This is a genomic window from Streptomyces sp. NPDC057253, from assembly GCF_042669125.1.
GTDB lineage: Bacteria > Actinomycetota > Actinomycetes > Streptomycetales > Streptomycetaceae > Streptomyces.
Window position 1 is genome coordinate 57,672 of sequence record NZ_JBHUXV010000007.1, and the last position, 55,602, is coordinate 113,273.

The 55,602-nt window shown below is 71.2% G+C and carries 51 protein-coding genes and 3 pseudogenes (2 of these 54 running past the window's edge); 29 read left to right on the top strand and 25 right to left on the bottom strand.

Going from position 1 to position 55,602, the window contains the following annotated elements; all coding sequences use genetic code 11:
• On the top strand, positions 1–741 hold the 3' portion of the coding sequence (locus ACFULQ_RS05560; protein ID WP_383538549.1) for an EcsC family protein. 276 nt of this gene lie to the left of the window's left edge; the window shows 741 of its 1,017 coding nt (coding positions 277–1,017); its start codon lies off the left edge, out of view; the stop codon is at positions 739–741.
• Positions 742–792: 51 nt separating this feature from the next.
• On the opposite strand, the gene ACFULQ_RS05565 is transcribed toward ACFULQ_RS05560, so the two are convergent.
• Together ACFULQ_RS05565 and ACFULQ_RS05570 are read right to left on the bottom strand one after the other, a co-directional pair.
• Entirely contained in the window at positions 793–984 is a 192-nt protein-coding gene (locus ACFULQ_RS05565; RefSeq protein WP_383538552.1) for a DUF397 domain-containing protein, read from the bottom strand.
• A complete protein-coding gene (locus ACFULQ_RS05570; RefSeq protein WP_383538555.1) occupies positions 981–1,871 on the bottom strand; it encodes a Scr1 family TA system antitoxin-like transcriptional regulator in 891 nt (296 codons plus the stop codon). Before ACFULQ_RS05570 ends, ACFULQ_RS05565 begins: the two co-directional genes overlap by 4 nt.
• 156 nt (positions 1,872–2,027) lie before the next feature.
• On the opposite strand from ACFULQ_RS05570, the gene ACFULQ_RS05575 reads away from it, so the two are divergent.
• The 7 genes from ACFULQ_RS05575 (at position 2,028) to ACFULQ_RS05605 (ending at position 12,970) form a co-directional block, all read left to right on the top strand.
• Positions 2,028–2,522: an ATP-binding protein gene (locus ACFULQ_RS05575; RefSeq protein ID WP_383538557.1), complete on the top strand. Its 495-nt coding sequence runs from the start codon at positions 2,028–2,030 to the stop codon at positions 2,520–2,522.
• Positions 2,523–2,587: 65 nt separating this feature from the next.
• Positions 2,588–4,288 carry a hypothetical protein gene (locus ACFULQ_RS05580; protein ID WP_383538560.1) on the top strand — a complete coding sequence of 567 codons (1,701 nt, stop codon included), beginning with the start codon at positions 2,588–2,590 and terminating at the stop codon, positions 4,286–4,288.
• Positions 4,289–4,568: 280 nt separating this feature from the next.
• Positions 4,569–5,180, top strand: coding sequence for a nucleotide exchange factor GrpE (gene grpE, locus ACFULQ_RS05585; RefSeq protein ID WP_383538562.1), 612 nt, complete (start codon positions 4,569–4,571; stop codon positions 5,178–5,180).
• Positions 5,181–5,249: 69 nt separating this feature from the next.
• Positions 5,250–7,754 (top strand): Hsp70 family protein, encoded by a 2,505-nt coding sequence (locus ACFULQ_RS05590; protein WP_383538564.1) that lies wholly within the window; start codon positions 5,250–5,252, stop codon positions 7,752–7,754.
• A 67-nt stretch (positions 7,755–7,821) separates the two neighbouring features.
• The gene (locus ACFULQ_RS05595) at positions 7,822–9,603 is read left to right on the top strand and encodes an AAA family ATPase (RefSeq protein ID WP_383538567.1); all 1,782 of its coding nucleotides are present in this window, start codon (positions 7,822–7,824) and stop codon (positions 9,601–9,603) included.
• A gap of 8 nt (positions 9,604–9,611) precedes the next feature.
• The gene (locus ACFULQ_RS05600) at positions 9,612–10,835 is read left to right on the top strand and encodes an McrC family protein (RefSeq protein ID WP_383538569.1); all 1,224 of its coding nucleotides are present in this window, start codon (positions 9,612–9,614) and stop codon (positions 10,833–10,835) included.
• Positions 10,835–12,970 (top strand): UvrD-helicase domain-containing protein, encoded by a 2,136-nt coding sequence (locus tag ACFULQ_RS05605; protein WP_383538571.1) that lies wholly within the window; start codon positions 10,835–10,837, stop codon positions 12,968–12,970. Before ACFULQ_RS05600 ends, ACFULQ_RS05605 begins: the two co-directional genes overlap by 1 nt.
• Before the next feature lie 13 nt (positions 12,971–12,983).
• Here ACFULQ_RS05605 and ACFULQ_RS05610 read toward each other — a convergent pair whose 3' ends face one another.
• Positions 12,984–14,639 carry an N-6 DNA methylase gene (locus ACFULQ_RS05610; RefSeq protein ID WP_383538574.1) on the bottom strand — a complete coding sequence of 552 codons (1,656 nt, stop codon included), beginning with the start codon at positions 14,637–14,639 and terminating at the stop codon, positions 12,984–12,986.
• A 185-nt stretch (positions 14,640–14,824) separates the two neighbouring features.
• On the opposite strand from ACFULQ_RS05610, the pseudogene ACFULQ_RS05615 reads away from it, so the two are divergent.
• The 4 genes and pseudogenes from ACFULQ_RS05615 (at position 14,825) to ACFULQ_RS05630 (ending at position 19,485) form a co-directional block, all read left to right on the top strand.
• Positions 14,825–16,452: pseudogene (locus ACFULQ_RS05615) on the top strand (TIGR04141 family sporadically distributed protein).
• Between the two features lie 736 nt (positions 16,453–17,188).
• Positions 17,189–17,338 (top strand): annotated as a pseudogene (locus ACFULQ_RS05620) (twin-arginine translocase TatA/TatE family subunit); the annotation flags it as partial.
• A 162-nt stretch (positions 17,339–17,500) separates the two neighbouring features.
• A complete protein-coding gene (locus ACFULQ_RS05625) occupies positions 17,501–18,523 on the top strand; it encodes a sporulation protein (RefSeq protein WP_383538576.1) in 1,023 nt (340 codons plus the stop codon).
• Between the two features lie 506 nt (positions 18,524–19,029).
• Positions 19,030–19,485 (top strand): tellurite resistance TerB family protein, encoded by a 456-nt coding sequence (locus ACFULQ_RS05630; RefSeq protein ID WP_383538578.1) that lies wholly within the window; start codon positions 19,030–19,032, stop codon positions 19,483–19,485.
• A gap of 266 nt (positions 19,486–19,751) precedes the next feature.
• Here ACFULQ_RS05630 and ACFULQ_RS05635 read toward each other — a convergent pair.
• Positions 19,752–20,098: pseudogene (locus tag ACFULQ_RS05635) on the bottom strand (BlaI/MecI/CopY family transcriptional regulator); the annotation flags it as partial.
• 101 nt (positions 20,099–20,199) lie between these two features.
• Here ACFULQ_RS05635 and ACFULQ_RS05640 point away from each other — a divergent pair.
• From ACFULQ_RS05640 to ACFULQ_RS05655, 4 genes are all read left to right on the top strand, one after another.
• The gene (locus ACFULQ_RS05640; protein ID WP_383538580.1) at positions 20,200–20,775 is read left to right on the top strand and encodes a TerD family protein; all 576 of its coding nucleotides are present in this window, start codon (positions 20,200–20,202) and stop codon (positions 20,773–20,775) included.
• Positions 20,776–20,864: 89 nt separating this feature from the next.
• Positions 20,865–21,503, top strand: a complete 639-nt coding sequence (locus ACFULQ_RS05645; protein WP_383538582.1) for a hypothetical protein — start codon at positions 20,865–20,867, stop codon at positions 21,501–21,503.
• Between the two features lie 41 nt (positions 21,504–21,544).
• Positions 21,545–22,129 carry a TerD family protein gene (locus ACFULQ_RS05650; protein WP_383538584.1) on the top strand — a complete coding sequence of 195 codons (585 nt, stop codon included), beginning with the start codon at positions 21,545–21,547 and terminating at the stop codon, positions 22,127–22,129.
• A 104-nt stretch (positions 22,130–22,233) separates the two neighbouring features.
• Entirely contained in the window at positions 22,234–22,497 is a 264-nt protein-coding gene (locus tag ACFULQ_RS05655) for a GlsB/YeaQ/YmgE family stress response membrane protein (protein ID WP_383538586.1), read from the top strand.
• Positions 22,498–22,515: 18 nt separating this feature from the next.
• On the opposite strand, the gene ACFULQ_RS05660 is transcribed toward ACFULQ_RS05655, so the two are convergent.
• Positions 22,516–23,193, bottom strand: coding sequence for a class I SAM-dependent methyltransferase (locus ACFULQ_RS05660; RefSeq protein ID WP_383538589.1), 678 nt, complete (start codon positions 23,191–23,193; stop codon positions 22,516–22,518).
• Between the two features lie 114 nt (positions 23,194–23,307).
• Between ACFULQ_RS05660 and ACFULQ_RS05665 the strand changes: the two genes are divergently transcribed.
• Positions 23,308–23,706: a molybdopterin-binding protein gene (locus ACFULQ_RS05665; RefSeq protein ID WP_383538591.1), complete on the top strand. Its 399-nt coding sequence runs from the start codon at positions 23,308–23,310 to the stop codon at positions 23,704–23,706.
• Positions 23,707–23,712: 6 nt separating this feature from the next.
• On the opposite strand, the gene ACFULQ_RS05670 is transcribed toward ACFULQ_RS05665, so the two are convergent.
• Positions 23,713–24,414 (bottom strand): M24 family metallopeptidase, encoded by a 702-nt coding sequence (locus tag ACFULQ_RS05670; RefSeq protein WP_383538594.1) that lies wholly within the window; start codon positions 24,412–24,414, stop codon positions 23,713–23,715.
• Between the two features lie 303 nt (positions 24,415–24,717).
• On the opposite strand from ACFULQ_RS05670, the gene ACFULQ_RS05675 reads away from it, so the two are divergent.
• Positions 24,718–24,924 carry a hypothetical protein gene (locus ACFULQ_RS05675; protein WP_383538597.1) on the top strand — a complete coding sequence of 69 codons (207 nt, stop codon included), beginning with the start codon at positions 24,718–24,720 and terminating at the stop codon, positions 24,922–24,924.
• Positions 24,925–24,965: 41 nt separating this feature from the next.
• On the opposite strand, the gene ACFULQ_RS05680 is transcribed toward ACFULQ_RS05675, so the two are convergent.
• On the bottom strand, positions 24,966–25,394 hold the full coding sequence (locus ACFULQ_RS05680) for a DUF6299 family protein (protein ID WP_383538599.1): 429 nt from the start codon (positions 25,392–25,394) through the stop codon (positions 24,966–24,968).
• 240 nt (positions 25,395–25,634) lie between these two features.
• Here ACFULQ_RS05680 and ACFULQ_RS05685 point away from each other — a divergent pair, with 240 nt between their 5' ends.
• Positions 25,635–25,829, top strand: coding sequence for a DUF5999 family protein (locus tag ACFULQ_RS05685; protein WP_383538602.1), 195 nt, complete (start codon positions 25,635–25,637; stop codon positions 25,827–25,829).
• Positions 25,830–25,876: 47 nt separating this feature from the next.
• Here the strand turns inward: ACFULQ_RS05685 and ACFULQ_RS05690 are convergent, their stop codons facing one another.
• Positions 25,877–26,275, bottom strand: coding sequence for a RidA family protein (locus ACFULQ_RS05690; protein WP_383538604.1), 399 nt, complete (start codon positions 26,273–26,275; stop codon positions 25,877–25,879).
• A gap of 22 nt (positions 26,276–26,297) precedes the next feature.
• On the bottom strand, positions 26,298–27,728 hold the full coding sequence (locus ACFULQ_RS05695; protein WP_383538605.1) for an acyl-CoA dehydrogenase family protein: 1,431 nt from the start codon (positions 27,726–27,728) through the stop codon (positions 26,298–26,300).
• Positions 27,729–27,852: 124 nt separating this feature from the next.
• On the opposite strand from ACFULQ_RS05695, the gene ACFULQ_RS05700 reads away from it, so the two are divergent.
• Both ACFULQ_RS05700 and ACFULQ_RS05705 read left to right on the top strand, forming a co-directional pair.
• On the top strand, positions 27,853–29,463 hold the full coding sequence (locus ACFULQ_RS05700) for an AMP-binding protein (RefSeq protein ID WP_383538608.1): 1,611 nt from the start codon (positions 27,853–27,855) through the stop codon (positions 29,461–29,463).
• The gene (locus ACFULQ_RS05705; protein WP_383538610.1) at positions 29,460–30,272 is read left to right on the top strand and encodes a PaaX family transcriptional regulator C-terminal domain-containing protein; all 813 of its coding nucleotides are present in this window, start codon (positions 29,460–29,462) and stop codon (positions 30,270–30,272) included. Before ACFULQ_RS05700 ends, ACFULQ_RS05705 begins: the two co-directional genes overlap by 4 nt.
• Positions 30,273–30,303: 31 nt before the next feature.
• Here the strand turns inward: ACFULQ_RS05705 and ACFULQ_RS05710 are convergent, their stop codons facing one another.
• Together ACFULQ_RS05710 and ACFULQ_RS05715 are read right to left on the bottom strand one after the other, a co-directional pair.
• Positions 30,304–32,688: a bifunctional salicylyl-CoA 5-hydroxylase/oxidoreductase gene (locus ACFULQ_RS05710; protein ID WP_383538612.1), complete on the bottom strand. Its 2,385-nt coding sequence runs from the start codon at positions 32,686–32,688 to the stop codon at positions 30,304–30,306.
• Positions 32,673–33,500: an enoyl-CoA hydratase family protein gene (locus ACFULQ_RS05715; RefSeq protein WP_383538614.1), complete on the bottom strand. Its 828-nt coding sequence runs from the start codon at positions 33,498–33,500 to the stop codon at positions 32,673–32,675. Before ACFULQ_RS05715 ends, ACFULQ_RS05710 begins: the two co-directional genes overlap by 16 nt.
• Positions 33,501–33,756: 256 nt before the next feature.
• Here ACFULQ_RS05715 and ACFULQ_RS05720 point away from each other — a divergent pair, with 256 nt between their 5' ends.
• Positions 33,757–34,218, top strand: coding sequence for an ATP-binding protein (locus tag ACFULQ_RS05720; RefSeq protein WP_383538616.1), 462 nt, complete (start codon positions 33,757–33,759; stop codon positions 34,216–34,218).
• A 9-nt stretch (positions 34,219–34,227) separates the two neighbouring features.
• Here the strand turns inward: ACFULQ_RS05720 and argF are convergent, their stop codons facing one another.
• Both argF and ACFULQ_RS05730 read right to left on the bottom strand, forming a co-directional pair.
• Positions 34,228–35,235, bottom strand: a complete 1,008-nt coding sequence (gene argF / locus ACFULQ_RS05725) for an ornithine carbamoyltransferase (protein WP_383538618.1) — start codon at positions 35,233–35,235, stop codon at positions 34,228–34,230.
• An 88-nt stretch (positions 35,236–35,323) separates the two neighbouring features.
• Positions 35,324–36,547, bottom strand: a complete 1,224-nt coding sequence (locus tag ACFULQ_RS05730; protein ID WP_383538620.1) for an arginine deiminase — start codon at positions 36,545–36,547, stop codon at positions 35,324–35,326.
• Positions 36,548–36,670: 123 nt separating this feature from the next.
• Between ACFULQ_RS05730 and ACFULQ_RS05735 the strand changes: the two genes are divergently transcribed.
• Together ACFULQ_RS05735 and ACFULQ_RS05740 are read left to right on the top strand one after the other, a co-directional pair.
• A complete protein-coding gene (locus ACFULQ_RS05735; protein WP_383538623.1) occupies positions 36,671–37,675 on the top strand; it encodes an SPFH domain-containing protein in 1,005 nt (334 codons plus the stop codon).
• Positions 37,672–38,562: a hypothetical protein gene (locus ACFULQ_RS05740; RefSeq protein WP_383538626.1), complete on the top strand. Its 891-nt coding sequence runs from the start codon at positions 37,672–37,674 to the stop codon at positions 38,560–38,562. The genes ACFULQ_RS05735 and ACFULQ_RS05740 overlap by 4 nt, the downstream gene beginning before the upstream one ends.
• Before the next feature lie 37 nt (positions 38,563–38,599).
• Here ACFULQ_RS05740 and ACFULQ_RS05745 read toward each other — a convergent pair whose 3' ends face one another.
• The 3 genes from ACFULQ_RS05745 to ACFULQ_RS05755 form a co-directional block, all read right to left on the bottom strand.
• Positions 38,600–41,146, bottom strand: coding sequence for a polynucleotide kinase-phosphatase (locus tag ACFULQ_RS05745; RefSeq protein WP_383538628.1), 2,547 nt, complete (start codon positions 41,144–41,146; stop codon positions 38,600–38,602).
• Positions 41,143–42,639, bottom strand: coding sequence for a 3' terminal RNA ribose 2'-O-methyltransferase Hen1 (locus tag ACFULQ_RS05750; RefSeq protein ID WP_383538630.1), 1,497 nt, complete (start codon positions 42,637–42,639; stop codon positions 41,143–41,145). The genes ACFULQ_RS05745 and ACFULQ_RS05750 overlap by 4 nt, the downstream gene beginning before the upstream one ends.
• Positions 42,640–42,770: 131 nt before the next feature.
• Positions 42,771–43,694, bottom strand: a complete 924-nt coding sequence (locus tag ACFULQ_RS05755) for an LLM class F420-dependent oxidoreductase (RefSeq protein WP_383538632.1) — start codon at positions 43,692–43,694, stop codon at positions 42,771–42,773.
• Positions 43,695–43,916: 222 nt separating this feature from the next.
• Here ACFULQ_RS05755 and ACFULQ_RS05760 point away from each other — a divergent pair, with 222 nt between their 5' ends.
• The gene (locus ACFULQ_RS05760; protein ID WP_383538634.1) at positions 43,917–44,087 is read left to right on the top strand and encodes a hypothetical protein; all 171 of its coding nucleotides are present in this window, start codon (positions 43,917–43,919) and stop codon (positions 44,085–44,087) included.
• Positions 44,088–44,212: 125 nt separating this feature from the next.
• Here the strand turns inward: ACFULQ_RS05760 and ACFULQ_RS05765 are convergent, their stop codons facing one another.
• The 4 genes from ACFULQ_RS05765 to ACFULQ_RS05780 form a co-directional block, all read right to left on the bottom strand.
• On the bottom strand, positions 44,213–44,683 hold the full coding sequence (locus ACFULQ_RS05765) for a DUF6099 family protein (RefSeq protein ID WP_383538637.1): 471 nt from the start codon (positions 44,681–44,683) through the stop codon (positions 44,213–44,215).
• Between the two features lie 178 nt (positions 44,684–44,861).
• Positions 44,862–45,188: a nucleotide pyrophosphohydrolase gene (locus tag ACFULQ_RS05770; RefSeq protein WP_383538640.1), complete on the bottom strand. Its 327-nt coding sequence runs from the start codon at positions 45,186–45,188 to the stop codon at positions 44,862–44,864.
• The gene (locus ACFULQ_RS05775) at positions 45,185–46,381 is read right to left on the bottom strand and encodes an ATP-binding protein (RefSeq protein ID WP_383538642.1); all 1,197 of its coding nucleotides are present in this window, start codon (positions 46,379–46,381) and stop codon (positions 45,185–45,187) included. The genes ACFULQ_RS05770 and ACFULQ_RS05775 overlap by 4 nt, the downstream gene beginning before the upstream one ends.
• Before the next feature lie 420 nt (positions 46,382–46,801).
• Positions 46,802–47,191, bottom strand: coding sequence for a cell division protein SepF (locus ACFULQ_RS05780; protein WP_383538645.1), 390 nt, complete (start codon positions 47,189–47,191; stop codon positions 46,802–46,804).
• A 266-nt stretch (positions 47,192–47,457) separates the two neighbouring features.
• Between ACFULQ_RS05780 and ACFULQ_RS05785 the strand changes: the two genes are divergently transcribed.
• A complete protein-coding gene (locus tag ACFULQ_RS05785) occupies positions 47,458–49,128 on the top strand; it encodes a hypothetical protein (protein WP_383538755.1) in 1,671 nt (556 codons plus the stop codon).
• On the opposite strand, the gene ACFULQ_RS05790 is transcribed toward ACFULQ_RS05785, so the two are convergent.
• Positions 49,109–49,624 (bottom strand): YceI family protein, encoded by a 516-nt coding sequence (locus ACFULQ_RS05790; protein WP_383538647.1) that lies wholly within the window; start codon positions 49,622–49,624, stop codon positions 49,109–49,111. The two genes, ACFULQ_RS05785 and ACFULQ_RS05790, sit on opposite strands and share 20 nt — an antisense overlap.
• Before the next feature lie 83 nt (positions 49,625–49,707).
• On the opposite strand from ACFULQ_RS05790, the gene ACFULQ_RS05795 reads away from it, so the two are divergent.
• On the top strand, positions 49,708–50,190 hold the full coding sequence (locus ACFULQ_RS05795; RefSeq protein WP_383538649.1) for a MarR family winged helix-turn-helix transcriptional regulator: 483 nt from the start codon (positions 49,708–49,710) through the stop codon (positions 50,188–50,190).
• Positions 50,191–50,334: 144 nt separating this feature from the next.
• Here the strand turns inward: ACFULQ_RS05795 and ACFULQ_RS05800 are convergent, their stop codons facing one another.
• The 4 genes from ACFULQ_RS05800 to ACFULQ_RS05815 all read right to left on the bottom strand — a co-directional run bounded on the left by ACFULQ_RS05800 (position 50,335) and on the right by ACFULQ_RS05815 (position 53,229).
• Positions 50,335–50,931: a sigma-70 family RNA polymerase sigma factor gene (locus ACFULQ_RS05800; RefSeq protein ID WP_383538651.1), complete on the bottom strand. Its 597-nt coding sequence runs from the start codon at positions 50,929–50,931 to the stop codon at positions 50,335–50,337.
• A gap of 152 nt (positions 50,932–51,083) precedes the next feature.
• Positions 51,084–51,725, bottom strand: a complete 642-nt coding sequence (locus tag ACFULQ_RS05805) for a hypothetical protein (RefSeq protein ID WP_383538652.1) — start codon at positions 51,723–51,725, stop codon at positions 51,084–51,086.
• Between the two features lie 66 nt (positions 51,726–51,791).
• Complete coding sequence (locus tag ACFULQ_RS05810; RefSeq protein WP_383538655.1) at positions 51,792–52,493, bottom strand: YcnI family protein; 702 nt, start codon at positions 52,491–52,493, stop codon at positions 51,792–51,794.
• A gap of 40 nt (positions 52,494–52,533) precedes the next feature.
• Entirely contained in the window at positions 52,534–53,229 is a 696-nt protein-coding gene (locus tag ACFULQ_RS05815) for a hypothetical protein (RefSeq protein WP_383538658.1), read from the bottom strand.
• Positions 53,230–53,582: 353 nt separating this feature from the next.
• Here ACFULQ_RS05815 and ACFULQ_RS05820 point away from each other — a divergent pair, with 353 nt between their 5' ends.
• Both ACFULQ_RS05820 and katG read left to right on the top strand, forming a co-directional pair.
• Positions 53,583–54,029: a Fur family transcriptional regulator gene (locus ACFULQ_RS05820; RefSeq protein WP_383538660.1), complete on the top strand. Its 447-nt coding sequence runs from the start codon at positions 53,583–53,585 to the stop codon at positions 54,027–54,029.
• Positions 54,030–54,053: 24 nt separating this feature from the next.
• A protein-coding gene (katG, locus tag ACFULQ_RS05825; protein WP_383538663.1) for a catalase/peroxidase HPI crosses the window boundary here: on the top strand, positions 54,054–55,602 show its 5' portion. 668 nt of this gene lie beyond the right edge of the window; only the first 1,549 of its 2,217 coding nucleotides appear in the window; the start codon lies at positions 54,054–54,056; its stop codon lies beyond the right edge, outside the window.

Below are 55,602 nucleotides of genomic sequence, written 5' to 3' on the forward strand. Positions count from 1 at the left end.
GCGGCGCTGCTCGACCTCGTCAACGAGTCGGCCAGGGAGCTCAACGACCCGAAAAACGTCGAGAAACTCGCCCGCAAGCAGGGTCTCGAACTCGAAAGCTTCACCGAACTGCGGAAGCAGGAACTCAAGTTCTGCGACCGGCTGCTGACCCGCAACACCCTCAAGTGGCGCACCGCAGGCGCCTTCGAAGGCGGCGCCATGGGCGTGCTGGCGTTGGTCCCCGTCGCCGGGATCCCCGCCGCGATGACGGCGGACATCCTCGTCGTCCAGGTACTGAGCACGTCGATCGCCTCGCGGATCGCGTACTCCTACGGCTACGACGCCAAAGACCCCGACGAGCAGCTCTTCATCCAACGCCTGGTACGCCGGTCCTTCATGGCGCAGGCGGCGAAGGCCGAGCCCTTGCGTGACACAGCACGGGCAGCGCACGCTCTCAAGGGACGCGTCAACTGGTCGCAAAAGCTCCGCCAGGACCATCGCCTCGTGGCCGCCCTGGAGAAGCTGATGCAGCAGCTCGGCCCGGCCGGCTCCAGAGTGCCGGTGCAGAACGTCGCCAAGGTCGTACCGTTCGTGGGAATTGTCGTCGGTGCGGGCATGAATGCCGCAATCCTCGGCAGGGTGGCCGCCGACGCCCAGCGGTACTGTCAGACCCGGTTCCTGTGCGAGAAGTACGGCCTGCCGCTACCGGCCGCACTGGCGACCGACGACGAGGACGACGACCCCCAGGTCGACGCCCCGTGAGTGCTGCGGTGGCGCCTGATCAAAGCGCCACCAACGCGTGGACCACTCCGCTCAGGCGTGGTCCACGAACCGCACGAACGACCGCCAGCCCTCACGGCCAACCGCAAAGGCGGGGCGGCTCACGTCCTTGGAGTCCCTTACGTGGACGGCTTGTTCGGCGATCGCGATCTCTACGCAGCTGTCGCCCTCACTGCCGCTGTAGCTGGACTTGAACCAGGCCTGTCCCGTCGCACCGCTGCTCATAGCTCTCCTCGCAGTCGCTCCAGCAGGTCCCGGGATTCCTTCGGGTTCAGGGCCTGCGAGCGCAGTGTGTCATAGCGCTGGCAGAGCACACTCACCTCTTTCGGGTCGGAGATCAGTCGCCCGTTCTTCTGCCCCTCGGAGTATCCGAGCCGCCGCCCCTCTGATGTCTCCAACACCTGCACCGGCCCATCCAGACACGCATGCAACCCGGCATCCCACGGCACCACCTGAAGCGTCACATTCCGCGGCGCACTGCGCTCCAGCACATGGTCGAAGAGCTCCTGCATCGCCTCCGCCTCCCCAAACCGCCGCCGGAACACATGCTCCTCAACGATGAAGCTGAACGGTACCTTCGGCCGCTCCCGCATCATCACCTGCCGATCCATCCGCGCCCCGAGTTGCGCCTCCAACTCCTCATCCGTACGCAACGGGATCGTGCCCTCGAACACCGCCCGCGCATACGCCTCCGACTGCAACAACCCCGGCACCAGCCGACACTCATACGTACACAGACTCACCGCCGCCCGCTCCAGCCGAGCCCACCGCCGGAACCACGCCGCCAACCCCACCTCCCCCCGGCTCAAATGACGCGCAGCCCTCCGCAACGCACCCGTGTTGCCGGTCGCCTCCTCCGCCCGCTCCACGAACGCCTCGTCCGGCATCCGACGCCCCAACTCCACCGATTCAACGGTGTGTTTGGAGTACTGGACGATCGCGGCCAGCTCCTCCCGGCTCAGCCCCGCGTGTTCCCGCAACGCCTGGACGACCGCCCCGAACGTACGCAGACTGTCGGAGGGGTGGGGTTCCTTCTCCCACTCCCCCGCCGGACTCGTCCGGGCGGCCCCAACCCCCGCAGCCGTCTCCGCCTCCGCCTCGACGATGTCCATTCGCCGCCCCTCTCTCCAGCCCTCGGGCCCGCACACGATCAGCACCCAGCGTGACGTCGGAAGAGACGTACTGTCCACTCTGCGTGCCCGTACGCTGACTCCGCGTACGGGGTGCCACGCTCGCAACAGCCCCCGCACTCCCGTCACGCTGGCTCCATGAACCAACCCCCATCCCAACTCACCACCCCCTCCCTCACCTTCACGCAGCTGCTCTCGTCCACCCCGCGCGGCGCTCGCCTCGCCCGGCTGCTCAGCGTGAGCCAGCTGCGGTCCTGGGACGCCCCGCACGACCTCACGGAGCGTGCCGAGATTGTCGTCGCGGAGCTCACCGCAAACGCCGTACTCCACGGGCGCCTGCCCGGTCGTAGCTTCCGGCTGACCCTCGTGTTCGACGCCCCGGCCGGCCGACTCCGCATCGACGTCACCGATGCACGCGGCGACAGAGACCCGCAGCCCCGTCCCGCGACCGCCGCCTCCTCCGACACGGCACTCCACACCGACGGACGCGGCCTCGCCCTGGTCGCCGCGATCGCCGACCACTGGGAGACGCTGCCCCACCCACCCAGCGGCAAGACCGTGCGAGCCGAACTGGTCGGTCCGGCCCGAGAGGCGTCCGACGAGAACCAGCCAACCCGCCTGATCACGCGTTGACGTTGCCAACACGTCTCCTTACGGTGGTCCCTTGTAGGGCGGGGGATCATGGGGGACTACAGACCGTGCAGGGGAAAGACACCGGCGAACCCGACCGGACCGTCACGGCACACGGTCTCCTGCTGGATGCCGAACATGCCTTTCTGCGTGCGGAGTTCCGCCTTGTACGGCCACTACTCCAGCGGTTCCAGAACGAGTTCGGCACGTCGTCCGACACCGACGACACCTCGATGCGTCACGCCGTTCTCCGCGCCGCCCTGGCCGCTCGTGCGGGGAACTGGCCGGAGGCGGCCCGATGGTGCCCCGACAGAGACGACCTCGGCTGGGCCGACACAGACATCGTCCACTCCCTTGCGGTGAGTGCCCTGCGCAGGCTGAGCGAAGAGGGACGGCACGCCGAAGCCAGTACCGCCGCGCTCGCGATCGTTCTATGGGCACACCTCCTGGACGAGGAGGATCTGAGCGACTTCCACGGGCTCCTCAGCGAACGGCGCGACACCCCCGTACCCGAGGAGCTCTGGGAGGAAGCCCGCCACCACCTGCACGGACGCATCGCCGACCTGCTGCACGCCCTGGACGTCCGAGCCGGCCGCGACGCCCTCGCCGCTTGGCGGACGGCGTGGGAGGCAGAGTGCGACGGCATCGACCCTGTCGTCATTCCCTCGGCCGCCGACCCCGACAGTCTCATCCCCCTCGGGCTCGCTGCCGGTCATCTCGTACGGCACGGCCGCCGTATCGACCTCCTCGACGCCTACACCGCGCGCCATCCCGACACGACCGCATGGACCGTGGACGCACCCGATCACCGTGCCTGCGCCGACGCGCTGGCCCAGGCTCTGGCAGGCCGGGGCCAGGACCGAGTGCGGGCCGGTGAGTGGACCTCGGCGCTCTCGGACTTCAGCACGGCGGCGCGGCTCGGACGCACCCTCGGGGCCAAGGAGGAGCAGGCCGTCCTGCGCGCTGCGGCGAACGTCGGGCGGACCAACACCGGTCGCGGCAACTCGCCCGTCACGCGGATCCAGGGCCTCGACCTGGCCCATGCCCTCCTGCCGCAGGACACCTCCCTAGGCGCCGAGTTGACCGCCGAGCTGGTGCGTCAGGGCCGCAGAGTTTTCAAGAGCGACCCGGCGCAGAGCCGTAGGCGTTTCGCGCGCGCCCTGGAGGTGACGCCCGGAGACCCGGACGCCCGGTCGGGCCTCGACGACCACCTGAGAGCGGACCTCGATCGGGGCGACAAGCTCCGCGTCGACGACGTGCAGGGGCTGCTCGAGAGGGACCCGGAATGCGTACCGGCCCGGAAATGGCTCGGGGACCACTACGCGGAACTGGCGATGGCCGCAACCCCCGCCCCTGACGACACCCGCAGCACCCTGGAGCGCCGCGTCGAACTGCTGAGCCTGGCCGTGGACATCGCGGACCCTGCCCGGAACAGCCGGGTCAGGGAGCAACTGGACACCGCCGTTCTCCTGCTCGCGGAGTACCTGGAAGTCACCGTGTCCCCGTCGGACGTCATCGACCTGTTCCTCCGGGATCTGCTGCGGACCGGTGTGAGTGCCCGTTTCGATCAGACCGTGGAATCCGCCTACTTGAACCGGGCCCGGGAACGCGAACGGGCCGGCGATCCGGGCGGGGCGCGGCGCGACCGCGCGTGCGCGGAGCGGATCGGGGCCGGGCTGCCCGCCCAAGGCCTGCTCTTCGGCCCCAGCCCCGGACCCCACGCCCGCGGACGCGGTCGTGACGACACCGGACAGGAAGCTCTCTTTTGACCACCGACGCATCCGCCGCCCCGGACCGCGGGGGCAGCGAACTCCCCCCGATCCCCTGGTTCGGCCCCACGCTTCACGAACTCGTGCCGGTCATCGCGCCAGGCACCCGCCCCCTGCCTCTACGCAGGCAGGCGGCACAAGCGCTGGCCAAGGCCCGACAGGATCCGGTCAGGCACGGGCTCATCGAGCGCGCCGACCAAGCCTCTCGCAGTCCCGTCGCCGCACTCGTCGCCGAAATGCTCACCCCTCCCTTGCCCCCGCAAGCCTCCGAGGAGCGTCCGTGACCGAGTCCGCCCCGGCCGTACCCACCGGCCCGCCGTCCGAACTCGACAAGCTGCGGCGCCGGGTCGAGGCGTTGTCCCGCAAGCGCGACGAGGCCGAGGCCCGACTGCGCGACCTGCTGACCGCGCTGCTGCCGCTGGACGATGTCCTCGCGGACACGAGCCGCCGGACCGGTGCCCTGCACGAGGCGCGGTCCCCACGTGAGGCGGTCTCCGCCGCGATCGCGCTGAGCGAGCAGGTCGACGCGGCGCACCGGATGCTGCGCAGCGAGTTGGCCGATCACGACGTCGTCCCGGTGGACGTGGTGGGCCGGGTCGTCGATCCGGCGGAGATGCGCGTCGTCGGTAAGGAACCGCATCCGACCTGGCCGGAAGGCACGGTACTCAGGGAGAAGCTCACCGGCTTCCGCCTGGGCGGCGCCGTCCTGCGAGTCCCACGGGTGGTCATCGCCGTGCCTGGACCGGCACCGGAGCCCGACCCCGAACCATCGGTCACGATCGCCGCTCCAGGTGGCAAGCGAACGCAGCCACAGCGCACCACCCGCTCCCAACGGCTCCGCCTGCCACGCAAGCCCTCGGCCGGACGCGGACGCCGCTCGCGCCGTACCTGACCCGACCCACCAGTACCGCACCGCCCCGTTCGCCTTCGACGCTCCAAGACGATCAGGAAGCACCCTGCCATGCACCGGACTCTCGGTATCGACCTCGGCACCACCAACTCCGTCACGGCCTGGCTGCATGACGGGGTCCCCACCGTCCTGCCCAACCGTCACGGCGATCCGGCCACCCCCTCCGCCCTCGGAATCGACTCCCGAGGTGCCTTGCTGGTGGGGCAGGAGGCTCTCAACTGGCGTGCGGGAGACCCGTGTTCCGTCATCACCGAGGTCAAGCGGCTGATCGGGCGGCGCTGGGACGACGACCTCGTACAGCAGGCGCTCGCCACGCGTCCGGACGACGCACCGCCGGTGCGGGCCGGAGCCGACGGCTCGGTGGAGATCCGGCTCGGCGAGCACTACCTCTCCCCCGTGCAGGTTTCCGCCATCCTGCTGCGGCGACTGAAGAAGGATGCCGAGGACGCGGCGGGAGTGCCGTTCCGGCGGGCGGTGATCACCGTGCCGGCGTACTTCGCCGAACCGCAGTACCACGCGGTGCGCGAGGCAGGACGGCTGGCCGGGTTCCATGTGGCGGGGATCGTGGAGGAACCCACCGCCGCCGCGCACGCCTTCGGTGTCAGGTCGGGCGAGAACGGGACCCCGGACTACGCGACCCTGCTCGTCTTCGACCTGGGCGGCGGCACCTTCGACGTGTCCCTGCTGACGATCGGCCCCGGCTACTTCTCGGTGGACAAGCTGGGCGGTGACAACCTCCTCGGCGGTGCCGACTTCGACGCACTGCTGGACCGGCACCTGCGCGAGCGACTCGACGGACGTGACCACGGCAGCGAAGGGGACGCCTCCCGCATCCGGGCCGCCGCCGAGCGCGCGAAGATCGAACTGTCCGCGCGAGACGCCTTCGACGTGACGCTCGCACCGCTCGGTCTGCAGGGCGGCTCCTGGTCGGGGACGGTACGGCGTACCGACTTCGAGAAGCTCCTCACCGAGCACCTCGGCCGGATGCGGGACACGGTCTCGTCGGTGCTGACGGAGAGCGGCTCACTGCCCGAGGACATCCAGCGGGTTCTCCTGGTCGGCGGCTCCACCCGCATCCCCGCCGTCCGGCGTGATCTTCAGGAGCTCTTCGGCGAGGACACGGTGTCGGACGCCGTGGACCCCATGATGGCCGTCGCCCACGGTGCCGCCGTTGAGGCCAGTCTCCTCGACACCCTCGACTGCCCTGCCGAGAGCTGCACCATCGAGGGCATCCCCGTCACCGCGGACGCCTGCCCGTCCTGTGCCACCCCGCTCCTCGGTGCCGCCACCGTGGACTGCCCGGGCTGCCACGTCCCTGCCCCCGAACTCACCGCCGTCTGCCCGGTGTGCACCACGGATCTGTCCGGACTGCGGGCTGCCGCTCCGGCGACGATCCGGACGGAGTGCCCGGAGTGCGGCCGCGACGACAACCCCGCCTCCGCGACCGCGTGCCTCGACTGCGACGCACCGCTGGACCTGGGCGGGCTGAAGTGCCCCGGCTGCGGAATGCTCAACGCCCCCGGTCTCAGCAACTGCTCACTCTGCGGCGGCGACTTCGGCACCGCGCTTCCCCAGCAGGTCACAGCCCAGCACATCGGCCTTGAACTGGACGACGGCACCCTCAAGGTCCTCTTCCCCGGCGGCACCCACTACCCGACCGAATGGCACCAGGACGACGACCTCGCGGTACGCAGCGACAACGGCGCGTCGGTGCGCTTCCAGCTCTGGGAAGGACCGCACCTGCGCTCGGCGCAGCGCAACGAGTTCTGCGGGAGCTTCGTCGACGGACGCACCGAGGGGCTCCGCGGAGAGGTGCCTCTCACCGTTCAGGCAAAGCTCGATGCCGACCGGACCATCGCCCTGCGGTACCGCCTCGGCTCCGGCGACTGGCGAGGCGCGGAGCTCCGCCGCAGCGTGGTCTCCACCGGTACGGGCCGGAAGGCAGCGGAACTCCACGACCGGTACGCCCGCTTCCTGGCCGACTTCAAGCACGGCCTGACCGCAGCCGAACTCGACGCCCTCACCGAGGCCCAGGCCGACTTGGCGGCCCTCGCCAGGGGAGAGACCGTGGGCCGTTCCCTGGACGGGCTCCTGGAATCCGCCCGCACCACCCTGGACCTGTGCACGCGGGCCCGGAGTGCCTACGCGCAGGCGAGCATCGCCTCCCGAAGCGGGCGCGGACTGTTGCCGCCGCCGCTCCTGGAAGAACTTCGAGAAGGCGCCGAGGCGGTCATGGACGCACGCAAGGCCATGGACCCGGGCGCCATGCGGGCGAACACCGAACGCGTGGAGGACCTCTGGACCGGAATCGATCCGGCGGTCCGGACCTCTCTCATGACCATCCAACTGGCCGAACAGGACGCCTACCCGGCGACCCTGCGGAAGGAGATCGTGGCCGCCCGCGACGAGCTGCGCAGCGCGGTGGAACGCGGCGATCAGGCGGCTCAGGACGCACAGCTCGTACGGCTCGTGGGCCTGGCCAAGTCAGGCAGCGGCCAGTTCGCGGACGTGACCAGGCCGCCGTCCGTGGGCAGCGTGCTGCCCACGGAGCGGTGACGGTTTTCGGGAGCCGTTGTTCACCAACCCAGAGTCCATTGACAGTGTCAACAGGTAGAGTGGAGTCATGTCGCAGCCCGAGCTCCTTCCCGGCACTCCCGAGTTCCGCATCAAGCTCCCCAAGGGCGGTGAGGCGCGCGGGCACCTGCTGGCCGAGTTCGGCGGCAACGGCACCCACAAGTTCCTGCTGCGGGAGGGTTCCCTGGTGGCCGCCGAGGCCTGGCCCGGGCTCGGCGACCACGCCCGCCGCAACCGCGCGGATCTGCGCGCGAGCGGCGGCCTCGTCGACGCGACGGTCGACCCCGGCCTGCCGAAGGACCAGCAACGGTGGAGGGCGGCCCGGGACATCGAGTGCAACTCCTCCTCGGCCGCCGCCGCGCTCGTGTACGGCTACGACGCTTCCGGCCCGGAGTCGTGGCGCACCGCGGAGGGCCACCCGCTCGCCGACTATCTCTCCACCGGTTGGCGTGCCCCGCGCAAGGCGTGGCTGGTGCGCGGCTCCAACGTCTCCGGGCACAACCTGGTGCGGCAGTTGTGGCTCCAGGAGGGACTCGTCTCGCTCGCGGGCGCGCATCTGCCGCCCATGGAGGAGACCGACCCGACCAAGAGCGCGCTGCGCCGCTTCGTCGAGGACGGATACGAGGGGGCGGCCTCGTACAACCAGAAGCGGGGCCTGGTCGACGAGTTGCACGCCTTTCTGACGCAGATGCGCGTCGGCGACGTCGTGGCCACCATCAGCGACGGTCTCCTGCACATCGGGCACATCACCGGGGAGGCCGTACAGACCGCGTCGCCGGACGGGCTGTCCAATCTGCGGCGGACGGCCGCCTGGCGGCCGGGCAGCCACCCGTACGAGGACCTGCCGGAGGAGCTGCAACAGAAGCTGTCCGTCCAGCATGACGTGGTCGACCTGACCGCCGTTCTGGACGCGCTGGACGAGCTCATGGGGCTGACGGACCTCACGGCCCCCGTGGCGAGCGGGGAACTGACCTTGCCGGACATCACCGACGCCCTCGCCGCCGAACTCCTCGTCCACGACCGTGCGTGGCTGGAGGAGATGCGAGAACTCCTCATCGACGAGCGGCAGTTGGTTCTGTACGGCCCGCCGGGCACCGGCAAGACGTACCTGGCGATGAAGCTGGCCGAGTACCTCGGCGGCGGCCCGGAGCAGGTCAAGATCGTGCAGTTCCATCCCTCGTACGCCTATGAGGACTTCTTCGAGGGGTTCCGGCCCGTGGAGGACCCCGAGACACGGGAGGTGGCCTTCCGGCTGACGGCCGGCCCCCTCCGGGAGCTCGCCGATCTCGCCTCCCGCGACGGCAACCGGCACATCCCGCACTTCCTGATCATCGACGAGATCAACCGGGCCAATCTGGCGAAGGTCTTCGGCGAGCTGTACTTCCTCCTGGAGTACCGGACGAAGTCGGTCCGACTCACCTACTCGGGGGACGACTTCGCGCTGCCGCCCAACCTCTTCGTGATCGGCACGATGAACACCGCCGACCGGTCGATCGCCCTCGTGGACGCGGCGATGCGGCGCCGCTTCGCGTTCGTGGAGCTGTCCCCGCGCACCGAACCGACCGCCGGGCTGCTCGCCCGCTGGCTGAAGCGCGAGGGCAAGGACCTGGAGCCCGCCCGCCTGCTCGACGCCCTCAACGCCCGTATCGACGACGCCGACTTCGCCATCGGACCGTCGTACCTGATGAAGCCGGGCGTGTACCGCGACGGCGGCCTCGAACGGACGTGGCGCACGAAGATCCTGCCCCTGCTGGAGGAGCACCACTACGGCGAGGGCCTCGACGTCACCGCCCGCTACGGTCTCGATGCCCTGCGCGAGCAGCGCCCATGACACTGCCCATGCCTGAGGTGTCACTGCGCGAGTACGGGCCCGCCGTGTCCGTCGCGCTGGACACCGAGGCCGGGCGGGCCCTGGCCGCCTCCGGGATCCTGCAGAGCGCGACCCCCGATCCAGGTCGTGCCGGGCACTGGCTGCTGCGGGCGGGGAGCCGGGTCGGCGCCGTGCGCACGGCCGGCGGTCAGGTCGTACGGATCATGCCCAAGACTCCGGTGAGCCGGTTGTTCTTCCTCCTCGGGTTCAGCCTCGACCCGGCCCGCGCCTGGCGCGACAGCGGCGAGGGCACCGTGGACACCGGCGCCCACGACGATGTCGTGCCCGCCCTCGCCCATGCCGTGGAGCGACAGATCGACGGGGCCCTGCGACAGGGTGTCCTCCAGGGGTACCGGGGGGTGGAGGAGACTGCGCTGGTCGTGCGCGGAAGGCTGCGTGAGGCCGAGCAGATCCGGCGGCACTTCGGCCGTACGCCGCCCGTGGAGATCGCCTACGACGCGTACACCGCCGACACCGCCGAGAACCGCATTCTGCGCGCCGCGACCGAGCGGTTGCTGCGGCTGCCGGGTGTTCCCGGTCCCGTCCGGCGGCGCCTCGCTCATCAGCGGGTACGACTGGCCGACGCGCTGCCGTTGATACGGGGGCAGGCGCTGCCGCGGTGGCAGCCGTCGCGCCTCAACTCCCGCTATCAGCCCGCCCTTCGGCTCGCGGAAGCCGTGCTGCGGGGCACCTCGCCGGAGCACCGCCCTGCCGAGGCCGACCCGCTCGCCGTGGACGGCTTCCTGCTCGACATGAACAAGCTGTTCGAGGACTTCGTGACCGTCGGCCTGCGCGAGGCGCTCAGGGAGCACGGTCTGACCGCGCGCCTCCAGGACCCCCATCACCTCGACGTCGCGGGTCGGGTGGGCATGCGCCCCGACCTGGTCGTCCGCACCGGTGACGGCCGCACCCCGCTCGCCGTCGTCGACGCCAAGTACAAGGTCGAGAAGGCCGACGGGCTTCTCAACGCCGACCTGTACCAGGCGCTCGCGTACGCCACGGTGCTCGGTCTGCGCGAGGCTCACCTCGTGTACGCCGCCGGACGGCAGCCCTTGCGCCACCACGAGGTGCGCGGAACGGCCGTGCGAATTTATCAGCACAGCCTCGATCTCTCCCGCGAACCAGAACAACTCCTCACGGCTTTCCGGGAGATCGCCGGACGTCTGGCGTCCGGAAGAAGGGAAGGTATCTGATGCCTCGGCTCGCCTTCGCCCAGAGTTTCTGGGACGGCTACGACGCCTTGGACAAGCCGGTGCGGGCCGGAGTGCGCAAGGCCATGGCGAAGTTCCAGGCCATGAGCGCGGCCGAACTCAACGCGGACAAGGGGCTGCACCTGGAGTCCGTCCACAACGCCCGTGACCCGCGGATGCGGACGATCCGCATCACCGACTTCTGGCGAGGTGTCGTCCTCGCGCCCGACGACGGCAGTGACATGTTCCTCCTGGTCAATGTCCTGCCGCACGACGACGCCTACACCTGGGCGGCGAAGCGCCTGTACAGCGCGAACTCCGCGACGCGCGCCCTGGAAGTGCGCAACGCCGTCGCTCTGGACGAGCTGACACCGCTGTACGAGACGGCCGCGCGCACGGCTCCCCGGTTGCTGTTCGCGAACGTCTCCGACGGCACGCTGCGCGAGCTCGGCATCGACGACCAAGTCCTGCGCGCCGCACGATCATTCGTGGACAAGGCCCAACTGGAGGCTTTCGCCACACTGTTGCCGGAGGACCAGCTGGAGGTGCTCCAGTACCTCGCCGAGGGCTTCAGCCCGGAGGAGGTCTACCGGGACGTCGTGGCCGTGCACCGCCCCGCCGACGCGCCCGCCGAACCGGTCGAGGACCTGGCCACGGTGATCACCAACACGTCCGCCCGCATCCGACTGGTCACCGGACCGCGGGAGTTGGAGGAGATGCTGGCAAAGCCGTTCGCGGCCTGGCGGGTCTTCCTGCACCCCTCCCAGCGACGCGTCGCCTACCGCACATCGTACGGCGGCCCTGTCCAGGTCACCGGGGGACCCGGCACGGGCAAGACGGTGGCCGCGCTGCACCGGGTCAAGCATCTGCTCGGCCGCTCCGAGGACGGCCGCATCCTGCTCACGACGTACACGAACGCGCTCGCCGCCGGACTGCGCGAGCTGCTCGGCCTGCTCCTCGACGAGGACGAGAAGCTGCTGGCACGGGTAGATGTGACAACGGTCGACGCCTGTGCCAACGGCGTCGTTCGCGCCCACTCGGCGACCGCGCCGAAGCCGATCGGGGACCGGGAGCAGCGGCAGTTGTGGGAGAAGGTGGTCAAGCAGCTGGATCTGCCGTTCACCGCCCGGTTCCTGGCCCAGGAGTACCGACACGTTGTCCTCGGCCAGAGCCTCCGCGATGTCGACGCCTACCTCGCCGCGAGCCGCCGCGGCCGCGGCACCGGTCTCGGTGCCGCGCGCCGCCGGGAGGTGTGGAGGGGCGTGGAACGGTTCGAGCAGTTCCTGCGCGACCGCGGCGAGACCACGCACCTGGGCATCTGCGCCCGTGCGGCGGAACTCCTCGCCGACGGGCCGGCGCCGTACGCCCATGTCGTCGTGGACGAGGCACAGGACCTGCACCCCGCACAGTGGCGGGTGCTGCGTGCCGCCGTCTCCCCCGGGGCCGACGACCTGTTCATCACTGGTGACCCGCATCAGCGGATCTACGACTCCCGGGTGTCGCTGGGCTCGTTGGGCATCGCCTCGGTCGGCCGCAGCTTCCGGTTGCGCGTCAACTATCGCTCCACGGAGGAGATCCTGGCCTGGTCGGCCCGCCTCCTCGCGCCCGTCACCGTCGACGCGCTCGAGGGTGAGGGGACGGACTCGCTGGCCGGGTACCGCTCGCTGCTCCACGGCGGCCGCCCCCGGGTGCGCGGGTACGCCACCCGGCAGGAGGAGACGGAGGCGCTGGTGGAGCGGGTCCGAACCCTGGTCGCCGAGGGTTTCGCGCCGCATGAGATCGGTGTGTGCGCGCGCTTCAACCTCGCCCTGGACGCGGCCGAGGAGAAGCTGAAGGCCGCGGGGATTCCGGTGCTACGGGTCAAAGGGCAGGTCACGCAAGGGTCCGAGGGCGTGCGGTTGGCGACGATGCACGCGATGAAGGGACTGGAGTTCCGGGCGGTGTCGGTGCTCGGCGTCGCCGAGGGCACCGTCCCGTTCGCCCGTGAGATCACCCCGCGTGAGGCGGACCCGCTCCAGCACGACGCCGATCTGCTCCGTGAGCGCTGTCTGCTCTTCGTCGCCTGCACACGCGCTCGCGAAACCCTGAAGGTGTCGTGGAGCGGGACCGCGAGCCCCTTTCTCCCGCCCGTCGACTGACCGGCGAACCGGCTCATTCCTCCGGTGCCAGGGCGCCCGTGGCCAGACCGTCACGGGCGACCTCGGCGAGCTGTCGGCTCAGCTCGTCGACCTTGCGCATCCCCTCCTCGAACGCGGACAGGGCACGAAAGGCGGAGCCGTACCGACGCTGCTCGTCGATGCCCATACGGGGAATACGTGAGCCCCTGCCGTCGAAGCGGTAGGTCCCGCTCGCGCTCGTGGACCTGCGGGCGTTGGCCGAGCTGCGCAGGAACCCTTGCAGATAGTCCGTGTCGAGCTGCTCGCTGGCCGAGACGGGCTCCGGACCCTCGTACGCCACGAGCCCTGCGCGGGCCAGATCCGCGACGCTGGTGGTGGCGCCGTCCAGCGAGCCCGGCCCGCCGCCCGCCGCGAGTTCGGGCAGAAGGGCGGCGAGTTGCCGGATCTGGTCCTCCAACTCCTTGCGCAGGGCGACGTATTCAGCGGGGTAGTCGCGGTGCCGGGAACGGAGATGGCTCCCGGGGGTCAGGTCCACGGCGTCGTCGAGGAGTTCGATCAGCGGCACGTCGGCAACCTGGTCGGGGCGTGGTTCCAGATCCCCGTCGGGCGGGTTCTCCGTCAGGTCGACCATGCTCACGGTGTGGTGTGTGTCCACCCCTTCCGTGTTCTCGGGACGCTGGAGACACCACAGGTGCACAGGCAGGGCGTGCGAGGTCGCCGTCCCTGGCGGCAGGGCGATCACTTGGCGCACGATGCCCCGGCGGACGAGTTCCGACCGGATGCGGCGACCGGCCTTGCGGTAGGCGACCGAGGCCGGCATGACCATGAGGACGTGGCCGCCGGGTGCGGTGTGGGCGTAGGCGTGCTGGAGCCAGGCCAGCTCTCCCTCGGCTTTGGACGGGGTGCCGAGGTCCCAGCGGGAGTCGAGCAGCAACTCCTCCCGCCCCCACTCGGTCACACCGGCCGGGGGGTCACAGACGACCAGATCCGCCTTGAGATCCGGCCATACGTCCGCACGCAGTGAATCGCCTGCCACGATGCGCACGCCGGAGCGGCCCAGAAGGTCGGCGCGCAGCTGTGCGAAGCGAGCGCTGTCGTCATCCACCTCCTGGCCGCAGCAACGCGTCCCGGCGTCGGAGGCCACAGACAGCAGGAGCACCCCGATTCCGCAGGCGGGATCGAAGACCGTGGCGCCGGCCGGCAGTTCGGGGGCGAAGTGGCGGACGGCACGCACCACGCGCTCAGGGGTCACCTGGTCGGACCCGGCTCGCCGAGCGGAGTCCATAAACCGGTCAGTAAGTCCGTTTACAAGGTCGACGGACGATCCTGTTCGGACGAGCGCCTGCACACGGGTGGCTACGTCGTCCGGCAGCCTCGGTCCGGCCTGCCCGGCCAGGGCCGCGGCGACCTGCGCCAGGCCCGAGACCATCTGTTCCCCGTATGCGGCCCGCATGGCCTGCCACAACTCGACCTCGGGTGACACCTCCTGGCCCTTGCGCTGTTTGTCCAGCCATTCCTGGACCTCGGTCAGCGCATAGAGCGGACTGTTCGCGGCACCTCCGGCCGGCGCGGGGAAGTCGTCGTAGCGCCGACGCCAGTTGGAGACAGCGGCCCGGGTGACTCCGGCCAGCCGGGCGATCTCGGCGCCGGTGACCAGTGGGCCGACCGATGGAGCGGCGTTGTCCGTCATACCTCCAGCGTACACGGATCGACATCAGCATTCCAGAGTCTAGTCCGTTGACAACGTACACACATGAATGCTTCTCTGAGTCGTGTACTTGATACCCTCCTGGCACAGGGAGCCACGCCATGCCCTCGCACACCGAAGTACGCACCGTTTACCGGCTGTCTGGCGTCGCCCCCACCAGCGAAGCCATGCTGGACGCCCTTGACCCCGAACTTCTGGACGGCCTCGGTGCAGATCCACATGTACCGGAGGCACTCGGGGTCCCGGCTGTGTACATCACCTGTGGGATGGAACGCACCGAGGCCCCGTGGTGCGAGCCCATGTCGCGCACCACGGGCATCGTGGTCCACGAAAGCGTCCGCCGCACCGCTGCTCTGCTGCTGCTCGCAGTCGATGGCGCGGTGTACGCGATCGGCTGCGACCAGGGGTACCGGTTGATCCCCGAACACCTCAAGGACAAGCGTTTCGGTCTCTCGTTCGCCATCCGGCAGATGGACCCGACCTGATCCGCGGAGCCGTGTCGAGATCTCTCGGGCAAGCACGCACGGACATCTCCTTGGTTCCGGGCGGCGCCTCGGTCCCGTTGCTGGGTATTCGCGACCACTCGCGCATCGTGCGCAGCCTGGGCGGATACCTCGACAACCTGCCGCTCACCCGGTCGCGGTACAGCCTCGGCAAGGCCGTGAGCGCCCAGGGCGGTTGCGGGCTGCGGATCGCCCTCGGGATCGAACCCGAGGCCCTGCTCTCCGACCTGCGGACCATCGCCAGGATCTGCCGCGAGGACATCCCGCACCCGGAGTTGGAGTTCGTCGACCACATCGTGCCGGTGAGCGACCCGACGACCCTCGACACTCTCCACGAAACCCTGGAGGACCGTCTCGGCCGACCCGACGAGGGAAGCTTCTCCGTCTGCGTCCCCTCCGAACATCACACGGCACACGCGGAGGCCACCACGTACATGACCCAGATCAACAGCGACAACGGAGCCCTGATCTCGGACGACTTCGACCTCGGATACGTGCTCACCCGGGCCCGGCTCGCACCGCCCGGCCGGCGCCTGAAGGCACTGCGCGAAGGGACGGTGACCCTGTCCGGGGGCCGCCGGCGGGGCACCGCCGACACGCTCGCCGTCACCAGCGCGCTGATCTGGCTGGAGACTGGCGTGTCCCTCGGCTCCCGACGGTTCTTCCTGATGGACGGCGAGTGGTACGAGGCCGGGGCCGCCTATGTCGAGGAGTGCCGGGCCACGGTGCGGGCGCTGTTCTCTCCTCTGCCTTCCGTCTCCCTCCCCTCTTGGGAGGACGGCGAGTCGGAGAACGCCTACAACAACAGAGTGGCCGACGAGTACAACAGCGGGATGGCTGAGGGTCAGCCCCGCTGGCTCTGCCTCGACACCAAGACCGTCGCCAACCCTCTCCGGCCCAGGGACCAGGTCGAGATCTGCGACCTGCTCACGCCGGACGACACCCTGATCCTCGTCAAGCGGGCAGGCTGTTCCAGTCCGCTGAGCCACTTGTTCAGCCAGGCCAGGGTCGCGGTGGAGCTGCTCCAGGAGTCCGCCCGGGTCCGCAGCGAGTTCACCGCCAAGGTGGCCCGGCTGAGTCGAGGCGCACGCCTGCTTCCCGGTGACTACACGCCCAAGCGCATCGTCCTTGCGATGCTCCTCAAGAACCGCACGAGCCTGACCCCGGACTCCGTCTTCGGCTTCTCCCAGATCACCATCGCCCAGACCGCGAAGGCGTTGGCGGCACGAGGGGTGACTGTCGAGGTCATCGGCATCCCTGAAGGCGGCACCGACGCACTTTCACAGCCGTAGTGCGAGGTGGAGACCAGTGCAGCGGGATAACGGCCCACCGTCGCCTGTTGCCGACTGCCGTGGAGTACCGCACTTCGACTGCTTCCGTCCTCTCCACTGCCCAAAGCCGAGACAGTGGCCGTCGGAAGCGCCGGTTCCCTGGGACTTCTCTGGGACTTCCGGTCGCGTCAAGGAGTACGGATGCGAAAGAATCGAACGGTGATCTGTGCAGATCAACATCGCGAACCCGCCCAGAGGGCCAGGTCACAGGGCCACCCGTTATCTTCCGGCCACGCTCCACGGGCTCTGCCGACCGGCTGCGGCTGCGGCTGCGGCTGCGGCTGCGGCTGCACGAAGATCACGTCGATGGCAGCGTCGGCGCGGGGCAGGTAGTGGGAGCACTTCCGCAGTGTGACGATCGATTCGCCGGCCTCCGGTTCCTCGGAAGCGTAGAGGTGGCGCGGGGCGTGGAAGCCGTGTTCCCGCGACGGTTCGCAAGCGCGAGCGCCGTCGGTGCCGCCCGCCGCGGCCGGCGCGGGCTTCCACACAGGTGACGGTCGATCCCGTTGGTCCGACTCAGGGTCATGGAGAAACCTTGGCTCCTTGTCGCACGAGGAGCCGCTCCAGGCCAACCCGGCCGGAAGGCGGGCTTGTTGGGTGATCACTCGCCAGGGGATACTTCTACAGCACTGTAGTTGCCTCGTGCCGCCGGTTCGCCCTATAGGCCGACGGCCCTCGCCGGGAAAGGGCGGACCTGATGTTCGGCTTGAGTGAACTGGCCTTGATCCTCCTCGTCGTCATCGTGGTCGTCGGAATCAAGAAGCTGCCCGAGCTGACCCGGTCGGCGGGCAAGGCGGCGCGGATCTTCAAGAGTGAGGCGAAGGCCCTCAAGGAGCAGGACCGCCCCTGAGGTCTCGGCCGGGAAGTCATTTTCGGCCGTTTCCGTCGCCCCCGCGTTGACCTCACTCCTCCGCGATTCCGGGCCACCTATGCTTCTACGCACCTGTAGAAGGTCCACACAGGAAGGGCCTCACGGGAACACACGCACGCATAAGGAGTGGACGCCACGATGGTGTTCAAACGACTGCTCGGATCGCTCGGAGTGGGCGGCCCCACGGTGGACACGGTTCTCGATCCCGGTGCCGCACGCCCCGGCTCCGCCCTGACCGGCCAGGTCCATCTCAGGGGCGGTGACGCCGACTTCGACATCGAGCACATCACCCTGGAGCTGGTGGCACGGGTCGAGGCGGAGCGCGAGGACGGCGAGAGCGAGGGCGTGGTCGTCTTCGACCGGTTCACCGTCGGCGGCGGCTTCCGGCTGGCGGCGGGTGGCGTGCACAGCGTTCCGTTCACCGTGACGCTGCCGTGGGAGTCGCCGATCACCGAGCTGTACGGGCAGGGTCTGGGCATCGTGCTCGGCGTGCGGACCGAACTGGCCGTGGCCGGCGCGAAGGACAAGGGTGACCTCGACCAGCTGAGCATCGCTCCGTTGCCGGTGCAGGAGGCGATCCTGGAAGCACTCGGGCAGCTCGGCTTCGGCTTCAAGTCGGCCGACCTCGAACACGGGCACATCGCGGGCACCGGCCAGCGGCTGCCCTTCTACCAGGAGATCGAGCTCGTTCCGGCGCCGCAGTACGCCCACCAGGTCAACGAGATCGAGGTGACCTTCCTGGCGGGCCCGGGCGGCATGGAGGTCGTCCTGGAGGCCGACAAGCGCGGCGGCCTGTTCTCCTCCGGTCACGACGCGGTGACCCGGTTCACCGTCTCCCACGAGGGCGTCGAGCATCAGGACTGGAACACGGTCGTCGACGGCTGGATTCGGCGGTTGGTGGAGCACCGGGCCTCGTACGGCTCGCACGCCGTCCACGGAGACGACCCGTACGCCCACGGTCATGGATTCGGCGGTCATCACGGCCACGGCGAGCACCACCACGACGAGGGCCACCGGTCCGGCCCCGGCATGGGGACCGCGATCGCCGCGGGCGCGGCCGGTGTGGCGGTCGGTGTGGTCGGCGGGATGGTCGCGGCCGAAGTGGTCGACGAGATCGGCGACTTCTTCGAGGACGAGGAAGAGGAAGCAGAGGAGGACTGACCCGTCACAGGCAGACCCGCAGGGCTGGTCGGCCGCCGGTCACCCGCCGATGTGCGCAGGAAGTGATCGGCGGCCTCCGGCTCGCCCAGCGGGCCGAACTCCAGCGGGGAACCGTCCGTGCAGCGGAGCCGGAAGGTGGCGCATCCGCACATCCGCACGGCCGACCGGCCTCGCCCTCGACACGCGCGCCGACGACACCGACGGCCGCGCCGGTCCGGGACCGTGGCTCGTTCTCGGGAGCGCGCTTCCCGCAGCCAAGTGGTGGCCCGGTCTCAGCCGCCCCTCCCCCGCGGCGCGACGCATGCCCTTGGGCGGGACGCGGATTCCCAGGCCCGCCGTCGCACCCGGGACGTCGCCATGCCACTGCCCCACGACAGGCCGAATCCCCCGGACACAGCCGGAACTTATCCGCTCCATCGCTAGTTTCTACATTGCTGTAGATATAGATGAGGGCACGGGCCGCCGACAGGGCGGACCGGCCCCCGCGAGCGAACTATGGAGTTCTCATGGCCCTGTGGGACCGCGTCAAGGAATCCGCATCGACGATGCAGACCCAGCTGATGGCGAAGAAGAACGACCTCAAGAGCGGCGCCTTCCGCGACGCCAGCATGGCCATGTGCGCCCTGGTCGCCGCCGCCGACGGCACCGTCGACCCGTCCGAGCGGCAGCGCGTGGCGCAGCTGATCTCGACCAACGAGGTGCTGCAGAACTTCCCCGCCGACGACCTGCGCCGCCGCTTCGAGGACAACCTGACCAAGCTGACCACCGACTTCGACTTCGGCAAGGTCAGCGTGCTCCAGGAGATCGCCAAGGCCAAGAAGAAGCCCGCCGAGGCGCGGGCCGTCATCCAGATCGGCGTCATCATCGGGGGCGCCGACGGCGACTTCGACAAGGACGAGCAGGCCGTGGTCCGCGAGGCGTGCTTCGCCCTCGATCTGCCGCCGCACGAGTTCGACCTCTGACCGACATGCCGAGCGCGGTGTACCGGGCGGGCCGTCAGAAAACCCCCCGGCACACCGCGCTCAGCGACAGCCCCTCTCGTTCACAGAGGCGTGGCGGCGTGCAGGATGAAGAGCATGGTCACCGCGGAGTTCGCGGACGACAGGGCGGAGACAGCCGTACCCGCGGCCGCGCTCCAGGCCGCCGGCCCCATCGCCGTGAACACCGACGGCCAGCTGCGCACGACGGGTGCGGGGCCGAGCAAGGCCGCCACCCGGCGCGGCAGCGGCAGCAGACGCTCGCCGTCCGGACCGAGTCCGGGGACGAAGCCGGCCGGCACCGGCTCCCGGTCACTCTCGGTGTCCAGCACCCGGCGTATCCGGTGCGCCGCGAGGTCGGCCTCATCGGAAGAGGGCGTTCTGGCGCAGGACCGTCCCGCTCGCTCCCGGGTCACCACGCCCTTGGCCGGCAGCCGGGTCGGGATCGTGATGACCGTCGTACAGGCGAGGTCGGAACCGAGACGCTCCCGCACCCGGCCGGCCGGCACCGGTCCGTCCGCCTCGTGCAGGGCCGGCAGGACCTGTGCCTCCAGCTCCCCCTGCCCCGGCGCCGGGGACCGCTCCGGTGTTCCGTCATGCCCTGCCTGGTCTCCGCATCCACAACTTCTACAGTGTTGTAGATTCTAACTCCGGGTCCGTGACGCGGACCCGTACCGACCGTGCGTGGAGGAATGAACCATGGGTGTTTCCCTGTCCAAGGGTGGCAACGTCTCGCTGAGCAAGGAGGCGCCGGGACTGACCGCCGTCCTCGTCGGCCTGGGCTGGGACGTGCGCAGCACCACCGGCGCCGACTTCGACCTCGACGCCTCCGCCCTGCTGCTGAACGCCTCGGGCAAGGTCGTCTCCGACCAGCACTTCGTCTTCTACAACAACCTCACCAGCCCCGACGGTTCGGTCGAGCACACCGGCGACAACCTCACCGGTGAGGGCGAGGGCGACGACGAGAGCATCAAGGTGAACCTCGCCGCCGTACCCGCCGAGATCGACAAGATCGTCTTCCCGGTGTCGATCCATGACGCCGAGTCGCGCGGGCAGAGCTTCGGGCAGGTCCGCAACGCCTTCATCCGGGTGGTCAACCAGGCCGGTGGCGCCGAGATCGCCCGCTACGACCTGTCGGAGGACGCGTCGAGCGAGACCGCGATGGTCTTCGGCGAGCTCTACCGCAACGGCACCGAGTGGAAGTTCCGCGCGGTCGGCCAGGGGTACGCCTCCGGCCTGGCCGGCATCGCCTCCGACTTCGGCGTCAACGTCTGAGACGGAACCGCCGCGTCGCCGGGTCCGTTGCTCCGCGTACGGACCCGGCCGCGGACGTGACACGACATCCCACTCGCCAGGAGGCCCCGGTGACCGCCCCGTTCCGTCTGCGCCCCGAGGACCGGCCGGACTTCGAGGCCGTTCTCCACCTGGCGCTCAACACCCCTGACATCCGCTCCGCCCTGAGCGCCGATCCGACCGGGCGAACATCCTCCCGGCTGCGCCTGCGGGCACTGACGGACGCCGACGAGATCACGGCGGCGGCACGGGCCGAGTACGACACCTATCTCGCCCTGCACGTCTCAGCCCACGAGAACGACAGCGAACCCCCTGCCGGCAACAGCCTGCCGGCGGCGGTGGCCGTGCTGACGCCAGCAGTGGCGGCGACGTCCGCCGCCGCACTGCTCGTGCTCGGCTACACACTCGAACTGACCGACGTACCCAGCTCCTTGGCCGGATCACTGGTCACCGCGGGCTGGATCCTGGCGCTGATCACGGCGACGAGCACGCTGATCGCCCTCGCCGCCGTACTGGCCCAAGCGGTACGGCGACGGGGCGGCTCCGCACCACCCGCTCGCCTGGAACAGGCGCGGCTGGACTGGCAGCGGGCGCTGCTGGCTCAGGGAATGCTGCCCCGGCTGCGTCACTACCTGAGCGACGCCCCTTTCCGGCGTGCAGCGCAGGACTCACCACTGCCGACCGACGACGATCTCCCCCACATCCGCTAGCAGTTGCTCCACCGACGAACCCGCGAGCGAGAGGCTCCCGCATGTCGATCAACCTGAACAAGGGCCAGCAGGTCAGCCTGCAGAAGGCCGACGGCAACGCCCTCACCACCGTCCGCATGGGCCTGGGCTGGCAGGCCGCGCCCCGCAAGGGCTTCCTCGCCAAGCTGACCGGAGGGGGCGAGATCGACCTCGACGCCTCCGCGGTGCTCTTCGCCGGCGGCGAGCCCGTGGACGTCGTCTTCTTCCAGCACCTGACCAGTAACGACGGCTCCGTCCGGCACACCGGCGACAACCTCACCGGCGGCGCCGGCACCGGCGGGGACGACGAGTCGATCCTCGTCGACCTGACCCGGGTACCCGCCCATGTCGACCAGATCGTCTTCACCGTCAACTCGTTCACCGGCCAGACCTTCGCCGAGGTCCAGAACGCCTTCTGCCGCCTCGTCGACGAGACCACCGGCACCGAACTCGCCCGCTACACCCTCACCGGCGGCGGGCGGCACACCGCGCAGATCATGGCGAAGGTCCGACGCGGGTCCGGCGGCTGGGCGATGCAGGCGATCGGCGAACCGTCCACCGGCCGTACCTTCCAGGACCTGCTGCCCACCATCACCCCGTACCTGTAGACCGCAGGATTCTTTATCTGTTCCCTACATGAGGCGGAGTGGTCTCGGTTCGAACGGGCACTCGCATGCCACCAACGACTCAACCGAGGAGTGGCAGACCGCTCATGGAGATCTCAGGCATCATCAGCGCGATCGTCATCGGCATCGTGATCGGCGTCCTGGGCCGACTTGTCGTCCCGGGCCGCCAGCACATCGGCATCCTGTGGACGATCCTCATCGGCATCGTCGCCGCGCTCATCGGCACCGGCATCGCCGCCGGCCTCGACGTCGCCGACACCAAGGGCGTCGACTGGATCGAGTGGATCATCCAGATCGCCCTCGCCGCGGTGGGCGTCGCGGCCATCAGCAAGGTGAAGGTCCGGCACTGACCCTCACCGCGTGAACCGTCAGCGCAGTCGGCGGGCCCGCAGCACCACGTCGTCGGCGTGGTGCGCGCCGGCGCCTCCGTCGGGGGCCACCCGGGGGCGCTGCTCGTCCACCTGCACCTCCCAGTCGTCGTCGAACAGCGCGGCGATCATCGCGGGCCAGACGTAGTCGGCCGGGTCGAACTCGCTGTCGTGCGGGTGCCGGACGTCCATCCCCGCGTGGTGCACGACCAGCAGCACGCCACCGGGGGCGACCGCCGCGAGCAGCGCCCGCTCGGCGGCGGCGTCGGGGGTGCGCAGCAGGGCCGGGTACTGCGCGGAGACCAGGTCGAAGGAGCCGGTTACGAGGGCCGCTTCCGTCAGTTCGGCGTGCACCCATTGCACGGTGACGCCGGCGTCGCGCGCGTGCCCCGCGGCCCGCTCCAGCGCCACGCCCGAGACCTCCAGCGCGGTGACCTCCCAGCCGCCGCGCGCGAGCCAGACGGCATCGGCGCCCTCGCCGCAGCCGACGTCGAGCACCCGTCCGGGCGTGAGCCCGGCGACCTCGGACACCAGCGCGCCGTTGGGCCGGCCGCTCCACAGCTGGGGCCGGTCGGCGTAGCGGTGGTCCCACTCCGCCCGTACCTCGGGGTCTCCGGCGTACGCGTCGGTGGGCAAGGGAGTCCTGAATGCGGTCGATCCCGCGTTGTCGTGAGTCACGGGTCCACCGTCGCCCTTCGCGTTCCGGTCAGGCCAGTGCTGTTGCCGTTCCGGCAAAACCTCACCACCTGCCGGCGCGCGTCCCGCTGACGTGGATCGCCTATCTTGGCGCCTATGCAGTCCTACACGATCGGCCAGGCCGCACGGCTGCTCGGCGTGAGTCCCGACACCGCACGGCGGTGGGCGGACGCCGGGCGGGTTCCCACGCACCGGGACGAGGGCGGGCGGCGTCTCATCGACGGGAAGGACCTGGCCGCCTTCTCCGTGGAGCTCGCCAAGGGCGGCGACGGCGGTGAGGAGGAGATCTCCCACACCTCCGTCCGCAACGCCTTCCCCGGCATCGTCACCGCCGTGAAGCTCGGCGATGTCGCGGCCCAGGTGGAGATCCAGGCGGGACCGCACCGGCTGGTGTCCCTGCTGACGCGGGAGGCCGTGGAGGAACTCGGCCTGGAGGTCGGCGTGGAGGCCACCGCCCGCGTGAAGTCGACGAACGTGCACATCGACCGCGCCTGAGCGGGGTCAGAGGGTGAGCAGTTCCTCGTAGAAGCCGCCGAACTCCCGCTCGCCGTCGATGAGATGGATCTCCAGGATCCAGTGGCAGCGGCGTCCCGCCTTGTCGGTACGGCGCAGGGGCGTGTCATTGGCGGGGGCGATGTACGACTCCACGTCGGCGCCGTCGATCCACTCGTGCGGGAACTCGCCGACCAGGTGCCCGGCGTGCCAACCGCCCAGCTGCCAGCCTGACTTGGCGGCCAGCCCCGCCACCTCGGCGTACAGGCGCGCGCCGGTGATGTCCGGGTCGGCCTCGAAACGGCTCCGGCCCGCGGCGAAGATCCGCGGCAGGTCGTCGCGGAGGCGGTGCTTGACCGGGTCGTCGCCGAGCACGAAGGTGCGGCCGAAGTCGGCCTCGTACTCCTCGAAGATCGGACCGAAGTCGGCGAAGACGATGTCGTCCGCGCCGATCACGCGGTCCGGCGGGTTCTCCCGGTACGGCCGGAGCGTGTTCGGTCCGGCGCGCACGACCCGCTTGTGCCAGTGCCGGGTGGTGCCGAACAGCTCGTTGGCCAGGTCCCGGATCCGGTCGCTGACCGCCCGCTCCCCCTCGCCCGGCGCGATCAGTCCGCGCGCCTCGATCTCCGTGAACAGCCGCTCGGCCTTCGCCTGGGCGTCCAACAGCTTGGCCGCGCGCGTGGCTTCGTCAACCACCCCGTGATCCACCATGGGGCCGACCGTAATCACCTGGATCGTCCCCGGCAACGAAAATCTTCCAGGGCCGGCGGCAGGGGGCGGCCGGTACAGGGCGGAGGACTCACCCGAACGGCCCCCCGGGCGGGCCGTCCGCGCCGCGCCTTCCTAGCGTGAGGGCAGGGCATGGGGTGGGCCCCTCCGGCCTGTGCAAGGCCGCCTGCCCCCGCCGGGGCCCCACCGCGGCCCCGCCCCCGCCCCGCCGCCCGCCTGCTCGGAGGAGGAGACCATGGCCCCGGCCGCCCTCGAACAGCCCCCGGACATACCGGCGGGCGTCTCGTGACCGCCGCGGACGCCACGCCCGCGCTGCGGTGCGCGAGCCGGCACTCCGGGCCGCGGGACGGGGAGGTGTGCGGGGCCCCGGCCCGTTTCGAGATCTCCTGCCACGCGCGGCCACCGCTGGTGGTGTGTCCCCCGCACCTGGGCCCCGCACTGCTGTTGGCCGACGGGGTGCTGTGGCCTCCGGAGATCAGACTCGTGCGGTGAACGAGGCCGCCCCCGGCACCGGTCGGCGGGCCCGGCCGCGCTCAGCTCTTCGTCAGCGTGATGTCCTGCTGCCCGAGCGCGTGGAAGCGGGGCAGCGGCAGGCCGCCCTGGGGGCTGAGCTCCATGAGGGTGGCCTCCACCCGGGCCTGGCCCGGCTCGAGGGAGCCCGGGGTGGGCTTGCCGGTGTTGGCCCAGACGTGCTCGACACCGTCGCACACCGCGCGGGTGCCGCCGATGCCCTGCCGGACCGACGAGGAGCCCTGTCCCACGGAGGAGCTGACGAACACGGGACCCGTGCTGCCGGTGCAGCGGTAGGTGCCGGAGAGCGTGACGGTGCCGTCCGCGGCGATACGGCCGACGGGGTCGACGGTGACGGTCTCGTACGGGTCGGCGTGCGCGGGCAGCGCGGGGACGACGAGCAGGAACAGCGCGGCACCGGCGGTGGCGGCGAGGGCGGTGCGGACGGACATGGGGTACCTCCCGGATGAGTGGAGCGGGGCCTCCACTGCTACCGGGAACGCGCGCCGACAGCCGTGATCGTCACTCCTTCGGTGGCGAGTCCGCATCGAGCGTCGTGGAACGGTCCGAGAGTTGTCCGCGTGTTGTCACGCTTCACGGCGGGCCGTTCCGATGAGTTCGCGGCGGGGGCATGGTCTACACATACGGATACGGACCCCATGGGGACGGTCCCACCAATGTGGAGGTGCGCCATGTGTTCTCACCAGTCTTCGTGCCCTGCGTCCGACAGCACCGCTCCGCACGTCGTCGCCGCCCACCCCGAGCAGGGCTGGAACCTGCTGTGCAACGGCGCGATCGTCTTCGACGACACCGGTGAGCTGCTGCCCGACGGCCGCGTCGTCGCTCCGCACCGGGTGCAGGTCGACCACCTGACCGTCGCCGCCTGAGACTCCGCGGAGTTCGATCCCGGGCAGGTGGGCGGAGGCTGCGGAGGTTAGGGCAGTACCGCGAACCCGTCGAGTTCCACCGCCGCCTGGTCGTCCCACAGTCGTACGACCTCCACGACCGCCATGGCCGGGTAGTCCCGGCCCGCCAACTCCCGCCAGATGCCCCCCAGTTCACGGACGTGGGCGCGGTAGTCGGCGATGTCGGTGGCGTAGACGGTGACGCGGGCGAGGTCAGCGGGCGTGCCCCCCGCCGCCCGCAGCGCGGTCAGCAGATTGGTGAGCGCCCGCTCGAACTGCTCGGGCAGGGTCTCCCCCACCACCTTGCCGTCGGCGTCCAGGGCCGTCTGCCCCGCCAGGAAGACCACCCGCGACCCGGTGGCGACGACCGCGTGCGAGAAGCCGGTGGACGGGGACAGCTCGGGCGGGTTGATGCGCTCGGCACTCACGGGGCCTCCGATTCAGCAGCGCTCACGGCGCCTCCGGGTTCGCGTACAACTCCTTGGCGATGATGCCCCGTTGAACCTCGCTCGCCCCCTCGTAGATCCGCGGGGCGCGCACCTCCCGGTACAGGTGCTCCAGCAGATGACCGCGCTGAAGGGCGCGGGCGCCGTGGAGTTGGACCGCGGTGTCGACCACGTACTGCGCGGTCTCGGTCGCGAGCAGCTTCGCCATCGCCGCCCGCTTCGGCACGTCCGGGGCGCCTTCGTCGTACGCCGTCGCCGCCGCGTACACCATGAGCCGGGCCGCGTCCGTGCGCAGCGCCATCTCGGCGACCGTGTGGGCGACGCTCTGGAGGTCCCGCAACTTGCCGCCGAACGCGTCCCGCCCGGCGGTGTGCGCGAGGGTCGCGTCCAGTGCCGCCTGCGCCATGCCGACCGCGAAGGCGCCGACGCTGGGCCGGAAGAGGTTGAGCGTGTCCATCGCGACCCGGAATCCGCGGTCGACCTCACCGAGGACGTCGTCGGCGCCGACCGGCACGGCGTCGAAGGCGAGGGCACCGATGGGGTGCGGGGAGAGCATGTCGAGCGCGCTCCCGGTGAGCCCCGGCCGGTCGGCGGGCACGAGGAAGGCGGTCACGCCCCGGGCGCCGGCGCCGGGCGTGGTCCGGGCGAAGACGGTGTAGAAGTCGGCCTCGGGAGCGTTGGAGATCCAGCACTTCTCGCCGGTGAGCCGCCAACGGGAGGCACCGTCGGGGACGGCGACCGGCTGAGCCGGCGCCTCGGCCCCCGGAACCGTCTCCCGCTCGGTCCGCACCCCCGGTGCCGCCGAGCCCGCCCCGTCCCCCTTCAGCTCCGCCCGCCACCCCGGCACCGCAGCGCCCGCCCCCGGTGCCGCCGAGCCCGCCCCGGCCCCCTTGAGTTCCGCCCGCCATCCCGGCACCGCCGCGTCGGCCTCCGCCTGCCCCACCTTGGCCGCACCCGGCCCCACCGGCTCCCTTTCCGCCGCCCCCGCCCCCACCGACTCCCGCTCCGCCGCCCCCGCCCCCACCGACTCCCGCTCCGCCCGCAGCCCCAGCGCTGCCGCGTCCGACCCCGCCCCCGGCTCGCTCAGTGCGAACGCCGCCACCGCGCTGCCCTCGCTCACCGCGGGCAGCCAGCGTTCCCGCTGGGCCGGGGTGCCGTGGGCGTGGACGGGGTGGGCGCCCAGGCCCTGGAGAGCGAGAGCTGTCTCGGCCTCCGTGCAGGCGCGGGCGAGGGACTCCCGCATCAGGCAGAGGTCCAGCGCGCCGGAGGTGAACAGCCGCTCCAGCAGGCCGAGTCGGCCCAGCTCGGCGATGAGCGGACGGTTGACCCGGCCCGGCTCGCCCTTCTCCGCGAGCGGGCGCAGCCGTTCCGCGGCGAGGGTGCGCAGTTCCGCACAACGGGCGGTCTGTGACGGTTCGAGCGAGAATGCGGGCATTGCCGGTCCCCTCTCTCGACAGGGCCCCACGACAGTATCGCGTGCCGTTGACTGTCGTCACCAACACGATACGCTCCTTGTGCGAGCCCACCATCGACGCCCACAAGGCAGGGGGCGACCCGCCATGAACGTCTCGGCCCATGTCGACACCTTCGCGCGCGACCACCTCCCGCCCCCGGACCAGTGGCCGGAGCTCCGCTTCGACCTGCCGGAGCTGCGGTACCCCGTTCGGCTGAACTGCGCCGCCGAACTGCTGACGGGCCCGCCCGACGACCGGCCGGTCTTCCACACCCCCGCCGGGGACACCTGGACGTACGGCACACTGCGCGCCCGCGTGGACCGGCTGGCACACCTGCTCACCGGGGACCTCGGGGTGGTCCCCGGCAACCGCGTCCTGCTGCGCGGCCCGACCACGCCCTGGCTCGCGGCCTGCTGGCTGGCGGTCCTGAAGGCGGGCGCGGTCGCCGTGACCGTGCTGGCCCAGCAGCGGCCGCACGAGCTGGCCACCATGTGCGAGATCGCGCGCATCCAGCACGCCCTGTGCGACATACGCGCCGTCGACGACCTCGCCAAGGCCGAGATACCGGGCCTCAGGATCACGACCTACGGCGGCGACGGCCCCGACGACCTCCTGAACCGCGAGGCGCCCGGGACGCCGTACAGCGCCGTGCAGACGGCGGCCGACGACGTGGCGCTGATCGCCTTCACCTCGGGGACCACCGGACGGCCCAAGGGCTGTATGCACTTCCACCGGGATGTGCTCGCGATAGCCGACACCTTCTCCAAGCATGTGCTGCAACCACATGTGGACGACGTGTTCGCCGGCAGTCCCCCGCTCGGTTTCACCTTCGGGCTCGGCGGCCTGGTGATCTTCCCGATGCGCGCGGGCGCCAGCTCCCTCCTCCTCGAACACGCCGGTCCCAGACAGCTGCTGCCCGCCGTCGCCGAGCACCGGGTCTCCGTCCTGTTCACCGCCCCCACGGCCTACCGCGCGATGCTGGACGAGCTCGACGCGTACGACGTCTCGTCCCTGCGCCGCTGTGTCTCCGCGGGCGAGAACCTGCCGGCGGCGACCTGGCGGGCCTGGCAGGAGCGGACCGGGCTGGGGATCGTCAACGGCATCGGTGCCACCGAGCTGTTGCACATCTTCATCTCCGCGGCCGACGAGCACATCCGGCCCGGGACGACCGGGGTGCCCGTGCCCGGGTGGCGGGCGCGCGTGGTCGACGAGTCGGGCCGCGAACAGCCCGACGGCGAACCCGGACTGCTCGCCGTGCGCGGTCCCGTCGGCTGCCGCTACCTCGCCGACCCACGCCAGCGCGAGTACGTGCGGGACGGCTGGAACATCACCGGGGACACATACATCCGGGAAACCGATGGGTACTTCCGCTATGTGGCCCGCGCGGACGACATGATCATCTCGGCCGGGTACAACATCGCGGGCCCGGAGGTCGAGGACGCGCTCCTGCGGCACCCGGACGTCGTCGAGGCGGCCGTGGTGGGACGGGCCGACGAGGCCCGCGGTCAGGTGGTCGTGGCCTACGTCGTCCTCAAGGAGGGCGTCGAGCGGGACACCGAGGCGCTGCGCACGTTCGTCAAGGCCGAACTGGCGCCCTACAAATGCCCCCGCGAGATCGTCCTCATGGACGCGCTGCCGCGCACGGCGACCGGCAAGCTCCAGCGGTTCCGGCTGCGCACCCATGTGACCAGCAGCGATCCACACGACCTAAGATGATCAACGTGTCCGACCAGCATGCACCACGGTCTCTCATCGTCACGCTCTACGGCGCCTACGGCCGCTTCGTCCCGGGTCCCGTGCCCGTCGCCGAACTGATCCGGCTGCTGGCCGCGGTCGGCGTGGACGCGCCGTCCGTGCGGTCCTCGGTGTCCCGGCTCAAACGGCGCGGGCTCCTGCTTCCGGCCCGTACGGCGCAGGGCGCGGCCGGCTACGAACTCTCGCCGGACGCCCGCCAGTTGCTCGACGACGGCGACCGGCGCATCTACGCCGTACGGCCGCCCGAGGACGAGGGCTGGGTGCTCGCCGTGTTCTCGGTGCCGGAGTCGGAGCGGCAGAAGCGGCACGTGCTGCGCTCCCGCCTGGCCGGGCTCGGCTTCGGCACGGCGGCCCCCGGGGTGTGGATCGCCCCGGCGCGGCTCTACGAGGAGGCCCGGCACACCCTTCAGCGGCTGCGCCTGGAGGCGTACGTCGACTTCTTCCGCGGTGAGCACCTCGGCTTCGCGGCGACCGTCGAGGCCGTCGCCCGCTGGTGGGACCTGGCCGCGATCGCCAAGGAGCACGAGGCGTTCCTGGACCGCCACGCGCCCGTGCTGCACGACTGGGAGGACCGGGCCGACACCCCGCCCGAGGAGGCCTACCGCGACTACCTCCTCGCCCTCGACTCCTGGCGCCATCTCCCCTACGCGGACCCCGGTCTGCCCGCCCCGCTGCTCCCGGGGGACTGGCCGGGCGAGCGGGCGGCGGCGGTGTTCCGGGGGTTGCACGAGCGGCTGCGGGACGCCGGCGCCGCTTTCGTGGGCCTGTGATCCCTGAAGCCGGTGCGAGCCGGCCCGGCGCTCAAGTACCCAGGGTCAGGCGGGGCTTGGGAGCGTCCGTGCGTCCGGTCTGCGGGCGCCGGCTGCCCGCGCGGTACGGGTCGGGCCAGACGGCACCGGGACCTTCGTAACCCTGCTCGGCGGCCGCGTGCAGTGTCCAGTGCGGGTCGTAGAGGTGCGGGCGGGCCAGCGCGCACAAGTCCGTACGTCCGGCCAGGATCAGCGAGTTGACGTCGTCCCAGGAGGAGATCGCGCCGACCGCGATCACCGGCACGCCGGTCTCGTGGCGGATCCGGTCGGCGTACGGCGTCTGGTAGGAGCGTCCGTACTCCGGCCGCTCCTCGGCCACGACCTGCCCGGTGGACACGTCGATCGCGTCGGCGCCGTGCGCGGCGAAGGCGCGGGCGATCTCGACGGCGTCCTCGGCGGTGTTGCCGCCCTCGGCCCAGTCGGTGGCGGAGATGCGGACGGTCATGGGCCGTTCCCGCGGCCACACCTCCCTGACGGCGTCGAAGACCTCCAGCGGGAAGCGGAGGCGTCCGGCGAGCGAGCCGCCGTAGCCGTCGGTGCGGCGGTTGGTCAGCGGCGACAGGAAGCCGGAGAGCAGGTAGCCGTGGGCGCAGTGCAGTTCGAGCAGGTCGAAGCCGGCGCGGTCGGCACGCCGGGCGGCCGCGGTGAACTGCTCGCGGATCTCGGCGAGTTGGACGGGGGTGAGCTCGCGCGGGGTCTGGTTGAAGGGCTGGTACGGGATCGGGGACGGGGCCACGACGGGCCAGTTCCCTTCCGCCAGGGGTTCGTCGATGCCCTCCCACATCAGCTTGGTCGAGCCCTTGCGGCCGCTGTGGCCCAGCTGCACGCCGATCGCGGTGCCCGGCGTGCGGGTGTGCACGAAGTCGGTGATCCGCTTCCAGGCCTCGGCCTGCTCGCCGTCGTAGAGGCCGGTGCAGCCGGGGGTGATCCGGCCCTCGGGCGACACGCACACCATCTCGGTCATCACCAGTCCGGCGCCGCCCAGCGCCCGGGCGCCGAGGTGGACCAGGTGGAAGTCGCCGGGGAGGCCGTCGACGGCGGAGTACATGTCCATCGGCGACACCACGACCCGGTTGCGCAGGGTCAGTCCGCGCAGTCGGAACGGCGTGAACATCGGGGGCGTTCCGGGCTCGCAGCCGAACTCCCGCTCCACGGCGCCGGTGAAGCGGGCGTCGCGCAGTCGCAGGTTGTCGTGGGTGACGCGGCGGCTGCGGGTGAGCAGGTTGAAGGCGAACTGGCGAGGCGGCTGGTCGAGGTACAGGGCGAGGTTCTCGAACCACTCCAGGCTGGCGAGGGCCGCGCGTTGCGTGGAGGCGACGACGGGTCGGCGTTCCGCCTCGTAGGCGGCCAACGCCGCTTCCAGCGAGGGCTGTTCCTCCAGGCAGGCGGCCAGGGCGAGGGCGTCCTCGACGGCGAGCTTGGTGCCGGAGCCGATGGAGAAGTGGGCGGTGTGGGCGGCGTCGCCGAGCAGCACGGTGTTGCCGTGGGACCAGTGCTCGCTGACGACCGTGCGGAAGGTGGTCCAGGTGGACTTGTCGGCGCGCAGGGGGCGGCCGCGGAGGGCTTCCGCGAAGATCTTGGCGCAGCGGTCGACGGAATCCGCCGTGTCCTGTTCGGCGAAGCCGGCCGCCCGCCACACCTCCTCGCGCATCTCGATGATCACGGTGGAGGCGTCGGGCGCGTACGGGTAGCCGTGCAGTTGCATCACGCCGTACTCGGTCTCGGCGATCTCGAAACGGAACGCGTCGAAGGGGAAGTCCGCGGCCAGCCAGATGTAGCGGCAGTGGTGCGGGGTCACATGGGGGCGGAACACATGGGTGTGGGTCCCGCGTGTTGTGCTGTTGACTCCGTCGGCGGCTATGACGAGGTCGTGGGTGCGCTCCAGGCCGGCGGGGGCCGTCGTCCGGAAGCGAAGGTCCACGCCCAGGGCGCGGCAGCGGTCGTGCAGTATTTCGAGGAGTCGTTTGCGGCCGAGTGCGGCGAAGCCGTGGCCTCCGGAGGTGTGGCGGGTTCCTCTGTGGACGATGTCGATGTCGTCCCAGCGGGTGAAGTGGTTTTGGAGGGCCTCGTAGACCTGAGGGTCCGCGTGTTCGATGCCGCCCAGGGTTTCGTCGGAGAGGACGACGCCGAAGCCGAAGGTGTCGTCGGGGGCGTTGCGTTCCCAGACGGTGACTTGGCGGTCTGGGTCCAGGCGCTTGAGCAGGGCCGCCGCGTACAGGCCGCCGGGGCCGCCGCCGATGATCGCTATTCGTAGGGGGCGGCTCGGCTTGGTCGGCGGCTGCGGGTGCCTTGTGGCTGGTCGCGCCCGCGCGGCGGTAGCCGCATATTCAACACAGCCCCGCGCCCCCGGGGGCGTTGAGCTCACCGTCCGCTCCATTTGGGAGGGCGTTTCTCCGTGAAGGCCCGGTGGAACTCTGCGTAATCCTCGCCGTTCATCAGGAGGGCCTGGGTTGAGGCGTCCAACTCCACCGAAGCCGCCAGCGGCATGTCCAGCTCGGCCGTGAGCAGGGCCTTCGTCTGGGCATACGCCAGTGCCGGGCCCTCGGCCAGCCTGCGGGCCAGGTGCGCGGCCGCCTCGTCGGCTCGGCCCTCCTCGGCCAGCTCGCTGATCAGGCCGATGCGCTCGGCCTCCGGGGCTCGGACCGGCTCGCCCAGCATCAGCAGGCGGGTCGCGTGGCCCAGTCCGACCACCCTGGGCAGCAGATAGGCCGCGCCCATGTCGCCGCCGGACAGGCCGACCCGGGTGAAGAGGAACGCGAAGCGGGCCGTGGGGTCGGCCACGCGGAAGTCCGCCGCGAGGGCCAGGACCGCTCCGGCGCCCGCCGCCACCCCGTGCACGGCCGCGATCACCGGGAACGGGCATTCCCGTACGGCCCGTACGACCTGGCCCGTCATCCGGTTGAAGTCGAGGAGCTGGGCGGTGTCCATGGCCAGGGTCGCGCCGATGATCTCGTCGACGTCGCCGCCGGAGCAGAAACCGCGGCCCTCCCCGGCCAGGACCAGTGCCCGGACGGAACGCTCGCGGGACAGCTCGGCGAGCAGGTCGCGCAGGTCGGCGTAGGCGCCGAAGGTGAGCGCGTTGAGTTTCTCGGGGCGGGCCAGGGTGACCGTGGCGACCCCTTCGGTGAGCTCGACGCGTAGATGCCGCCAGTCGGGGGTGCGGGTGGCGGAGCCGGTGAAGGGACTCATGACGTGCGGCCTCCTCGGACGGTGGCGCGGACACGTTTCGAAGTTATCACTCATTCGTGACTGTCGTCACGAGGGCAATATAGAGATGTCACCGCTCGTGCATAGAGCGGTAACAGTGGGAGCAGCCGTGCGAGGCAAGCCGTTGCTACGGGTAAGCCGCCTGCCAACGGGGCCGAAGGTCCCGTACGGTGCCCGCCCGGCGAGTCTGCCGACGGCGCCGTACCATTCATACGGTTGAAAGCAGGACAGCCTGCTCATGAACGGACCCGCCTTGCAAGAACGCCCCTCCGCCTCCGCCTCCTGGCGCATCGCACTGCCGCACTCCGCCGCGGCCGTGCCCGTGGCGCGCGCCCTGGTCCGCACCGCGCTGGCCGAGCTGGAGCACGGGGCGGACTGCGACACCGCGGAGCTGCTGACGGCCGAGCTGGTGGCGAACGCCGTGGAGCACACGGCCGGGGACACGCCCATAGAGCTCGTGGTCGAGCTGCTGCCCACCGGCTGCCAGGTGGAGGTGCACGACCCGGACCCGGCGCCGCCGGGCCGGCTGACCATGCCCGACACCAAGGACCCGGACCCCTGGCAGGAACACGGCCGCGGTCTGCTCCTGATCAGGGCGCTCAGCTCGTCCTGCGGCCACCGCCCGACCGAGACCGGCAAGGCGGTGTGGTTCCGGCTGCCGGTGGTGCCGCACCAGTGGAACCCGGGCGCGACCGGCTAGGCCGGCGTCTCAGGCCAGGGTCGCCACCAGCACCGCCTTGATCGTGTGCAGCCGGTTCTCGGCCTCGTCGAACACCACCGAGTGCGCCGACTCGAACACCTCGTCCGTGACCTCCAGGGACGCCAGCCCGTGGGTCTCGAAGATCTCCTGGCCCACCTTCGTCCCGAGGTCGTGGAAGGCCGGGAGGCAGTGCAGGAACTTCACGTCCGCGTTCCCCGTGGCCCCCAGCACCTCCATGGTCACGGCGTACGGCGCGAGCGCGGCGATCCGCTCGCCCCAGACCTCCTTGGGCTCCCCCATGGACACCCAGACGTCGGTGGCGACGAAGTCCGCCCCGAGGACACCCTCCTCCAGCGACTCGGTGAGGGTGATCCGCGCCCCGCTGTCCAGGGCGAGCGCGCGGGCCCGCTCGACGACCTCCTGCGCGGGCCAGTAGGTCTTGGGAGCGACGATCCGGACGTCCATGCCGAGCAGCGCGCCGGTGATCAGATAGGAGTTCCCCATGTTGAACCGCGCGTCACCGAGGTAGGCGAAGGCGATCTCCGGCACCGGCTTGGCGGTGTGCTCGGTCATCGTCAGCACGTCGGCCAGCATCTGCGTGGGGTGCCAGTCGTCGGTGAGCCCGTTGTACACCGGCACCCCGGCGTACGCGGCGAGCTCCTCGACCTTCTGCTGGCTGTCCCCGCGGTACTCGATACCGTCGTACATACGACCGAGCACGCGCGCGGTGTCCCGCACGGACTCCTTGTGCCCGATCTGCGAGCCGGACGGGTCCAGGTACGTCGTGGAGGCGCCCTGGTCCGCGGCCGCGACCTCGAAGGCGCACCGGGTGCGCGTGGAGGTCTTCTCGAAGATCAGCGCGATGTTCTTCCCGTTCAGGTGGCGCGTCTCGGTCCCCGCCTTCTTGGCGGCCTTCAGCTCGGCCGCCAGTTCGACCAGGCCGAGGAACTCCTCCGCCGTGAAGTCGAGCTCCTTGAGGAAGTGGCGCCCGGCGAGGGCGGTGGGGACGGTCGCCATGGGGACGCTCCAGAGGGACGAGAACAGGACGCTGGAAGTCTATACGATGTTCAGCATTTCTATACAGCGCCCCTTCTTGCGGGCCTTTCTATACGGCCTCCCTCTCCACCGGACAGCTCATACAGCGCGGCCCGCCCCTCCCCCGCCCCAGCTCGCTGCCCGGGATCTCGATCACCTCGATGCCCTGCTTGCGCAGATGGGTGTTGGTGGTGGCGTTGCGCTCGTAGGCGACGACGACTCCGGGCTCGACGGCGAGGACGTTGCAGCCGTCGTCCCACTGCTCGCGCTCGGCGGCGTGCACGTCCTGGGTGGCGGTCAGGACCCGGATGGCGTCCAGGCCGAGCGCGGCGGCGATCGCGCGGTGCATGTGCTCCGGCGGATGGTCGGTGACCTTGAGCTCCTTGTCGCCGGCGCCGGGCTCGATGGTGTACGACCGCAGCATGCCGAGCCCGGCGTACTGGGTGAAGGTGTCGCCGTCGACCATCGTCATCACGGTGTCGAGGTGCATGAAGGCCCGCCGCTTCGGCATGTCGAGGGCCACGATCGACTGCGCGGAGCCCTCGGCGAAGAGTTTGTGGGCGAGCATCTCGACGGCCTGGGGCGTGGTCCGCTCGCTCATGCCGATCAGGACGGCGCCGTTGCCGATGACCAGGACGTCCCCGCCCTCGATGGTGGACGGGTAGTCGGCCTGCCCCTCGGACCAGAGGTGGAACGTCTCGTCACGGAAGAGCGGGTGGTGGCGGTAGATCGCCTCGAAGTGGACCGTCTCGCGCTGCCGGGCCGGCCACTTCATGGCGTTGACGGAGACACCGTCGTAGATCCAGGCCGAGGTGTCGCGGGTGAAGAGGTGGTTGGGCAGCGGGGCGAGGAGGAAGTCGTCCAGGTCCATGACGTGGAAGCGCACGGAGGTCGGCTCCGCGTGGGTCTCCAGGAACTCCCGCTTGGTCATGCCGCCGACCAGCGCCTCCGCCAGTTCAGCGGCGGGCAGCGTCTCGAAGCAGGACCGGAGGTGGTCGGTGGCGAGCGGGCCGTACTCCTTCTCGTCGAAGACACGGTCGAGGACCAGGGAGCGGGCCGCCGGGACCTCCAGGGCCTCGGTGAGCAGGTCGCCGAAGAGATGGACGGCGACCCCGCGGTCGCGCAGCACGTCGGCGAACCCGTCGTGCTCGGCGCGCGCCCGGCGCACCCACAGCACGTCGTCGAAGAGCAGCGCGTCCTTGTTGCTGGGGGTGAGCCTTTTGAGCTCCAGATCCGGCCGGTGCAGGATGACGCGGCTGAGCCGCCCGGCCTCGGAGTCGACATGGAATCCCATGCCTCCATCCTGACCAACGGAAGGCCTCTTGACCCCTTGATTCGCACGGATTTCCCGTTGTCGTCCCCTTGACGATAAACAGTAGGTCCGTTTATCGTCGTGCAGACGAAAAGAGGGGAACTGATGGCCGACATCACCCGGCGCCTCGGCTGGCGCCACCTGCGCGGCGCGCCCACGGCGCACATCCGGCACCACCGCGGCGGCAAGCTGCTGCACGACGGCCCCGGACTCAGCTTCTGGTTCCGCGCACTGACCGCCGCGCTCTCCGAAGTGCCGGTCGACGACCGCGAGTTGGCCATGACCTTCCACGCCCGTACGTCCGACTTCCAGGACGTGGCCGTCCAGGCCACCGTGACCTACCGGATCGGCGACCCGGCCCTCGCCGCCGCCCGCCTGGACTTCTCCATCGACCCGGACACCGGGGTGTGGCGGGGCTCGCCCCTGGAGCAACTGGGCACCCTGCTCACGGAGACGGCCCAGCAGCACGCGCTCGACGTCCTGACCCGGACCTCCCTGGCCGCCGCGCTGGTCGACGGCGTGTCCGCGGTGCGCGAGCGGATCGCGGCGGGCCTGGAGGCCGAACCCCGGCTGCCGGCCACCGGCATCGAGGTGGTCGCCGTCCGCGTGATGGCGCTCCGCCCCGAGCCCGAGGTGGAGCGGGCGCTGCGCACCCCGGCCCGCGAGCAGATCCAGCAGGAGGCGGACCGGGCGACCTACGAACGCCGGGCCGTGGCCGTCGAGCGGGAGCGCGCCATCGCCGAGAACGAACTCGCCAGCCAGATCGAACTCGCCCGCAGGGAAGAGCAGTTGGTGGAACAGCGGGGCACCAACGCCCGCCGGGAGGCGGAGGAGCACGCCGCCGCCGACGCGGTACGGGCCGAGGCGGAGGCGGCGCGTGCGGTACGGCTGTCCCGTGCCGAGGCCGAGGGGGCACGCGAGGTCGGCGCGGCGCGGGCCCAGGCGCAGGCCGCGTGGCTCCAGGTCCACGCGGACGTGGACGTCGCCACCCTGCACGCCCTCACCGGGACCCGGCTCGCGGAGAACCTGCCGCACATCGACAGCGTGACGATCTCGCCGGACGTGCTGACCGGACTGCTGGCCAGGCTGGGCGCACGGGAGCCGGAGTGAGTCTCGCGCCGCGGGCCGTCCTGGTCCATCGCACCACGGAGTACGAGGAGTTGGTGGCCCACCACGGCACCCACGGCCAGGCGGCCTTCTTCCTCTCCTCCCGGGGCCGGGACATCCGCGAGGTCGCCGAGCGCCACGAGCGCGACCGGCGGGCGCTGGCCGAGGTGACCGCCGCGATCCCGCTGACCTGGCGTCAGGCCCGGGTCGAGCGGGCCGACCTGGACCGCTTCCTGTTCGCCCCCGAGGACGTCGTCGTCGTGGTCGGGCAGGACGGTCTGGTGGCCAACGCGGCCAAGTACCTCTCCGGGCAGCCGGTGGTGGGCATCGACACCGAGCCGGGCCGCAACCCGGGCGTCCTGGTACGCCACCGCTCGTCCGACACCGCGAAGCTGCTGACGGCGACCGGTGCGGGCGTCGAGGAGCTGACGATGGTCGAGGCCGTGGCGGACGACACCCAGCGGCTCGTCGCGCTGAACGAGATCTATCTGGGCGCCGCCGGTCATCAGACCGCCCGATACCGCCTGGGCCTGGAGGGCGACGGGGGTGTCGTCGAGGCCCAGGCTTCCTCCGGGGTGCTGGTGGGGACGGGGACGGGGGCCACGGGCTGGCTCCGGTCGGTGTGGCAGGAGCGGGGCGGCCGCCTGCGGCTGCCGGAGCCGACGGAGCACCGCCTGGTGTGGTTCGTGCGCGAGGCCTGGCCGTCCCCGGCCACCGGCACCTCCCTGACCGCCGGTGAACTCCCCGCCCGCGCCCGTCTCCGTCTCACCGTGGAGTCCGAACGGCTGATCGCCTTCGGGGACGGGATGGAGGGGGACGCGGTGGAGCTGACGTGGGGGCAGACGGTGGAGGTGGGGGTGTGCGCGCAGCGGTTGCGGCTGGTGGGGTGAGCGACCGACGGGTCACTCACCCCCGGGCCCCGGCGGCTCACAGCCGCGGGTCGACCGGCTCCGACTCCAGCGCCAGCACCCCGAACACCGCCTCGTGCACCCGCCACAGCGGCTCGCCCTCGGCCAGCCGGTCCAGGGCCTCCAGACCGAGCGCGTACTCGCGGATCGCGAGCGAGCGCTTGTGGTTGAGGAACCGCTTGCGCAGCCGGTCGAGGTTCTCCGGGCGGGTGTACTCGGGCCCGTAGATGATCCGCAGGTACTCCCGGCCCCGGCACTTGATGCCGGGCTGGACCAGACGGCCCTCGGTGCTGCGGACCACCGCGCCGAGCGGCTTGACGACCATGCCCTCGCCGCCCCGGCCGGTCATCTCCAGCCACCAGTCGACGCCCGCCCGCACCGACTCCGGGTCACCGGTGTCGACGTAGAGGCGTCGGGTGGTCTGGAGCAGACCCGTGCTGTCGTGCTCCACCAGCCGGTCCAGCAGGGCCAGTTGCTCGTCGTGCGGGAGCCCGGCGAGGCTGCGGCCCTGGACCGCGAGGAGCTGGAACGGTGCCAGGCGCACACCGTCCAGGCCGTCGGTGGTCCAGCAGTAGCGGCGGTACGCGTCGGTGAACGCGCCTGCCGCGTCCGCCCGTTCACGCTGACGGGCCAGCAGGTCGGACACGTCCACGCCCCGGTCCGCCGCCCCCTGGAGCGCGGCCAGCGGCGCACCCGGGAACACCGCGCCGGCCGCGGCACCGACGGCCGCGTACTGCGAGCGCAGCAGGCCCCCGGCCTTCAGCGACCAGGGCATCAGCTCGGCGTCCAACAGCAGCCAGTCCGTGTCGAGTTCCGACCACAGACCGGCCTCGCCGATCGCCGTGCGCAGCCGGTCCAGGATCGTCTCCGTCACCGACTCGTCGTCGAAGAACGGCCGTCCGGTGCGGGTGTAGAGCGAGCCGGTCGGACCGTCCACGCCGAAGCGCCTGCGGGCCGCCTCCGCGTCCCGGCACACCAGGGCCACCGCCCGCGAGCCCATGTGCTTCTCCTCGCACACGACCCGCGCGACCCCGTCCTCGGCGTACTGCGCGAACGCCTCCGCCGGGTGCTCCAGGTAGCCCTCGACGTGGCTGGTAGCCGTCGGCGCCATCGTCGGCGGGAGGTACGGCAGCAGCCGCGGGTCCACCGCGAAGCGGCTCATGACCTCCAGGGCCGCCGCCGCGTTCTCCTCCCGGACGGCGACCCGGCCCTGGTGCCGGGTCTCGACGACCCTGCGGCCGTACACGTCGGCGAGGTCGAGCGGCCGGCCGTCCTGACCGCCGGGAGCCTCCGACTTCAGCGGCTTGACCGGCTCGTACCAGACCCGCTCCGCCGGTACGTCGACCAGCTCCCGCTCCGGCCAGCGCAGCGCGGTGAGCTTGCCGCCGAAGACGGCACCGGTGTCCAGGCAGATGGTGTTGTTGAGCCAGGTCGCCTCCGGGACCGGGGTGTGGCCGTAGACCACGGCCGCCCGGCCGCGGTAGTCCTCCGCCCACGGGTAGCGCACCGGCAGCCCGAACTCGTCGGTCTCACCGGTGGTCTCGCCGTACAGGGCGTGCGAGCGGACCCGGCCCGAGGTGCGGCCGTGGTACTTCTCCGGCAGACCGGCGTGACAGACCACCAGCCGGCCACCGTCGAGTACGTAGTGGCTGACCAGTCCGTCGATGAACTCCCGCACCTCGGCGCGGAACTCGTCGGACACGGTCTCCATCTGCTCGATGGTCTCCGCGAGGCCGTGGGTGTGCTGGACCTTGCGGCCCTTGAGGTGACGGCCGTACTTGTTCTCGTGGTTGCCCGGCACGCACAGCGCGTTGCCCGACTTGACCATCGACATCACGCGGCGCAGCACACCGGGGCTGTCGGGGCCGCGGTCGACGAGGTCGCCGACGAAGACCGCGGTACGGCCCTCGGGGTGGACGCCGTCGGCGTAGCCCAACTTGCCCAGCAGCGACTCCAGTTCCAGGGCACAGCCGTGGATGTCGCCGATGATGTCGAAGGGGCCGGTCAGGTGGGTCAGGTCGTTGAAGCGCTTCTCGGTGACGACGGTGGCGTTCTCGATGTCCGCCACCCCGCGCAGGACGTGCACCTTGCGGAAGCCCTCACGCTCCAAGTGGCGGATCGAGCGCCGCAGTTCGCGGATGTGCCGCTTGATGACCCGGATCGGCATGTCGGCCCGGTCCGTGCGGCCCGCGTTGCGCTCGGCGCACACCTCCTCGGGGACGTCCAGGACGATGGCGATGGGCAGCACGTCGTACTGCTTGGCCAGGTCGATCAGCTGGCGCCGGGAGTCCGACTGCACGCTGGTCGCGTCGACGACCGTGCGGCGGCCGGCGGCCAGGCGCTTGCCGGCGATGTAGTGCAGGACGTCGAAGGCGTCCTTGGTGGCGCCCTGGTCGTTCTCGTCGTCGGAGACCAGGCCCCGGCAGAAGTCCGAGGAGATCACCTCGGTCGGCTTGAAGTGGCGCCGGGCGAACGTGGACTTGCCGGAGCCGGAGGCCCCGACGAGGACCACGAGGGAGAGGTCGGTGACGGGGAGGGTCCGTCCCGTGCGCTGGGTCTCGGTCATGCCGCCTTCGCCTCCTTCTCGGTCGTGGCGGTGGTGCTCGATGCGGCTGTGCTCAGTTCGAACACGGCCATTTGCGTGGGCGGTCCGACCTCGGGGTCGTCCGGGCCGACGGGCGTGAACTCCACGTCGTAGCCGTGCCGTTCGGCCACCGAGTTCGCCCAGCTGCGGAACTCCTCGCGCGTCCACTCGAAGCGGTGGTCGCCGTGCCGGACATGGCCTGCCGGGAGCGACTCCCAGCGGACGTTGTACTCGACGTTGGGGGTCGTCACGAGGACGGTCCGGGGACGGGCCGCGCCGAACACCGCGTACTCCAGGGCGGGCAGCCGGGGCAGGTCGAGGTGCTCGACGACCTCGCTGAGCACGGCGGCGTCGTACCCCTTGAGCCGCTTGTCGGTGTAGGCCAGCGAGCCCTGGAAGAGCTGGACACGCGAGGCCATCCGCTCCCCCATGCGGTCCAGCTTGAGCCGCCGGGCGGCGATGGTGAGCGCCCGCACCGACACGTCGACGCCGACGATCTCGGTGAACCGCGGGTCCTTGAGCAGTGCCTGCACCAACTGGCCCTGGCCACAGCCGAGATCGAGGACACGGGCCGCACCGGCGGCACGCAGCGCCTCGAGGATGGCCTCCCGGCGCTGCACGGCGAGCGGGGTCGGCTTCTCCTCGGTCTCGGTCTCGGTCTCCGCCTCGACGGCGTTGTCGATCTCCTCGACCTCGCTGTCGTCGGCCTCGGCGAGCCGCACCAGTTCGAGGCGCTCCATCGCCTCGCGCGTCAGCGACCAGCGGCGGGACAGGTAGCGGCTGGTGATCAGCTTCTGCTCCGGGTGCGCGGGCAGCCAGCCCTCACCGGCCCTGAGCAGCTTGTCGACCTCGTCGGAGGCCACCCAGTAGTGCTTGGCGTCGTCGAGGACGGGGAGCAGGACGTACAGGTGGCGCAGCGCCTCGGCGACGGTGAGCTCGGCGGACTCCAGTTCGAGCCGGACGTAACGCGAGTCGCCCCACTCCGGGAACTCGGTGTCCAGCGCGACCGGTTCGACGGTCACCGTCCAGCCGAGCGGCTCGAACAGGCGCCGTACGAGCTCCGGGCCGCCGCGGGCCGGGAGGGCAGGCACCTCGATGTGCAACGGCCGTGCCTGAGACGGCAGTTCGGGCCTGGCAGCGCACACGCCGCGCATCGCGCTGGAGAAGACCGCGCGCAGCGCCACCGCGAGCAGCGAGGAGGCCGCGTACGGGCGGTCGTTGACGTACTGCGCGAGCGCCGCGTCGGGGGCGCCGCCGCGTCCCTTGCCCTTGCCGCGCCTGACCAGCGCCACCGCGTCGACCTCCAGGAGCAGCGCGGCCGTGCAGCGCTGATCGTCCGCCTCGGGGTACAGGACGTGCGCCCTGCCGTAGGACGTGGAGAACGCCTGCGCCTTCTCGGGATGCTTGTGCAGCAGGAAGCCGAGATCGGTGGCGGGGCGCTCCGGAGTGCCGGTGGTGGTGATGGTCAGGAACATGGTGAGGGCCTCTCCGGCCGGTGGACGGTACGGGGTGCCGTGCGCGCGAGAGCCCCCGGGAAGGCGATCCCGGGGGCTCGGCAGGACGACGTCCTCAGCTTCGCACAGGCGTTGTGACCAGTGCCTTCGATTTACGACAGCTGCGACTGGACCTGGGCGGAGATCAGCTCCAGGTGGTCCAGGTCGTCGAGGTCGAGGATCTGGAAGTAGATGCGGCTGGAACCCACGGCGGCATAGCGGCCGATCTTGTCGACGACCTCGGCGGGGGTGCCGGCCAGGCCGTTGGCCTTGAGCTCGTCGACCTCACGGCCGATCGCGGCGGCGCGGTGGGCGACCTCCCGGTCGTCCTTGCCGACACAGGCGACGAGGGCGTTGGAGAAGGTGATCGCGTCGGCCGCGCGGCCCGCCTCCTGGGCGGCGGCACGGACCCGGCCGAACTGCTTCTCGCTGTCCTCGACCGAGCCGAACGGCAGGTTGAACTCGTCGGCGTAGCGGGCGGCGAGACGCGGGGTCCTCGTCGCGCCGTGGCCGCCGATCAGCACGGGGATCCGGTCCTGGGCGGGCTTGGGCAGCGCGGGCGACTTCGTGAGGTCGTAGTGCTCGCCGTGGAAGTCGAAGGTGTCACCGGGTGCGGTGGCCCACAGCCCGGTGACAATGGCCAGCTGCTCCTCCAGCCGCGGGAACTTCTCCTTCGGGAAGGGGATGCCGTACGCCTGGTGCTCCTCCTCGAACCAGCCCGCGCCGAGGCCCAGTTCGACACGGCCGCCGGACATCTGGTCGACCTGGGCGACCTGGATGGCGAGGACGCCGGGCAGCCGGAAGGTGGCGGCGGTCATCAGGGTGCCGAGACGGATGCGCTTGGTCTCGCGGGCGAGCCCGGCGAGGGTGATCCAGGCGTCGGTGGGGCCGGGGAGGCCGTCTGCGTCGCCCATCTTCAGATAGTGGTCGGAGCGGAAGAAGGCGTCGAAGCCGAGGTCCTCGGTGGCCTTCGCAACGGTCAGGAGGGTGTCGTAGCTCGCGCCCTGCTGGGGCTCGGTGAAGATGCGGAGATCCATGTCTCCATCCTGCACGCAGGAGTGCGCCGCGGCCTCACCGGTCCCTGTGGCCTCCGCCGTCGCGCCGTCCTCGGTCGGGTGAAAATTCGTCCACGGCGCATGCGTGGGGTGGCTGCGCCAGTGACCTGGCCCTTTGGTGATCGTTGGCTCGGGCGGAGCCGGCTTGTCGTCGCCGGTGCGTCATCCGTTACCCGCGTGGGTCTGTGGGCCGAGGAGGCCGTCATGTCCGAGGAAACCGTGCCGCTGACTGCGGGGGCTGGGCAGCCGAAGGGGTTGTTGCAGCAGATGGAGGAGTTGATGGCGGCACTGAACGCGGATCTGTCGGCGCTGGATGCGGATCTTCAGGGGGCCGGGGGTTCTGGGCGGGGGGTTGGTGAGGAGGGGGTCGGCTGAGGTCTGCCTTCGGCTGCGGGTGGGTGGGGGCTGGTCGCGCAGTTCCCCGCGCCCCCAAAACAGGTGGGTACAGCTGGGCAGGGTTCGACTGTGCTTCCCGGCCCCACCGGGCCGCGGCCGACCACTCACCCCGCCTCCCGTTCGGTAAGTCCCTCCCCCCGGTCCGCCAGTCTTCGCAGCATCTGCAGGACCCGGTCCCGGGACTCGTCCGCCGCGTCGATCGCCTCCATGCACTGCCAGTACGTCGTCTCGTCGTCCGCCGCGCACGCGAGGCCGACCAGCGCTATGCCGACCTCGCCGAGGAGGCCGCCGAGGTAATGCAGGGCCTGGCGGGCGTCGCCGAGGTCGGTGAGCTGGGCGGCCCGCAGCTCCGCCAGCTCGATGTCGGGGCGGTCCAGGACCCCGCAGCCCCGACCCGCGAGCTCGGTCAACCCGAGGGCCTCGCCGCGGAGTTCGGGGGGTCCCGCGACCGCGAGGCGACTTCCTATGGCCTGGGCCAGGGCCTGTGCCTGCCACACCTCGGCCATGACCTGAGGCGGCTCGCCGCTGCCCGCCAGGGCACGCCTGCTCGTCACGATGAGCCGCACCGCGTCCATCGGCTGCCCCCGTCTGTCGCGACGTACCCCCGGGCACGTCCGCCCGAACTCCCTTGTTCACTACCCAGAGTGAGGTCGCTCGGAACGAAAAGCCAGAGGTAGGCGGAAATCTGTGGACAACGAATCGATTTCGGAACAGCTCTTCATCACGGAGAGTGAAAGAGGAGTGAAGCGCTCCTCACGGCGCGGGAAACCGTCGTTCGTTCCGGTCGATCTTCGCGGACAGCGCGGCCAGGGGGTCGACGCCGAGCACCTCGCACAGCTGGAGGAGATACGCGAGCACGTCGGCGATCTCGTCCGTGACGCGGTGCGCGGTGTCGGGGTCCGCCATGACCCGCGCCGACTCCTCGGGCGTCAACCACTGGAAGATCTCGACCAGTTCGGAGGCCTCCACGCTGAGCGCGGCGACCAGGTTCTTGGGGGTGTGGTAGGGCTGCCAGTCGCGGGCCGCGGCGAACTCGGCCAGCCGGCGTTGCAGTGCCGCCACGTCGAGGGGTTCTGTCACGGCTCCAGGTGTACCACTGTGATGCCGTCCGTCCCGGCGGCCCACGAGGCGTCGCTCACCGCGCCCACGAGCCGGATGTGTCCGCGTTCGCACATCCGCAGGGCCAGCCGCAGCAGTTCGGCCCGCTGCCGTGCGTCCAGGCCCCGGTCGAGGTTGTCGGCGAGGACGGTGAGCGTCTGGAGGGCCGCCGGGACCTCACCGGCCGGGTCGACCTCCAGCACGCCGGGCCCGGTGAGCAGGACGAGCGCCAGGGCGAGGTATCTCAACTCGCCGTCGCCCAGCCGCCCGAGCTCCGTACGGCTGCCGTCCCCGCGGTCGAGCAGGGCCCGGACCGCTCCGGTCAGCACGGGCTCGGCGAGGACGTCGGCGACGGGCCCCGCGCATCCGGCGCGCACCGCGGCGACGAGTTGCGCGTGCCGTCGGCCGCACTCCGCGCGGGTGCGCCACAGGACGTCGGCGAGGTTGTCGCAGCCGCCGAGCAGGCGTCCGGAGCCGGTCCGCACGGGCAGGCGCATACGGCCGGGGCGTGGGTCGCAGCCGAAGACGGAGCGCAGGGCGACGACCATCTGCTCGGCGGCGGCGAGGACGCGCCGCTGTCCGTCCGTCTTGCCCGCGACCCGCAACGGCAGCAGGGCGGTGCCGAGTTGGTCGTCCGGGAGCGGGGCGCGGGTGACGGGGGCGGTCCCCGCGGTGTGCCACGCGGCCTGGACGGCACGGCGGGCGGGGTCGCGCAGGGCGGTCTCCAGGAGGATGAGCCCGCCGGACGTCAACCGCTCGCCCACGATGCGCAGTTGGGGCTCCGCCTGGACGGCGACGTCGAGGCGGACCGGTCCTTCGGGGCCGTCGGCCGTGCAGCCGATCCGGAAGCCCCGGCGGTGCTGGGCGTCGGGGCGGGCGCGGTCGGGGACGCAGGCGACGGGGTCGGGGAACGCCTCGACGAGACTCGCACCGCCGCCGAGCCGCGCGAGTGCCTCGTACGCCTGGAGCGCGCTGGTCTTGCCACTGCCGCTGGGCCCGGTGAACAGGGTCAGCGGCCCGATCGGTAATCCGGCCCGGCGGTGCATGGCGTACGCGGACAGCCGGAGCTCGGTGAGACACGGCCGCTCGGGACGCGGCACGCCGCCCGGCGCGGACTCCGCGAACGGGGAGGGCGACTGGGCCGGGACGACGGAGGAGGTGGGGGACACACGCATATCCGGACCGTAGGCCTCCGCCACCAGCGGAACCGTTCCTCCCGGACGGCCTTCCTACGATCGGGCGAACGGCCGCCACGCCGGAGCGGGGTGCGGGCGCCCCTGACGCCCCTTCACGCGGGAGCGAAGTACGGGGCCCGCCCGTGACACCCGCCCCCTCGCGCCGGAGCGAAGTACGGGGCTGCCTCTGAAGCCCGCCTCCCCGCGCCGGAGCGAAACGCGGACTCGTCACTGGCACCCGCCCCCTCACGCCGGAGCGAAGTACGAGGCCGCCCCTGACCCTCGCCTCCCCGCGCCGGAGCGAAACGCGGAGTCCTCCCTGACGCCCGCCCCCCTCACGCCGGACCGGACCACCGGCGCCCTGACATCCGCCCGGCCCCACCCCGCCGGAGCTCGACCGCTGGACCTGGCCCCCCGGGGCTAGACCCCCGGCATCCCCGCCCCCTCCATCAACCCCGTCACCTCGGTCCCGGCCGGCGTGAGCAGGAACACGTTCCGGTCCACCCGGTGCATTCCGCTCGCCAGGCCGAAGACGACGCCCGTGCTGAAGTCGAGGACGCGTTTGGCGACCTCCGTCTCCGCGCCGGTGAGGTCGAGGAGGACGGGGATGCCCGCCATGAGGGTCTCGGCGACCTCGCGGGCGTCCGCGAAGACGTTGATCCGCAGGACGACGAAACGGCGCCTGGCCTCGGTCTCGGCCTCCGGCATGGACCGGTGGTCGATCGCGGACGGCCACGCGTCCCGTCCTCGCAACGGAACGACCTGGGCGAGCCCCTCCCACTGTTCATCGGTGACGTCGTACCTGTTCACCGGCTCCCCCCGCTCCGACTCGCCTTCATTGCCTGCACCGGCCAATTCTTACGCCAAGTCACCCGTTCGGCCCAACAACGACACGGTCCGCGACCGCCCCGGCGGCCCCCGGCGCCCCCACCCATCGTGACGAAAGGGTCTTACCCGCCTCACACCGGACTCTTGGCCTCCCGCCGCACGCCGCTCACCGGGTCCGATTAGCGTCCGATGCCGTGTTCCTGGCAGATACTCAGCTGTCGGCACCCGGCCGGACCACCCGGCCGACGGTGTCCGCCGAGCCTGAACCCCCCACCCAATGGCACCGCGTCCTGACCCTCCTCGCGGACGTCAGCCTCCTCATCGGCACCCGCGAGGTGTGGACCCAGGCGGCCACCCACCGGCTCACCGTGGCGGCGGTCATCTCGGTCTGCTACGCCTCGGTCCTCGGGTGCGGCGCCCTCGCCCTGGTGGTGCGCGACCGACGGTCCCTGGCCCGCGTGGACCTCGTCGTCCTGGTGACCGGCCTGACGCTCGCCCTGTGCGCGTTCGTCCTGTTCCACCGCGGCTCCGACGAGTCCGTCCTCACCACCCAGGCCGCCCGCGACCTGGTCGCCGGGCACGGCATCTACGGCCGCCCCTGGCCCTGGCTGTTCGGCGGCAAGGGCATCGCGCTCACCCCGACCGTCACGGGCGGCTACGACTACACGTACGGCTATCCCCCGCTCGCCCCGCTGCTCACCGCTCCCCTGCTGTGGCTCGGGCACGGCGGCCTGCCGGCCATAGCGATGAGCACGGGCGCACTGCTCGTGGGCACGGTCGTGCTGTGGTGGCTGCTGCCCGTGCCGTGGCGGTCGGCGGCGACCCTGGCGTGCCTGGGGTTCTCGATGCTCACGATGTACGCCCGTCTCGGCTACCCGGCGATCCTGGCGCTGGCCCTGCTGGTGCCGGTGGTGGTGCGCTGGCCCCGGATCGGGCGGGGCGGGCGGCTCGGCCCGGCCGGGGTGGCGCAGGCGGCCTGTCTGGGCGCGGCGTGCGCGGCGCAGCAGTTGCCGTGGTTCCTCGCGCCGTTCCTGCTGGCCGGGATCCACGCCGTGCGGCGCGGGGAGCTCGGGGCGCGGCCGGCGCGCCTGGTGGTGCTGCGGTTCGCCGGAGTCGCCGCCGCCGTGTGGCTGCTGATCGACGCGTACTTCGTCGCGAGCCAGCCGGTGGCATGGCTGAAGGGGATCGCGCTGCCGCTGATCCAGGGCGCGGTGCTGCACGGCCAGGGCCTGGTGGGCGTGTCGCTGTATCTCACGAACGGCAGCGACCGGCTCGACTGGTACGGGTACGCCAGCATGCTGCTGCTCGTCGGCCTGCTGGCGCTGTTCGTGCTGTTCGTGCGCCGGCTCGGTCCGGCGGCGACCGTGCTGCCGTGGCTGGCGTTCTGGCTGGCGACGCGTTCGCAGGACGGCTACTACCTGATGATGACCCCGCTGTGGCTGGCGGCGGCGGTCACCGCGCCCTCGGCGGAGTTCGCGGGGGTCTGGCAGCCGTTCGCACGGCGGCTCGGCGGGGCGGGCCGGCGTCCCGTGCGGATCGCCGCGGCCGTGCTGCTGCTGAGCCCGGCACTGGCGAGCGCGCTGCTGGCGGCCACCGGCTCACCGCCCCTGCGGCTGGAGGTCGCCGGGGTCCGTCATGACGCCCGCGCGCTCTCCAGGCTGACCCTGCGGGTCACCAACACGGACGACGAGGCGCTCACCCCCCACTTCACCCTCACCCGGGGCCAGGGGATGTACCCGTACTTCACTGTGCTGCGGGGGCCGGCCACCCTGCCCGGCCACGCCACGGCCGTCTATGAACTACGGCCGCCCGACGGGACGTACGCGCTGCCGCACAGGCATCAGCGGGTCCGGCTGCGCGTCTTCACCTCGTCGCCGCAGACGCTGTCGAGCAGCTACCTCACGCTGCCGACCGCTTGAAGCGGAGCGTGGCGTCGACCGTGGTCAGGCCGCGGATCATGCCGAGCTGGTTCCAGCCGAGGCCGAACTGGGCGCGGTCGACCGAGAACTCGGCGTTCACCGTGACCGCGTCGGCGCTCGCGTCGGCGACCGCGGCGGTGAAGGACTGGGGGCGGCTGATGCCGTGCACGGTCAGCTGGCCCACCACGTGCACCTGGTCGCCGTCGCGGAGTTCGGCGCTGCGCACCGCGAAGGTGATCTCGGGGTGGTTCGCGACGTCGAAGAAGTCCGCGCCCCGCAGGTGTTCGTCCCGCTTGGCGTTCTTGGTGTCGAGGGAGGCGGCGTCGAGGGTGACGGTGCCGACGGCGGACCCGTCGGCCCGCACCTCGCCCTGACCGTCCACGGTGGCGAAGGCGCCCTTGACCGTGACCAGGCCCCACATCGTCTTGTGCTTGAGGGCGACGGTGGTGGCGGTCCGGTCGAGCTGCCAGGTTCCGGTTTCGACGGCGACGGACATGGTTCCTCACTCAGGTAGTCCAAATTTGGATGACAGCACGCTAGCCGAATATTCAAATTTGGACAACAGGTAGAATCGAGTCCATGGCCGACCACTCCGACTGTCCCTCCGCCGCAGGTGACGGACTCCTGCCCGCCGAGCTGCACGCCTGGATGCTGATGCTGGCTGCGACCGGAGCGGTGGAGCAGGAGTTGCGCGGCGTGGTCAAGGAACGGCTCGACGTCTCGCACGACGAGTTCCTGGTCCTGTGCCTGCTGGCCACGGGCCCCCGGGAGGGCCAGCGGATGACGCGGATCGCCGAACTGCTGGGCCGCCCGAAGACCCGCCTCACCTACCAGATCGCCTGTCTCCAGCACGCCGGTCTCGTCACCCGGAAGTCGGTCTGCGGCGACAAGCGGGGCGTCGAGGTGGCCCTCACCGAGAAGGCGCGCAACCTCATCGCGGACGCCTCCGGCACCCTCGCCGAGACGGTCAAGGCGGCCCTGGCCCGCTTCATGGGCCCCGACCAGCGCAAGGCGCTGTGCGCGCTGATGCCTGATCTGGCCGGCGAGGCGACGCCGGAGTAGTCGCCAGGGAGGCGATGCCGGGCTCGCGGCAGTCGGTGCGCCTACGGCAACCCGGTTCATTCGCAACAGGCGGTGACCGGATCTCCCCAGGGGCGCGGGGAACTGCGCGACCAGCCACGACGGCGCCGCAGCCGCCAACACACCTCAGACCACCAGTTCCACCAGCTCCCCCCTGGCCCGCGCCACGCGAGACCGCACCGTCCCCACCGCACACCCACTCACCACAGCCGCCTCCTCGTACGACAACCCCAGCATCTGCGTGAGCACGAACGCCTCCCGCCGCTCCTCGGACAGCGCCCCCAACAGATCAACCAGCACTATCCCGTCGTCGAAGCCGGGCACGCCCCGCGGCTGCGCCCGCTCAGCCGCCGCCTGCCAGTCGGAGCCGTCGTACCGGCGGGGCCGCACCGCCGCGTGCCGGAAGCCGTCGACGACCGCGCGGCGGGCGATGGACAGCACCCAGGCCCGCGCCGAGCACCGGCCCTCGAACCGGTGCAGACTGCCGAGCGCCCGCAGGAAGGTGTCCTGGGCCAGGTCGTCCACGGCCTGGGGGTCGCCGCACAGGTGGGCGACATAGCGCAGGACGTCCCGGTGCAGGGCGCGCACGAAGTGGTCGACGGCGTCGGGGTCCCCCGCGCGGGCGGCGAGCGCCCACGCGGTGGTCGAGGCGTCGGCGGACTCGCGCCGGGCCCGGAGGTCGGCGGGCGCGGGGGCAGGGGCGGGCAGGGTGGGAGTGATCACCAGGTGTCCTTCTCGGATCGGCCAGGATCCGGAGCGCCCGGGCGCACAGGGGTGCGCGGCTCTCCGGTGAGGGAAGCGGCCGTACGGCGCCCACACGGGCGGACGGCCGAGGCCCGAGGCGCACAGGGGCGGCCCCGGGTCACCAGCTGTCGTCAGGCGACAGCCGTCCCCGGAGGCGGACCGCGATGGGTGATCGCGTGGACGAGAAGGACGAGCCGCGGCGCCCGCTCCGACCGGGCCCGGCGCATCCGCACGCGCGGACGGTGCGGGGTCGCCGGCAGGGCGAGCAGCAGCCGCAGCGGGGCGACCAGCCGCCCGGCCACGGCCCGCAGGACGCGGAACACGGCCCGCTCGCCGTACGCCAGCCAGAGGCCTGTGACCAGCGCGGCGAGCAGATGGGCCGCGTACATGCCGAAGGGCTGCCAGTACGAGAGGGCACCGACGCCCGACGAGGCCTCCAGCTGAGCCGTGTCCATGGAGTCCATGCCACTCATGTGCATGGACTCCATGTGCATCGCGCCCATGTCCCGCGCCGCCGAAGGGGGCTGCGCGAGGGAGAAGGCCGTGTGGAGTGCCGTCTGGGCAAGGACGGCGACGGCGACGATCAGGGGCAGTCCGCGTTCACGGCCGGCCAGACCCCAGCCCGCGCACCCGGTCACGACCAGGCCCGCGGCCAGGGTCCGACTTGGCACATGGGCGCCGGACATGAGGACGTGGCCCAGGGCGGCGAGCAGCACGCAGACGGCCGCGAACACCGCGGCCCGTAGCGTGCGAGAACACCACCCTGCTGTCATGGCGCCTCATCCTCCCATCGGGGCACCGAGAACCACCTGTGGGTACGGAAATCCACAGGTGACTGCTCACTTGGCGGCGCGGCTCCGCACGACGGCGAAGGCCCCGGCCGCGAGGCCGAGCACGCCCACGACCAGTCCGGCGACACCGAGGCCGCGTGCCGTGGAGTCGCTCGCCGCGGCCTTCGTGGCGGCTGCCGAGGTCTTCGCCGCCGTCCTGGAGGTGGTGGCCGACGTCAGCTTGAGGACCGGCGCCGGGTTCTCCGGTTCCTCGTCGCCCGACCCGGCCACCTCGATCCAGCGGACGACCTTTCCGTCGGAGTAGGTCTGGAGGGTCTTGAAGGTCAACTGTGCGGTGTCGTCGGGGAGTTGACCGAAGGCGACGTCGAAGTCCTCGTAGTGGCCGGGGGCGATCCTCCCGCCGGTCCAGGTGATCTCGGAGACCGCGTCGGTGATCGTGCCGTCGTCCGTCCTGACCGGCTTCTTGAGCTTGGTGTCGGTGACCTCGGCGGTCCAGCCGTCGTGCGGGGAGACGAGCACACCGAGCAGCGGGTGGTCGGTCGGCAGGAACAGCTGGACCTTCGTGGTGCTCGTGGTGTCGCTCTCGTCGGGGACGCGGAAGCTCAGGGCGCCGTCCGTGGCGCCCTTGGCGTAGCTGTCGGGGTGGACGGTGACGTGCGCGGAGGCGACGCCGGCCGCGGTCAGGACGGCGGTGACGGCGAGGGCGGTACCGAGGCCGGCGCGGCGCAGGGCGGTGTGTGCTCGGGACATGGCTGAGGGATCTCCGTACTGGGGAAAAGGTGTGCTCGGGTCAGATCGCGTACGGGATCGAGGTGGGCGGTCCGCGCCGGTGGACCGTGTGGCGGAGCAGGGGTGGGCGGGGCGTACGGGGGCCCTGGTCGGGGACCGGACGCGCGGGGGCCGGGGCGGTCGGCTCGCCGTATCCCCGCCACCAGGCGGCGAGTCCGGGTACCAGCGCGACGGCTCGGCGCAGGAGCGACCACAGGGCGGCCTCACCGCGCCGCAGCCACCAGGTGAGCAGGAGGGCGGCCGAGAGGTGGACGGCGGTGGCGTGCGGGGTGACGGCATGCGGGGGCGGGGCAGCGGGGTGCATCATCCGCATGCCCTGAAGGGTCATGTGGGCCTTCACCATGTGCGGCATGACCATGTGGGGCATGGCCATGTGCGGCATGACCATATGGTGCATCCCCATGCCCGGCGGCGTCACCGTGGAGCCCGACGCCCCCGTGGCGTGCGAGTGGGCCGCGCCGAACTCCAAGTGCAGTGCGCCCTGTGACGTGAGGGTCGCGGCGCCGATGGACCCGAGCGAGCGTTCCCGGCCGCCGAGCAGCCAGCCGGCCGCGAACACCGGCACGAACCCGATCGCCTGCGCCCACACCGGCGGTGCCATGCCGGTCGCCAGCGTGTGTCCCCCGGCGGCCAACAGCACGCACAGCGCGGCGAACACCGCCGCGCGCAGGCTCCGGACCGCAGGGGATGCCCTCATGGCGACCGATACTCCCACGTGCGCTGCGGCCCCCGCCCAGGGGTTCGGTCAGGAGATGTCCCGCAGCCGTCGGGCCGTGGTCAGCCGGCCGGGTGCTCCTTGTCGCCGGCGGCCTTCAGGACCGTAGGCCGTCCGTCCGGGCCCCTGCCGATGTCGAGGACCAGACCGCATCCCGCACCGCAGTACGAGCAGACACGCGGATGTCTCCCGAGCCGTTCACCAGGAGTTACACCGCACGCACACCTGACAGGGCAGCCTTGTGAGCGCCTTCGGAGCCGCGATCCGACGCGACACAGATTTGGAACGGTTCCATTTCTTGAACCATTCAGGTTTATGGGGGTAGGTTGTTCCCCATGACCGCCCCCCAGCCTCCGAACACCGCCGCTGAGCTGCGCGGTGCCGGCCTGCGGGTGACGGCCGCGCGCGTCGCACTGCTCGAGACCGTTCGGGCCGGTGACCACCTCCCCGTCGACGCGATCGCCACGGGAGTGCGCGACCGTCTCGGCCACATATCGCTCCAGGCGGTGTACGAGGCCCTGCACTCGCTCACCGCGGCGGGGCTCGTCCGCCGTCTCGAACCGCCGGGGAGCCCGGCCCGGTTCGAAGGGCGGGTCGGGGACAACCACCATCACCTGGTCTGCCGGTCGTGCGGGGCCGTCGTCGACGTCGACTGTGCCGTCGGTCACGCGCCCTGTCTGACAGCTTCCGACGACCGCGGCTTCTCGATCGACGAGGCCGAGGTCATCTACTGGGGCCTGTGCCCCGGCTGCTCCACCCAAAGGCTTACTTCAGCACCGTGATCCACCCAGTTCGGAAGGACTTCCATGTCTGAGAATCCCGACGCAATCGTCACCGACGCCAAGACCGAGGGCACCGGTGGCTGCCCGGTCGCGCACGGGCGTGCCCCGCACCCGACGCAGGGTGGCGGCAACCGCCAGTGGTGGCCGGAGCGCCTGAACCTCAAGATCCTCGCCAAGGACCCGGTCGTCGCGAACCCGCTCGGCGCGGACTTCGACTACGCCGAGGCCTTCCAGGCCCTCGACCTGGACGCCGTGAAGCGGGACATCGCCGAGGTGCTCACCGCCTCGCAGGACTGGTGGCCCGCCGACTTCGGCAACTACGGCCCGCTGATGATCCGTATGGCCTGGCACAGCGCCGGCACCTACCGCATCAGCGACGGCCGCGGCGGTGGCGGCCGCGGTCAGCAGCGCTTCGCGCCGCTGAACAGCTGGCCGGACAACGGCAACCTGGACAAGGCCCGCCGTCTGCTGTGGCCGGTGAAGAAGAAGTACGGCCAGTCCATCTCCTGGGCCGACCTGATGATCCTCACCGGCAACGTCGCCCTTGAGACCATGGGCTTCGAGACCTTCGGCTTCGGCGGCGGCCGCGCCGACGTCTGGGAGGCCGACGAGGACGTCTACTGGGGTCCCGAGACCACCTGGCTGGACGACCAGCGCTACACCGGCGACCGCGAGCTGGAGAACCCGCTCGGCGCCGTCCAGATGGGCCTCATCTACGTCAACCCCGAGGGCCCCAACGGCAACCCGGACCCGTTGGCCGCGGCCCGCGACATCCGTGAGACCTTCCGTCGCATGGCGATGAACGACGAGGAGACCGTCGCCCTCATCGCCGGTGGCCACACCTTCGGCAAGACCCACGGCGCCGGCCCGGCCGACCACGTCGGCAACGACCCCGAGGCCGCCTCCCTGGAGGAGCAGGGCCTGGGCTGGAAGTCCACCTACGGCACCGGCAAGGGCGGCGACGCCATCACCTCCGGCCTCGAGGTGACCTGGACCACCAAGCCGACCCAGTGGAGCAACGACTTCTTCGACATCCTCTTCGGCTACGAGTGGGAGCTCACCGAGTCCCCCGCCGGCGCCAAGCAGTGGGTCGCCAAGGACTCCGAGGAGATCATCCCGGACGCGCACGACGCGTCGAAGAAGCGTCGGCCCACGATGCTGACGACCGACCTCTCGCTGCGTTTCGACCCGATCTACGGCGAGATCTCCAAGCGCTTCCACGAGAACCCGGACCAGTTCGCGGACGCCTTCGCCCGTGCCTGGTACAAGCTGACCCACCGTGACCTGGGCCCGAAGTCCCTGTACCTCGGCCCGGAGGTCCCGGCGGAGACGCTGCTGTGGCAGGACCCGCTGCCGCAGGCCGAGGGCGAGGCCATCGACGCCGCCGACGTGGCGGCCCTGAAGGCCAAGGTCCTGGAGACGGGTCTGACCGTCTCGCAGCTGGTCTCCACCGCGTGGGCCTCGGCGTCCACCTTCCGCGGCAGCGACAAGCGCGGCGGTGCCAACGGCGCCCGCATCCGCCTGGAGCCGCAGCGCGGCTGGGAGGTCAACGACCCGGAGCAGCTCGCCCAGG

Coding starts and splice junctions, on each gene's coding strand:
- ACFULQ_RS05750 (WP_383538630.1), bottom strand. CDS start 42,639: ATGTTCCTGACCATCACCACCACCGGCACTCCGGAGCGCCCCGCCACC.
- ACFULQ_RS05805 (WP_383538652.1), bottom strand. CDS start 51,725: ATGACAGCAGGGTGGTGTTCTCGCACGCTACGGGCCGCGGTGTTCGCG.
- ACFULQ_RS05730 (WP_383538620.1), bottom strand. CDS start 36,547: ATGGGATTCCATGTCGACTCCGAGGCCGGGCGGCTCAGCCGCGTCATC.
- ACFULQ_RS05765 (WP_383538637.1), bottom strand. CDS start 44,683: ATGGACGCGGTGCGGCTCATCGTGACGAGCAGGCGTGCCCTGGCGGGC.
- ACFULQ_RS05815 (WP_383538658.1), bottom strand. CDS start 53,229: ATGAGGGCATCCCCTGCGGTCCGGAGCCTGCGCGCGGCGGTGTTCGCC.
- ACFULQ_RS05610 (WP_383538574.1), bottom strand. CDS start 14,639: ATGACGGACAACGCCGCTCCATCGGTCGGCCCACTGGTCACCGGCGCC.
- ACFULQ_RS05595 (WP_383538567.1), top strand. CDS start 7,822: ATGTCGCAGCCCGAGCTCCTTCCCGGCACTCCCGAGTTCCGCATCAAG.
- ACFULQ_RS05665 (WP_383538591.1), top strand. CDS start 23,308: ATGCAGTCCTACACGATCGGCCAGGCCGCACGGCTGCTCGGCGTGAGT.
- ACFULQ_RS05745 (WP_383538628.1), bottom strand. CDS start 41,146: ATGACCGAGACCCAGCGCACGGGACGGACCCTCCCCGTCACCGACCTC.
- ACFULQ_RS05605 (WP_383538571.1), top strand. CDS start 10,835: ATGCCTCGGCTCGCCTTCGCCCAGAGTTTCTGGGACGGCTACGACGCC.
- argF (WP_383538618.1), bottom strand. CDS start 35,235: ATGGCGACCGTCCCCACCGCCCTCGCCGGGCGCCACTTCCTCAAGGAG.
- ACFULQ_RS05650 (WP_383538584.1), top strand. CDS start 21,545: ATGTCGATCAACCTGAACAAGGGCCAGCAGGTCAGCCTGCAGAAGGCC.
- ACFULQ_RS05575 (WP_383538557.1), top strand. CDS start 2,028: ATGAACCAACCCCCATCCCAACTCACCACCCCCTCCCTCACCTTCACG.
- ACFULQ_RS05790 (WP_383538647.1), bottom strand. CDS start 49,624: ATGTCCGTCGCCGTCGAAACCGGAACCTGGCAGCTCGACCGGACCGCC.
- ACFULQ_RS05760 (WP_383538634.1), top strand. CDS start 43,917: ATGTCCGAGGAAACCGTGCCGCTGACTGCGGGGGCTGGGCAGCCGAAG.
- ACFULQ_RS05715 (WP_383538614.1), bottom strand. CDS start 33,500: ATGAGTCCCTTCACCGGCTCCGCCACCCGCACCCCCGACTGGCGGCAT.
- ACFULQ_RS05590 (WP_383538564.1), top strand. CDS start 5,250: ATGCACCGGACTCTCGGTATCGACCTCGGCACCACCAACTCCGTCACG.
- ACFULQ_RS05600 (WP_383538569.1), top strand. CDS start 9,612: ATGCCTGAGGTGTCACTGCGCGAGTACGGGCCCGCCGTGTCCGTCGCG.
- ACFULQ_RS05755 (WP_383538632.1), bottom strand. CDS start 43,694: ATGGATCTCCGCATCTTCACCGAGCCCCAGCAGGGCGCGAGCTACGAC.
- ACFULQ_RS05720 (WP_383538616.1), top strand. CDS start 33,757: ATGAACGGACCCGCCTTGCAAGAACGCCCCTCCGCCTCCGCCTCCTGG.
- ACFULQ_RS05680 (WP_383538599.1), bottom strand. CDS start 25,394: ATGTCCGTCCGCACCGCCCTCGCCGCCACCGCCGGTGCCGCGCTGTTC.
- ACFULQ_RS05695 (WP_383538605.1), bottom strand. CDS start 27,728: ATGCCCGCATTCTCGCTCGAACCGTCACAGACCGCCCGTTGTGCGGAA.
- ACFULQ_RS05710 (WP_383538612.1), bottom strand. CDS start 32,688: ATGGAGCGGACGGTGAGCTCAACGCCCCCGGGGGCGCGGGGCTGTGTT.
- ACFULQ_RS05700 (WP_383538608.1), top strand. CDS start 27,853: ATGAACGTCTCGGCCCATGTCGACACCTTCGCGCGCGACCACCTCCCG.
- ACFULQ_RS05705 (WP_383538610.1), top strand. CDS start 29,460: ATGATCAACGTGTCCGACCAGCATGCACCACGGTCTCTCATCGTCACG.
- ACFULQ_RS05640 (WP_383538580.1), top strand. CDS start 20,200: ATGGGTGTTTCCCTGTCCAAGGGTGGCAACGTCTCGCTGAGCAAGGAG.
- ACFULQ_RS05625 (WP_383538576.1), top strand. CDS start 17,501: ATGGTGTTCAAACGACTGCTCGGATCGCTCGGAGTGGGCGGCCCCACG.
- ACFULQ_RS05685 (WP_383538602.1), top strand. CDS start 25,635: ATGTGTTCTCACCAGTCTTCGTGCCCTGCGTCCGACAGCACCGCTCCG.
- ACFULQ_RS05795 (WP_383538649.1), top strand. CDS start 49,708: ATGGCCGACCACTCCGACTGTCCCTCCGCCGCAGGTGACGGACTCCTG.
- ACFULQ_RS05655 (WP_383538586.1), top strand. CDS start 22,234: ATGGAGATCTCAGGCATCATCAGCGCGATCGTCATCGGCATCGTGATC.
- ACFULQ_RS05775 (WP_383538642.1), bottom strand. CDS start 46,381: ATGCGTGTGTCCCCCACCTCCTCCGTCGTCCCGGCCCAGTCGCCCTCC.
- ACFULQ_RS05570 (WP_383538555.1), bottom strand. CDS start 1,871: ATGGACATCGTCGAGGCGGAGGCGGAGACGGCTGCGGGGGTTGGGGCC.
- ACFULQ_RS05670 (WP_383538594.1), bottom strand. CDS start 24,414: ATGGTGGATCACGGGGTGGTTGACGAAGCCACGCGCGCGGCCAAGCTG.
- ACFULQ_RS05820 (WP_383538660.1), top strand. CDS start 53,583: ATGACCGCCCCCCAGCCTCCGAACACCGCCGCTGAGCTGCGCGGTGCC.
- ACFULQ_RS05735 (WP_383538623.1), top strand. CDS start 36,671: ATGGCCGACATCACCCGGCGCCTCGGCTGGCGCCACCTGCGCGGCGCG.
- ACFULQ_RS05630 (WP_383538578.1), top strand. CDS start 19,030: ATGGCCCTGTGGGACCGCGTCAAGGAATCCGCATCGACGATGCAGACC.
- ACFULQ_RS05565 (WP_383538552.1), bottom strand. CDS start 984: ATGAGCAGCGGTGCGACGGGACAGGCCTGGTTCAAGTCCAGCTACAGC.
- ACFULQ_RS05810 (WP_383538655.1), bottom strand. CDS start 52,493: ATGTCCCGAGCACACACCGCCCTGCGCCGCGCCGGCCTCGGTACCGCC.